Annotated in this window: 52 protein-coding genes (2 of these 52 cut by a window edge); 25 read left to right on the forward strand and 27 right to left on the reverse strand. The window is 70.8% G+C overall.

The window, feature by feature from the left end:
* Nucleotides 1–160: the 5' portion of an NADP-dependent oxidoreductase gene (locus ACFO6V_RS04150; RefSeq protein WP_377132533.1), read on the reverse strand. The gene continues 779 nt to the left of window position 1, outside the view; 160 of the gene's 939 nt are visible here — the first part of the coding sequence; it begins with the start codon at nt 158–160; its stop codon lies beyond the left edge, outside the window.
* Between the two features lie 111 nt (nt 161–271).
* Between ACFO6V_RS04150 and ACFO6V_RS04155 the strand changes: the two genes are divergently transcribed.
* The 9 genes from ACFO6V_RS04155 (at nt 272) to rbsD (ending at nt 11569) form a co-directional block, all read left to right on the forward strand.
* Complete coding sequence (locus ACFO6V_RS04155) at nt 272–772, forward strand: MarR family winged helix-turn-helix transcriptional regulator (protein ID WP_357502882.1); 501 nt, start codon at nt 272–274, stop codon at nt 770–772.
* A gap of 88 nt (nt 773–860) precedes the next feature.
* Nucleotides 861–2324 carry a family 43 glycosylhydrolase gene (locus ACFO6V_RS04160; protein WP_377132536.1) on the forward strand — a complete coding sequence of 488 codons (1464 nt, stop codon included), beginning with the start codon at nt 861–863 and terminating at the stop codon, nt 2322–2324.
* A gap of 234 nt (nt 2325–2558) precedes the next feature.
* Nucleotides 2559–5468, forward strand: coding sequence for a sugar-binding domain-containing protein (locus ACFO6V_RS04165; protein ID WP_377132538.1), 2910 nt, complete (start codon nt 2559–2561; stop codon nt 5466–5468).
* A gap of 207 nt (nt 5469–5675) precedes the next feature.
* Nucleotides 5676–6713 carry a LacI family DNA-binding transcriptional regulator gene (locus ACFO6V_RS04170; protein ID WP_377132540.1) on the forward strand — a complete coding sequence of 346 codons (1038 nt, stop codon included), beginning with the start codon at nt 5676–5678 and terminating at the stop codon, nt 6711–6713.
* Nucleotides 6713–8260 carry a sugar ABC transporter ATP-binding protein gene (locus tag ACFO6V_RS04175; protein WP_377132542.1) on the forward strand — a complete coding sequence of 516 codons (1548 nt, stop codon included), beginning with the start codon at nt 6713–6715 and terminating at the stop codon, nt 8258–8260. Before ACFO6V_RS04170 ends, ACFO6V_RS04175 begins: the two co-directional genes overlap by 1 nt.
* Entirely contained in the window at nt 8257–9237 is a 981-nt protein-coding gene (locus tag ACFO6V_RS04180; protein ID WP_377132545.1) for an ABC transporter permease, read from the forward strand. Before ACFO6V_RS04175 ends, ACFO6V_RS04180 begins: the two co-directional genes overlap by 4 nt.
* Before the next feature lie 90 nt (nt 9238–9327).
* Nucleotides 9328–10272, forward strand: a complete 945-nt coding sequence (locus ACFO6V_RS04185) for a substrate-binding domain-containing protein (protein WP_377132547.1) — start codon at nt 9328–9330, stop codon at nt 10270–10272.
* On the forward strand, nt 10269–11186 hold the full coding sequence (locus tag ACFO6V_RS04190; protein ID WP_377132549.1) for a ribokinase: 918 nt from the start codon (nt 10269–10271) through the stop codon (nt 11184–11186). The genes ACFO6V_RS04185 and ACFO6V_RS04190 overlap by 4 nt, the downstream gene beginning before the upstream one ends.
* Nucleotides 11183–11569: a D-ribose pyranase gene (gene rbsD, locus ACFO6V_RS04195; RefSeq protein ID WP_377132551.1), complete on the forward strand. Its 387-nt coding sequence runs from the start codon at nt 11183–11185 to the stop codon at nt 11567–11569. Before ACFO6V_RS04190 ends, rbsD begins: the two co-directional genes overlap by 4 nt.
* Nucleotide 11570: 1 nt before the next feature.
* Here the strand turns inward: rbsD and ACFO6V_RS04200 are convergent, their stop codons facing one another.
* The 4 genes from ACFO6V_RS04200 to ACFO6V_RS04215 form a co-directional block, all read right to left on the reverse strand.
* A complete protein-coding gene (locus tag ACFO6V_RS04200) occupies nt 11571–12956 on the reverse strand; it encodes an ABC transporter substrate-binding protein (RefSeq protein WP_377132553.1) in 1386 nt (461 codons plus the stop codon).
* A gap of 11 nt (nt 12957–12967) precedes the next feature.
* Nucleotides 12968–13879 carry a carbohydrate ABC transporter permease gene (locus ACFO6V_RS04205; RefSeq protein WP_377132555.1) on the reverse strand — a complete coding sequence of 304 codons (912 nt, stop codon included), beginning with the start codon at nt 13877–13879 and terminating at the stop codon, nt 12968–12970.
* Between the two features lie 26 nt (nt 13880–13905).
* A complete protein-coding gene (locus ACFO6V_RS04210) occupies nt 13906–14856 on the reverse strand; it encodes a carbohydrate ABC transporter permease (RefSeq protein WP_377132557.1) in 951 nt (316 codons plus the stop codon).
* 91 nt (nt 14857–14947) lie between these two features.
* A complete protein-coding gene (locus ACFO6V_RS04215; protein WP_377132559.1) occupies nt 14948–17158 on the reverse strand; it encodes an alpha-galactosidase in 2211 nt (736 codons plus the stop codon).
* A 223-nt stretch (nt 17159–17381) separates the two neighbouring features.
* Between ACFO6V_RS04215 and ACFO6V_RS04220 the strand changes: the two genes are divergently transcribed.
* Nucleotides 17382–18533, forward strand: coding sequence for an ROK family transcriptional regulator (locus ACFO6V_RS04220; protein WP_377132561.1), 1152 nt, complete (start codon nt 17382–17384; stop codon nt 18531–18533).
* Nucleotides 18534–18549: 16 nt separating this feature from the next.
* On the opposite strand, the gene ACFO6V_RS04225 is transcribed toward ACFO6V_RS04220, so the two are convergent.
* Nucleotides 18550–19320: a VOC family protein gene (locus ACFO6V_RS04225; RefSeq protein WP_377132563.1), complete on the reverse strand. Its 771-nt coding sequence runs from the start codon at nt 19318–19320 to the stop codon at nt 18550–18552.
* Nucleotides 19321–19491: 171 nt separating this feature from the next.
* Here ACFO6V_RS04225 and ACFO6V_RS04230 point away from each other — a divergent pair, with 171 nt between their 5' ends.
* The 3 genes from ACFO6V_RS04230 to ACFO6V_RS04240 all read left to right on the forward strand — a co-directional run bounded on the left by ACFO6V_RS04230 (nt 19492) and on the right by ACFO6V_RS04240 (nt 21952).
* A complete protein-coding gene (locus ACFO6V_RS04230; protein ID WP_377132565.1) occupies nt 19492–20406 on the forward strand; it encodes an NADP-dependent oxidoreductase in 915 nt (304 codons plus the stop codon).
* A 102-nt stretch (nt 20407–20508) separates the two neighbouring features.
* Nucleotides 20509–20982, forward strand: a complete 474-nt coding sequence (locus ACFO6V_RS04235) for a MarR family winged helix-turn-helix transcriptional regulator (RefSeq protein WP_377132567.1) — start codon at nt 20509–20511, stop codon at nt 20980–20982.
* A 64-nt stretch (nt 20983–21046) separates the two neighbouring features.
* Nucleotides 21047–21952 carry an SDR family oxidoreductase gene (locus tag ACFO6V_RS04240; protein ID WP_377132569.1) on the forward strand — a complete coding sequence of 302 codons (906 nt, stop codon included), beginning with the start codon at nt 21047–21049 and terminating at the stop codon, nt 21950–21952.
* Between the two features lie 9 nt (nt 21953–21961).
* On the opposite strand, the gene ACFO6V_RS04245 is transcribed toward ACFO6V_RS04240, so the two are convergent.
* The 8 genes from ACFO6V_RS04245 to ACFO6V_RS04280 form a co-directional block, all read right to left on the reverse strand.
* Complete coding sequence (locus tag ACFO6V_RS04245) at nt 21962–23419, reverse strand: PepSY-associated TM helix domain-containing protein (RefSeq protein ID WP_377132571.1); 1458 nt, start codon at nt 23417–23419, stop codon at nt 21962–21964.
* 13 nt (nt 23420–23432) lie between these two features.
* A complete protein-coding gene (locus tag ACFO6V_RS04250; protein WP_377132573.1) occupies nt 23433–24659 on the reverse strand; it encodes a Dyp-type peroxidase in 1227 nt (408 codons plus the stop codon).
* The gene (locus ACFO6V_RS04255; protein WP_377132575.1) at nt 24659–25282 is read right to left on the reverse strand and encodes a copper chaperone PCu(A)C; all 624 of its coding nucleotides are present in this window, start codon (nt 25280–25282) and stop codon (nt 24659–24661) included. Before ACFO6V_RS04255 ends, ACFO6V_RS04250 begins: the two co-directional genes overlap by 1 nt.
* 26 nt (nt 25283–25308) lie before the next feature.
* On the reverse strand, nt 25309–25962 hold the full coding sequence (locus tag ACFO6V_RS04260) for a copper resistance CopC family protein (protein ID WP_377132577.1): 654 nt from the start codon (nt 25960–25962) through the stop codon (nt 25309–25311).
* Nucleotides 25963–26107: 145 nt separating this feature from the next.
* The gene (locus ACFO6V_RS04265; RefSeq protein WP_377132579.1) at nt 26108–26746 is read right to left on the reverse strand and encodes a hypothetical protein; all 639 of its coding nucleotides are present in this window, start codon (nt 26744–26746) and stop codon (nt 26108–26110) included.
* A 149-nt stretch (nt 26747–26895) separates the two neighbouring features.
* Nucleotides 26896–28530 (reverse strand): type 2 periplasmic-binding domain-containing protein, encoded by a 1635-nt coding sequence (locus ACFO6V_RS04270; RefSeq protein WP_377132581.1) that lies wholly within the window; start codon nt 28528–28530, stop codon nt 26896–26898.
* A gap of 53 nt (nt 28531–28583) precedes the next feature.
* Nucleotides 28584–29510 (reverse strand): carbohydrate ABC transporter permease, encoded by a 927-nt coding sequence (locus ACFO6V_RS04275; RefSeq protein WP_377132583.1) that lies wholly within the window; start codon nt 29508–29510, stop codon nt 28584–28586.
* Nucleotides 29507–30442 (reverse strand): ABC transporter permease, encoded by a 936-nt coding sequence (locus ACFO6V_RS04280; protein ID WP_377132585.1) that lies wholly within the window; start codon nt 30440–30442, stop codon nt 29507–29509. The genes ACFO6V_RS04275 and ACFO6V_RS04280 overlap by 4 nt, the downstream gene beginning before the upstream one ends.
* Nucleotides 30443–30601: 159 nt before the next feature.
* On the opposite strand from ACFO6V_RS04280, the gene ACFO6V_RS04285 reads away from it, so the two are divergent.
* Nucleotides 30602–31639, forward strand: a complete 1038-nt coding sequence (locus tag ACFO6V_RS04285; protein ID WP_377132587.1) for a LacI family DNA-binding transcriptional regulator — start codon at nt 30602–30604, stop codon at nt 31637–31639.
* On the opposite strand, the gene ACFO6V_RS04290 is transcribed toward ACFO6V_RS04285, so the two are convergent.
* Together ACFO6V_RS04290 and ACFO6V_RS04295 are read right to left on the reverse strand one after the other, a co-directional pair.
* Nucleotides 31602–33002: a family 43 glycosylhydrolase gene (locus ACFO6V_RS04290; protein WP_377132589.1), complete on the reverse strand. Its 1401-nt coding sequence runs from the start codon at nt 33000–33002 to the stop codon at nt 31602–31604. The genes ACFO6V_RS04285 and ACFO6V_RS04290 overlap by 38 nt on opposite strands.
* 77 nt (nt 33003–33079) lie before the next feature.
* Nucleotides 33080–33784, reverse strand: a complete 705-nt coding sequence (locus tag ACFO6V_RS04295; protein ID WP_377132591.1) for a TetR/AcrR family transcriptional regulator — start codon at nt 33782–33784, stop codon at nt 33080–33082.
* 141 nt (nt 33785–33925) lie between these two features.
* Between ACFO6V_RS04295 and ACFO6V_RS04300 the strand changes: the two genes are divergently transcribed.
* Nucleotides 33926–34804, forward strand: coding sequence for an NAD(P)H-binding protein (locus ACFO6V_RS04300; protein WP_377132593.1), 879 nt, complete (start codon nt 33926–33928; stop codon nt 34802–34804).
* A gap of 310 nt (nt 34805–35114) precedes the next feature.
* On the opposite strand, the gene ACFO6V_RS04305 is transcribed toward ACFO6V_RS04300, so the two are convergent.
* Together ACFO6V_RS04305 and ACFO6V_RS04310 are read right to left on the reverse strand one after the other, a co-directional pair.
* Nucleotides 35115–35681 carry a class I SAM-dependent methyltransferase gene (locus ACFO6V_RS04305; RefSeq protein ID WP_377132595.1) on the reverse strand — a complete coding sequence of 189 codons (567 nt, stop codon included), beginning with the start codon at nt 35679–35681 and terminating at the stop codon, nt 35115–35117.
* Between the two features lie 40 nt (nt 35682–35721).
* Nucleotides 35722–36561, reverse strand: coding sequence for an SDR family oxidoreductase (locus ACFO6V_RS04310; protein ID WP_377132597.1), 840 nt, complete (start codon nt 36559–36561; stop codon nt 35722–35724).
* Between the two features lie 62 nt (nt 36562–36623).
* On the opposite strand from ACFO6V_RS04310, the gene ACFO6V_RS04315 reads away from it, so the two are divergent.
* The 6 genes from ACFO6V_RS04315 (at nt 36624) to ACFO6V_RS04340 (ending at nt 43176) form a co-directional block, all read left to right on the forward strand.
* Nucleotides 36624–36983 carry a winged helix-turn-helix transcriptional regulator gene (locus ACFO6V_RS04315; protein WP_377132599.1) on the forward strand — a complete coding sequence of 120 codons (360 nt, stop codon included), beginning with the start codon at nt 36624–36626 and terminating at the stop codon, nt 36981–36983.
* Between the two features lie 95 nt (nt 36984–37078).
* A complete protein-coding gene (locus ACFO6V_RS04320; RefSeq protein ID WP_377132601.1) occupies nt 37079–37303 on the forward strand; it encodes a heavy-metal-associated domain-containing protein in 225 nt (74 codons plus the stop codon).
* On the forward strand, nt 37300–39405 hold the full coding sequence (locus ACFO6V_RS04325; RefSeq protein ID WP_377132603.1) for a cytochrome c oxidase assembly protein: 2106 nt from the start codon (nt 37300–37302) through the stop codon (nt 39403–39405). Before ACFO6V_RS04320 ends, ACFO6V_RS04325 begins: the two co-directional genes overlap by 4 nt.
* Nucleotides 39402–41651, forward strand: a complete 2250-nt coding sequence (locus tag ACFO6V_RS04330; protein ID WP_377132605.1) for a heavy metal translocating P-type ATPase — start codon at nt 39402–39404, stop codon at nt 41649–41651. The genes ACFO6V_RS04325 and ACFO6V_RS04330 overlap by 4 nt, the downstream gene beginning before the upstream one ends.
* Complete coding sequence (locus ACFO6V_RS04335; protein ID WP_377132607.1) at nt 41648–42247, forward strand: DUF5134 domain-containing protein; 600 nt, start codon at nt 41648–41650, stop codon at nt 42245–42247. The genes ACFO6V_RS04330 and ACFO6V_RS04335 overlap by 4 nt, the downstream gene beginning before the upstream one ends.
* A 5-nt stretch (nt 42248–42252) precedes the next feature.
* Nucleotides 42253–43176, forward strand: a complete 924-nt coding sequence (locus tag ACFO6V_RS04340; RefSeq protein ID WP_377132609.1) for a copper resistance D family protein — start codon at nt 42253–42255, stop codon at nt 43174–43176.
* Between the two features lie 9 nt (nt 43177–43185).
* On the opposite strand, the gene ACFO6V_RS04345 is transcribed toward ACFO6V_RS04340, so the two are convergent.
* From ACFO6V_RS04345 to ACFO6V_RS04370, 6 genes are all read right to left on the reverse strand, one after another.
* Nucleotides 43186–43983, reverse strand: coding sequence for a M56 family metallopeptidase (locus tag ACFO6V_RS04345; protein WP_377132611.1), 798 nt, complete (start codon nt 43981–43983; stop codon nt 43186–43188).
* A 7-nt stretch (nt 43984–43990) separates the two neighbouring features.
* Complete coding sequence (locus tag ACFO6V_RS04350) at nt 43991–44371, reverse strand: BlaI/MecI/CopY family transcriptional regulator (RefSeq protein ID WP_377132613.1); 381 nt, start codon at nt 44369–44371, stop codon at nt 43991–43993.
* 101 nt (nt 44372–44472) lie between these two features.
* On the reverse strand, nt 44473–45627 hold the full coding sequence (locus ACFO6V_RS04355) for an MFS transporter (protein WP_377132615.1): 1155 nt from the start codon (nt 45625–45627) through the stop codon (nt 44473–44475).
* A 235-nt stretch (nt 45628–45862) separates the two neighbouring features.
* Nucleotides 45863–46123, reverse strand: a complete 261-nt coding sequence (locus tag ACFO6V_RS04360; protein WP_377132617.1) for a hypothetical protein — start codon at nt 46121–46123, stop codon at nt 45863–45865.
* Between the two features lie 369 nt (nt 46124–46492).
* Complete coding sequence (locus ACFO6V_RS04365; RefSeq protein WP_377132619.1) at nt 46493–47836, reverse strand: replication-associated recombination protein A; 1344 nt, start codon at nt 47834–47836, stop codon at nt 46493–46495.
* Nucleotides 47833–48177 carry a winged helix-turn-helix transcriptional regulator gene (locus ACFO6V_RS04370; RefSeq protein WP_377132621.1) on the reverse strand — a complete coding sequence of 115 codons (345 nt, stop codon included), beginning with the start codon at nt 48175–48177 and terminating at the stop codon, nt 47833–47835. The genes ACFO6V_RS04365 and ACFO6V_RS04370 overlap by 4 nt, the downstream gene beginning before the upstream one ends.
* A 64-nt stretch (nt 48178–48241) precedes the next feature.
* Between ACFO6V_RS04370 and ACFO6V_RS04375 the strand changes: the two genes are divergently transcribed.
* Entirely contained in the window at nt 48242–49105 is an 864-nt protein-coding gene (locus tag ACFO6V_RS04375; protein WP_377132623.1) for an SDR family oxidoreductase, read from the forward strand.
* Between the two features lie 78 nt (nt 49106–49183).
* On the opposite strand, the gene ACFO6V_RS04380 is transcribed toward ACFO6V_RS04375, so the two are convergent.
* Nucleotides 49184–50713 carry an alpha-L-fucosidase gene (locus tag ACFO6V_RS04380; protein ID WP_377132625.1) on the reverse strand — a complete coding sequence of 510 codons (1530 nt, stop codon included), beginning with the start codon at nt 50711–50713 and terminating at the stop codon, nt 49184–49186.
* Between the two features lie 208 nt (nt 50714–50921).
* Here ACFO6V_RS04380 and ACFO6V_RS04385 point away from each other — a divergent pair, with 208 nt between their 5' ends.
* A complete protein-coding gene (locus ACFO6V_RS04385) occupies nt 50922–51938 on the forward strand; it encodes a LacI family DNA-binding transcriptional regulator (protein WP_377132627.1) in 1017 nt (338 codons plus the stop codon).
* A gap of 13 nt (nt 51939–51951) precedes the next feature.
* Here the strand turns inward: ACFO6V_RS04385 and ACFO6V_RS04390 are convergent, their stop codons facing one another.
* Entirely contained in the window at nt 51952–52719 is a 768-nt protein-coding gene (locus ACFO6V_RS04390) for an MBL fold metallo-hydrolase (RefSeq protein ID WP_377132629.1), read from the reverse strand.
* 86 nt (nt 52720–52805) lie between these two features.
* Between ACFO6V_RS04390 and ACFO6V_RS04395 the strand changes: the two genes are divergently transcribed.
* Both ACFO6V_RS04395 and ACFO6V_RS04400 read left to right on the forward strand, forming a co-directional pair.
* Complete coding sequence (locus ACFO6V_RS04395; protein WP_377132631.1) at nt 52806–53399, forward strand: CGNR zinc finger domain-containing protein; 594 nt, start codon at nt 52806–52808, stop codon at nt 53397–53399.
* A gap of 75 nt (nt 53400–53474) precedes the next feature.
* Nucleotides 53475–54548, forward strand: coding sequence for a serine hydrolase domain-containing protein (locus ACFO6V_RS04400; RefSeq protein ID WP_377132633.1), 1074 nt, complete (start codon nt 53475–53477; stop codon nt 54546–54548).
* Between the two features lie 68 nt (nt 54549–54616).
* Here ACFO6V_RS04400 and ACFO6V_RS04405 read toward each other — a convergent pair whose 3' ends face one another.
* Nucleotides 54617–56794, reverse strand: partial view of an excinuclease ABC subunit UvrA gene (locus ACFO6V_RS04405; protein WP_377132635.1) — the 3' portion only. Its footprint extends 369 nt past the window's final position; 2178 of the gene's 2547 nt are visible here — the last part of the coding sequence; its start codon lies off the right edge, out of view — the gene reads right to left on this strand; it ends in the stop codon at nt 54617–54619.

Consider the following 56794-nt stretch of genomic DNA (forward strand, 5'->3'; position numbering starts at 1 on the left):
GGATCGGCAGGAGGCCGCCTCGGATGCCGTTGTCGGCCGGGTTGAACGCGGAGCCGGCCACGCGGACCAGCACCTGGCCCGCACCGGCGACGGGCCGGTCGGTGTCCTCGTAGCGCAGGACCTCGGGGGAACCGGTCTGGTGGAAACGTACTGCCTTCATGACGACCTTCCCTCAGTTTGTTGCTTCGGATTCGAAGCAACTGTGGAGACCGTAGCACTGCTTCAAGTTCGTAGCAAGTGCTTTGAGTTCGCAGCAAGGTAGACTGCCGGCATGGCCGACACCCCTCGTTCCTTCGACCCCACCGAGCTGGGTGCGTACTTCGCGCTCATCGAGGTCAGCAGCCTTCTGCGGCATACGGTCGAGCAGCAGCTGCGGGAGGCCGGCGACCTCAGCTACGTGCAGTTCCAGCTCCTGGCCCGCCTGGGCAACTCGCCCGACGGGAGCTACCGCATGACCGACCTCGCCGATGGCGTCGTCTACAGCCGCAGCGGCCTCACCTACCAGGCCCAGTCGCTCGAGCAGCGTGGGCTGGTCACTCGCGCACCGTCACCCGACGACGAGCGCAGCACCACGGTCACGATCACCCAGCAGGGCCGGGACACCCTCGCGAAGGTCTTCCCCGGCCACATCGCCGTGCTCGACGGGCTGCTGTTCGAGCCGCTGGCGCGTCAGGACGTCGAGGTCCTCGCCGATGTGCTGGGCCGGGTCCGCGACCACATGCGCGCGGCACCCCCGCGTTCCGCGGCACCGCGCCGACGCAAGACGAGCTGACCTCCGCACACGTCTTGACCGGACAGCCCGGCTCGGGCAGAGTTCGCGATGTTAGCGCTCACAATTTCGATGACAAAGGAGTCATCCCGTGCCGTCACCCTTTGCTGTCCCGCTGGCCAGGCTGCGCCGCCGGATCCTCGCGGCCGGGGCCGCCGCCCTCATGGCGCTCGTCCTCGTGCCCGCCGCTCCGGCGTCCGCCCAGTTCATCGACGTGCCCAACCCGATAGTGCAGCAGCGCGCCGACACGGCGATCTACAAGCACACCGACGGCTACTACTACATGACCGCGTCCGTACCGGACTACAAGCGCGTCGAGCTGCGCCGGTCGCAGACCCTCGCGGGCCTCGGCTCGGCCGCACCGGTCACCGCCTTCACCGCACCGTCAAGCGGCAACCTGAGCGGCTGGATCTGGGCGCCCGACATCCAGTACGTCGACGGCGCCTGGTACATGTACTTCTCGGCGTCGCCCGACTCGTCGCGGTTCGCGCAGCGCCTGTACTCGATCCGCAACACGTCCGCGAACCCGACGACGGGTACGTGGTCGGCACCGCAGCGCATGACGACGGGCTGGGACTCCTTCCAGCTCGACCCGGCGTCGTTCACCCACAACGGCACCCGGTACTTCGCGTGGGCGCAGGACAGCCCCAGCACGAGCTACAACAGTCACATGTACCTGGCGCGGATGACCTCGCCGACGACCATCGACACCGCCTCCGCGATCGAGATCGCGCGGCCTACCCACTCCTGGGAGATGGAGGGAGTCGCCGGCGTGGTCGAGGGGCCGTCGCCGATCGTGAAGAACGGCCGGGTCTTCATCGCCTACTCGGCGTCCGCCACCGACTCCCGGTACAAGCTCGGCCTGGTCTCCGCCTCGGCGTCGGCCAACCTGCTGTCCGCGTCGTCGTGGTCCAAGCGGTCGACGCCGGTCTTCCAGACGGCGAACGGTGTCCACGGGCCCGGGCACGGAAGCTTCACGGTCGCGGAGGACGGCGTGACCGACATCCTCGTCTACCACGCCCGCGACTACGCGACGCCGAACCCGGACGCCCTGACCGACCCCAACCGGCACACCCGCGTCCAGCAGCTGTACTGGGCGGCGGACGGCTACCCGTTCTTCGGCCAGCCGCAGGCGACCGGCTCAGGGCAGCCCGGCATCCGGGGGCGGCACAGCGACAGGTGCGTCGACGACTACGACTGGAACACCGCCGACGGCGCCCTCGTCAGGCTCTCCACGTGCGGCACCGCCACGGCGCAGAAGTGGGAGTTCAGCTACACGGGCGGCTACTACCGCATCAAGAACCTCCACGCCGCCAAGTGCCTGGACAACCTGAACGGTTCGACGGCGCTCAACGCCGACGTCGGCCTGTGGACCTGCAACGGCAACCCCAACCAGGACTGGTCGATCGTCGACCAGGGCAACGGCTGGTTCTCCCTGCGCAACCGGACCAGCGGGACCTGCCTCGACAACTACCAGTGGGACACCGGCAACGGCGCGCGCCTGTCGATGTACACCTGCAACGGACTCAACGCCCAGCTCTGGCGCCGCGGCTGACGGAAGATCGAGCGGGCACCCTGGCCGTCGCGGGCGATCCGCCCGGACAGGGTGCCACAGGGGTGTGTTGCTCTGCGTAGACCTTGTCTACACACAGCAACACACCCCGCCGACGTAGGTTCTCCCTGAGCGGCAGACACAGGTAGCGAGCGAGCGTCCGAATCCGCGAATCGTCCAGGTAAGTGCAGAGCATCGTCCCTTCAGCGGCAGCCTGGGCCGACCTAGGGTCGTGCCATGCTCACCGTCGAGTCCATGCCCGATCCGGACGCCTCTGACCCGGACGCCACTGACCCGCAGACAGTGCCCGAGGCCCGCTCGGCCCTCGACCTGTCGGGCCGGTGGCGCTGCGCCCTGGACCCGGACGCCGTGGGCGAGCTCGAGCAGTGGTTCCGCACGGGCCTGCCCGAGGGCTCCCCGGCGGTCGCCCTCCCGGGCTCGATCCAGCACCAGGGCCTCGGCGACCCCGTCGGCCTGGAGACCCCGTGGACCGGCAGCATCGTCGACCGGTCGTACTTCACCGACGAGCGCTACGCCCCGTACCGCGAACCGGACAACATCGCTGTGCCGTTCTGGCTCCAGCCGCGCGTCTACTTTCGCGGCGCCGCCTGGTTCCAGCGCGAGGTGGACGTCCCGGCGGACTGGGTCGGACGTGACGTCGTGCTGTCCCTGGAGCGGGTCCACTGGGAGTCGACCGTCTGGGTGGACGAGCGACAGATCGGCTCCGAGCGCAGCCTCACGACCGCGCACCGGTTCGACGTCGGCCGCCTCTCCCCCGGCCGGCACCTGCTCACCATCCGTGTGGACAACCGCACGGTGGTCGACGTCGGACCCAACGCGCACAGCATCTCCGACCACACGCAGGGCAACTGGAACGGGATGGTCGGCGCGCTCACCCTTGCCGCGCTGCCGGAGGTGACGATCCGGCGCGTGCGGGTAGTGCCCGACGTCGCGGCCAGGTCCGCCCTGGTCAAGATCGACATCGCGGCGGGCAGCGGCGGAGCGGGGACCGGCAGCGTCCGCGTCACCGCACGGCGCTTCAACGTCCCCGGCGAGCACGAGCCAGGGCCGGTCAGCGCCACCTTCGAGGCCGGACACAGCCGCGACCTGGCCGAACGCGGCCTCACCGCCGGCGGCACGCACGTCGACGTGCTGCTCCCGCTGGGCGACGACGCGCTCACCTGGGACGAGTTCCACCCGGCACTGTACGAGCTGACCGTCGAGCTGGTCACCGACGTCCGCGGCAGCGAGCACCGGCACGTCGCCCGCACGGTCTTCGGCCTGCGCGAGGTGGGCGTCGACGAGACGCAGGTGACGATCAACGGCCGCAGGACCTTCATCCGCGGCACGCTCGAGTCGTGCGTCTTCCCGCTGACGGGCTACCCGCCCACCGACGTCGCCTCGTGGCGCCGCATCATCGCCGTCTGCCAGGCCCACGGGCTGAACCTGCTGCGCTTCCACTCCTGGTGCCCGCCGGAGGCGGCGTTCGTGGCCGCCGACGAGGCGGGCTTCTACGTGCAGGTGGAGGGCCCGGTCTGGGCCAACCAGGGCGCCGCGCTGGGCGAGGCCCGCCCGGTCGACGCCTATCTGTACGAGGAGACCCGCCGCATCCTCGACGCCTACGGGAACCACCCCTCCTTCATCATGATGGCGCACGGCAACGAGCCCGCCGGGCGGGACGCGGAGTTCCTCGCGTCGTGGGTCAACACGTGGCGGACGTACGACCCCCGGCGCCTGTACACGAGCGGCGCCGGCTGGCCGGCCATCACCGAGAACGACTTCGACAACATCCCGGACCCGCGTGCGCACCGATGGGGCGAGGGGCTGGAGTCGCGGCTGAACGGCCACCCGCCGGAGACCGAGTCCGACTACGGCGAGTGGGTGCGGTCGCGTCCCCGCCCGATCATCAGCCACGAGATCGGCCAGTGGTGCGCCTACCCCGACTTCGCGGAGACGTCGAAGTACACGGGGCTCATGGAGCCGCGAAACTTCGGCATCTTCGCCGACTTCCTCCGGGAGGCGGGCATGGCCGACCAGGCCGAGGTGTTCCTCTACGCCTCCGGCCGGCTCCAGCTGCTCTGCTACAAGGAGGACATCGAGGCGGCGCTGCGCACCGAGGGTTTCGGTGGCTTCCACCTGCTCGGCCTGAGCGACTTCCCTGGACAGGGCACCGCCCTGGTCGGCGTCCTCAACCCGTTCTGGGAGTCGAAGGGCTACAGCACGGCGGAGGAGTTCGCGCGCTTCTGCGGGCCCACCGTCCCGCTGGCACGGCTCCCGCGCCGGGTCTGGACCGCGGACCAGGAGATCGAGTTCGAGGTCCAGGTCGCGCACTTCGGCCCGACGCCGCTCGACGCCGACGTGACCTGGAGCCTCGTCGACGCGAACGACACGGAGCTCGCCACCGGCGTCGTCGCGCGGGGTGCGCACATCCCGATCGGCAACGGCACCCGGTTCGGCTCGGTGGCCGTCCCCACGGGTCTCGTCCCGACGCCCGCGCAGGTGCGGCTCGTCGTCTCCGTCACCCCCGTCGCATCCGGGGAGGACGCCGCCGGCGCCGCCTTCCAGAACGACTGGGACCTGTGGGTGTACCCGGCCGCCGAGCACGAGGCGCCCGACACCGTGCTGGTCACCACCGAGATCGGCGAGGCCGTCGAGCGCGCGGGCGCCGGCGCGACGGTGCTGCTGGAGCTCGCACCGGAGAGCATCGGGAACGACGTCGCCCTCGGTTTCACACCGGCCTTCTGGAACACCGCGTGGACCGCGGGTCAGGCGCCCCACACCCTCGGCCTGCTGCACGACCCGGCGCACCCGGTGTTCCGCCACTTCCCCACCGAGGGCTCCACCGACTGGCAGTGGTGGGAGCTGCTGCACGGCGCCAAGGCGATGCTGCTCGACCGGCTTCCGCAGCGGCTGCGGCCGCTCGTCCAGCCCATCGACACCTGGTTCGAGGCTCGGCGGCTCGGGGTGCTCTTCGAGGCGAACCTCGGGACGGGAAAGATCGTGGTGAGCTCGCTCAACCTCGATCCCTCGGGCGATCGCGCCGCCGCCCGCCAGCTCCGGCACAGCCTGCTGGAGTACATGGCCGGCGACGACTTCGCTCCCGCCGGGCGGATCGAGGCGATCGACCTGGTGAGCGTCCTGCGCTGACGCCTAGGCAACCCGGAGTGCGAGGGAGCCGCCGAACGCGCACTCCGGATTGACGGTCTCGAGGTCGACAGCCCGCGCCGCACCGCCCGATTGACATCCTGGCGATCCGCTCGTACCTTCATGGAACCGATTCCATGGAATCGGTTCCATGAGTTCGTGCCTCCCGACAAGCGACGTCGGGCCACGAGTGCGGCAAGGAGGCTGTGAATGCGTGCGGTGACCATCCATGACGTGGCGGCCGAGGCAGGTGTGTCGGCGGCGACCGCGTCGCGCGTGCTGTCGGGGCACCCGGCCACGTCCGAGGAGTCGCGCACCCGTGTGACCGAGGCGGCCCGCAGGCTCGGCTTCCGGCCGAACGCGCAAGCACGTTCGCTGCGCAAGAGCCACACGAACACGATCGGCCTGCTCCTGTCGGACGTGCGCAACCCCTTCTTCGCGGACATCGCGCACAACGCCGAGCAGCACGCGCTCGAGTCCGGGATCGCGACCCTCCTGTGCAACGCGAACGAGAGCACGGAGCAGCAGGACCTGTACCTCGACCTTCTCCTGTCGCAGCGTGTGGCAGGCATCATCGTCGCCCCCCAGGGCGACGGGGCGGGTTCACTGCGCGAGGTGCTCACGCTCGGGGTGCCGGTGGTGTTCGTTGACCGCACGATCGACGGGGTCGACGTACCGAGCGTCACCTCGGACAACCGCTCAGGCATCACCGGCGCGGTCGCTCACCTGGCCGGTCTCGGGCACCGCCGCATCGGACTCGTCGCCGGGCCCCAGGAGACGTCGACGGGCCGCGAGCGCCTCGAGGCGTTCCGGCAGGCGATCGCGGAGCACGGCCTGGACGACGATCCCGACCTGGTGCACCTGGGCGACTTCCAGGTGACCAGTGGTGCACGGGCCGCGAACCAGCTCCTTGACCTGCCCCACCCGCCGACGGCGGTCCTCGCCGCGGACTCGCTCATGACGTTCGGCGTGCTGGAGGTGCTGCGCGAACGGGGCATCCGGGTGGGCAGCGACCTGTCGGTCGTCGGGTACGACGACGTCGCGGCGTTCCGCTGGTTCAGCCCACAGCTCACGGTCGTCGCGCACGATCCCGCGCGCATGGGCGCCCTCGCGGTCGATCTGATCCGCGACGTCCTGGACGGCCGCCCGGCTCGGTCGGTCGTCCTGGAGTCGTCGCTGGTCGTGCGCGAGTCCACCGGACCGGCTCTCGGAACGGGTTCCGTCCCCCACCCCGCAGGAAGGCAGTGATGACCGCGGATCCGGTGCTCTCGTTGGAGCACGTCACGAAGAAGTTCGGCCCGGTCACCGTGATCGACGGCGTCACGGTGCACGTCCGGCCCGGCCACGTCCAGGTCCTTCTCGGAGAGAACGGTGCAGGCAAGTCGACCCTCATCAAGATGATGGCGGGCATCTACCAGCCCGACGGCGGTCGTGTCGTCGTGGACGGCCGCCCCGTCGTGCTGTCGGACGTACGCACCGCGGAGGCCCTCGGGATAGCGACGATCCACCAGGAGCTGAACCTCGTGCCGACCATGTCGGTGGCGGAGAACATCGTGCTCGGCCGGATGCCTTCCCGGGCTGGTCTCCTCGACCGCCGTGCGGTGCGCCGCACCGCACGCGAGGCGCTCGCCCGCATCGGGCTCGACCTCGACGTCGACACGCCGGTCGGCGAGCTCGGCATCGCACGCCAGCAGCTCGTCGAGATCGCCAAGGCCCTCAGCACGAAGGCCCGCATCCTGATCCTCGACGAGCCGACGGCCGCGCTCACCGGCGACGAGACCGACGCGCTCTTCGGGGTCGTCGAGGAGCTGCGCGCGGCCAGCGTCGGGATGGTCTTCATCAGCCACCATCTCGAGGAGATCGGCCGGATCGGCGACTCCGTGAGCGTGCTGCGCGACGGCGCGCTGGTCGCGGAGGTACCGGCGACAACGGACGAGGACGAGCTCGTTCGCCTCATGGTCGGCCGGGACATCACCGACCACTACCCGCGGCGACGGGACTACGACGGACCGGACGAGGTGCTGCTCCAGGTCGACCGGCTGAGCAGCGGCGACCGGCTGCGCGACATCAGCCTGACCGCGCGGGCCGGCGAGGTCGTCGGGATCGCCGGCCTGGTCGGTGCCGGACGCACCGAGCTGCTGCGCGCGATCGCCGGAGCCGACCCGTATGACTCCGGAGTGGTGCGGGTAGCGGGCAGGCCCGTACCGCGTCGTGGCGTCCCAGCGGCGATCGACGCAGGCATCGGCCTGGTCCCCGAGGACCGCAAGGCACAGGGCCTCGTGCTCGACGCGTCGGTGAACGACAACATCGGGTATGCCACGCTCGGCAGCACCGCCCGCGCCGGCCTGGCGGACCGGCGCGGTCAGCGGGACCGGGCACGCCAGATGGCGGAGCGGCTGCGCATCCGCATGAGCGGCATCGACCAACCGGTCCGCGACCTGTCCGGCGGCAACCAGCAGAAGGCCGTGTTCGCCCGCTGGACGCTCGCCGGATCCAAGGTGCTGCTGCTCGACGAGCCGACGCGCGGCGTCGACGTCGGTGCGCGGGTCGAGATCTACGAGGCCGTCAACGCCATCACCGCGGCAGGCGGGACCGTCGTGATGGTCTCGAGCGACCTGCCCGAGGTGCTCGGGATGAGCGACCGGGTCCTCGTGATGAGCGGCGGACGCCTCGCCGGTGAGCTCTCCCGCGAGGACGCCACCCAGGACCGTGTCATGGCACTCGCCGTGCGCGACGTCGACCGCCAGGCCGAAGACCACACGAACGCAGCGACCACAGAAGGAACGGACCGATGACCACCACGACCGCCGCACCGGCGAAGCAGCGCTCGGTGCGCTCCGCCCTCGGCTCCCTCCTGTCCGGCAATGGGGCCCTGGTCGGCCTCCTCGTGCTGTGCCTGGCCCTGTACATCGCCACGCCCGCGTTCCTGACCGGACCCAACCTCGTCAACATCGGGATCCAGGCGTCCACCATCGCGGTCCTGGCGTTCGGCATGACGTTCGTCATCGTGGCCGGCGGGATCGACCTGTCCGTCGGCTCGGTGGCCGCGCTGTCGGCCATGGCGTCGGCCTGGATCTTCACGTCGGCCGGTCTGCCCGGGTGGATGTCGATCGTCGCGGGCCTCGCGACCGGCGCGCTCGCCGGCGCCGTCAGCGGGCTCGGTGTGGCATTCGGCCGGCTCCCCTCGTTCATCGCCACCCTGGCGATGCTGTCGGTGGCCCGCGGCCTGACCCTCGTCCTGTCCGACGGGCGGCCCATCGCCACGTCCGACGAGGTGTCCTTCCTCGGCTCGCGCCTGGGCGGTGTGCCGGTCCCGATCCTCGTGCTGCTCGTCACCGGCGTGATCGCGTCGTTCGTGCTCAACCGCACCGTCGTCGGACGGGAGATGTACGCCGTCGGCGGCAACGTGGAGGCCGCGCGGCTGTCCGGCATCCGGGTGCGCAAGGTCCTCGTGACGGTCTTCGCCCTGGCCGGCGTCTACGCCGCGCTCGCGGGCATGCTGCTCGCCGGCCGGCTCAACTCGGCCCAGCCGCAGGCCGCCTCGGGCTACGAGCTCGACGCGATCGCCGCCGTCGTCATCGGCGGTGCCTCCCTCGCCGGCGGGGTCGGCAAGGTCTCGGGCACGCTCATCGGCGCGCTGGTCCTGGCGGTCATCCGCAACGGCCTCAATCTCCTGAACGTGTCGTCGTTCTGGCAGCAGGTGGTCATCGGGCTCGTCATCGCCATCGCGGTCGGGATCGACGTGCTCCGCCGCAAGAACACGCGGCACTGACCCACCGCCCCTCCTGTCTTACCCGCAACACCCGCACCACTGTGCACCACCCTCGGCCCAAGGACGGGCCGCCGAAAGAAGGAGCCGAAGTTGAAGTTCTCGACCACCACGAAGGTCGTCACGTCCGTCGTGACGAGCCTTGTCCTCGCCACGACGCTGACCGCGTGCAACCGCGGCGGTGACGCCGCCTCCGGGCAGCAGTCCGTCACCCTCTCGCTGTCCACGCTCAGCAACCCGTTCTTCGTCGACGTGCGGGACGGCGCGCAGGATGCCGCCGACGAGCTCGGCCTGACCCTCGACGTCGTCGACGCGCAGGACGACTCCGCCACACAGGCCGACCAGGTGGCCAACGCCATCACCGGCGGCGCGGCCGGCGTCATCATCAACGCCGTCGACTCCGACGCCGCCGGTGCGGCCGTCGCACCGGCCCTGTCCGACGACCTGCCCGTCATCGGCGTCGACCGTGCCGTCAACGGCGCCGACATCACCTCCCTCGTCTCCAGCGACAACGTCGCCGGTGGCAAGCAGGCCGCCGACGCCCTCGCCGCGGCGATCGGCGAGAAGGGCAAGGTCATCGTCCTGCAGGGAGTGGCGGGTACGTCCGCCAGCCGCGACCGCGGCCAGGGCTTCGCCGAGGGCATCGCGGCCTACCCGGACATCGAGGTCGTCGCCACGCAGACGGCGAACTTCGACCGCGCCGAGGGCCTCGACGTCGCGACCAACCTGCTCCAGTCGAACCCCGACGTCGTCGGCATCTTCGCCGAGAACGACGAGATGGCGCTCGGTGCCGTCCAGGCCTTGGGCGACCGGGCGGGCAGCGACGTCTTCGTGGTCGGCTTCGACGGCACCGACGACGGCCTCGCCGCGGTCAAGGCGGGCACGCTCGTCGCGACGATCGCGCAGCAGCCGAAGGAGCTCGGCAAGCAGGCGGTCCAGCTCATGAAGCAGGTGCTCGACGGCGAGCAGGTCGCCAAGGACGCCCCGGTGCCCGTCCAGACCGTCACCGAGGACAACGTGACGGACTTCCTCCAGTGAGCCGGGTCGTCGTCGTCGGCTCCGTGAACGCCGACCTGCTCACCCAGGTGGCGGTCCACCCCGCCCCCGGGGAGACCGTCCTCGGGCGGTCGATGTCCGTCCTCGCCGGCGGCAAGGGCGCGAACCAGGCGGTCGCGGCCGCCCGGCTCGGGGCCGAGGTCGCGTTCGTCGGGGCCGTCGGCGACGACTCGTTCGCCGGCCAGGCGACGGCCGGCCTGCGGGCCGCGGGCGTCGACCTGTCGGCGCTCGCCACGGTGCCCGGACCCACCGGCATCGCGCTCGTCACCGTGTCCGCCGACGGCGAGAACTCGATAGTCGTCATCTCAGGGGCCAACGCCGCCGTGGCGGCCGACACCGTGTCCGCGCACGCCGCGACCGTGGCCGGGGCGGACGTCGTGGTGCTGCAGGGCGAGATCCCGCGTGCGGCCACCGAGACGGCCGCGCGGCTCGCGCGCGGCCGCGTGGTGCTCAATCTCGCACCCGTGATCGAGCTCTCCCCTGACGTGGTCCGCGGCGCGGACCCCCTGGTGGTCAACGAGCACGAGGCCCGGCTCGCGCTGGCGCTGGTCGGCGGCCCGGATGTGCCCGACGACGACCACGCGGCAGCGGCACGCGCGCTGACCTCCGCCGGAGTGACGTCCGTCGTCATCACCCTCGGTAGCGAAGGGGCCGTCGTCGCGACCCGCTCCGACGACGGGGAGGTCGCCACGGTGCCTTCCCCGAAGGTCAGCGCCGTCGACACGACCGGCGCCGGCGACGCCTTCGTCGGTGCCCTCGCCTCCCGGCTCGCCGCCGGGGACGAGCTGCTCGACGCCGCCCGCCTCGCCGCCCGGGTCGGCGCGTACGCCGTCACGGGCGTCGGAGCGCAGCCCTCCTACCCCTCCTCGACCGACACGCTGCCGGAGGTGCGATGACCCGCAAGCAAGGCGTCCTCAACCCGGACCTGGCCGCAGGGCTGGCCAGGCTCGGGCACGGGCACCTGGTGGTCGTGGCCGACTACGGCCTCCCCCTCCCTCGCGAGGCGGACGTGGTCGACCTGACCCTCGTGCACGGCGTGCCACGCTTCACCCAGGTGCTCGACGCGCTGCTCGCCGAGATCGCCGTCGAGGGTTCCGTCGCGGCGGCGGAGACCAGCGGGACCGACGTCGAGACCTGGCTGCGCGAGCGTGGCCTCACCCCCGACCTCGTGCCGCACGACGACCTCAAGGCGCTCCTGCCGCAGGCGCGCCTCGTCGTCAGGAGCGGCGAGGCGACGCCGTACGCGAACGTCGTGCTGCGCTGCGGCGTGCCGTTCTGACCTACTCGTCGAGCAGCTCGTCGACCCGCCGGTTCGCGGGCACGAGGCTCTCCGGCCCGGTCTGGAACGACAGCACCGAGTCCATGGTGGGCTGCATGATCGTCTGCAGCTGGGCCCACCGGTCGGTCACCGGCGAGGGCGTGGCGGTGCCTTCGGCCACGTGCACCGAGAAGGCCTCTGCGTCCACGCCGAGCTCCGTGAACGTCTTGACGGCCTGGTCGGAGGCCTCCTTGACGGCCGGGAAGACCCGCCCCTCCTGGGCGACCTCGAGCTGGCAGCCGGGGCTCGCGAGATGCTCGACCCAGGCCCACGCCTCGTCGGGGTGCGGCGTGCCGGCGTAGATCGCGTCCGACAGGCCGTTGAACACCGTGCCCCGCTCCCCCGACGGGCCGACGGGCGTGGGCGCCACCTGGAAGTCCGCGCCGGCGAGCTCGCTGATCGACCGGGCGTTCCATGACCCCTCGATCAGGGACGCGTACGCCCCGGCACCCAGCGCCTCCTGGCTGCCGATGCCCGACGTCGCGACCGCCAGCGACGGCATGTAGCCCTTGTCGATCAGGGACCGGTACCAGCCGATCGTCTCGACCAGGGCCGGGTCGTCGTAGTTGAACGCGGTGGGCCAGGGGTTGCGGTCGGAGTAGGTCCAGCCGTTGCTCAGCGCGAAGGGCGCCCACTGGACCTGGCCGTAGCCGCCGCCGGACTCGTTGTACCCGAGTCCGTAGACCTCTACGTTCTCCTTGTCGAAGCCGGGCTCGTCACCGCGCACGCCGTTGCTGTCCACGCTCATGTGTGCGACGAACTCCTCGAACGTACCGCCATCCGTCGTGTTCCACTCCAGCTCCCACAGGTCCTCGCTGGTGTACCCGGACTCGGCGAGCATGTCGGCGTTGTAGTACAGGCCCACGGTGTCCCAGTCCTTCGGCAGCCCGTAGAGGCCGCCGTCCTGACCGCGCCACAGGTCGACGAGACCGTCCTCGTACTGGGCCAGATCGATCCCGGACGCGGCCACCCGGTCGGAGACGTCGAGGATCTGGTCCAGCTCGGCGAACTTGCCGAACTGCTGCGAGTGGTCGACGAAGACGTCGGGCGCGCTCTCGGCGACCATCCGGGCGGTGAGCTGGGTCCAGTAGTCGTCCCAGCCGTACTGCTCGATGTTGATCCGGACGCCGGGGTTGGCCGCCTCGAAGTCGTTGGCGCACTGCTGGTAGCCGGGCACCTGGTTGGCGTCCCACATCCAGTAGGTGAGCGTCACGGTGCCGTCCGGCGCCGCGGGGTCCGTGGCGGCGCACCCGGCGAGGCCGAGGCTCAGGCCGACGCCGGCGGCGAGCGCCGTGGTGGCTGCCTTGGCTGTGGCTGTCCTGGCAGTGGCTGTCTTCGCTGTGGTCATCGTCGATGTCCTCACTTGATCCCCGAGAAGCCGATGGAGTTGACGATCCGCCGGCCGAGCACGACGAAGAGCAGCACGATGGGCAGCGCCGCGACGAGCGTGGCCGCCATGAGCCCCGACCAGTCGGGGCTGCCCTGCGGCGTCTGGGAGCGGAAGATGCCGAGCGCCACGGTGAGCACCCGCACGTTGTCCGACTGCCCGACCAGCAGCGGCCAGAAGTACTCGTTCCACGCCTGGATGTAGGTGAGCACCGCGAGCGTGGTGATCGGTGCGGCGCTCATCGGGAGGACTATCCGCAGGAACGTGCGGGCCCTGCTGGCGCCGTCGATCATCGCCGCCTCCTCGATCTCGTGCGGTATGCCGAGGAAGAACTGCCGCAGGAAGAAGATCGCGAACGGGGTCATGAAGAACGTCGGGAGCACGAGGCCCGGGAACGTGTTGAGCAGGCCCAGCTCCTTGATGAGCACGAAGTTCGGGATGGCGGTGAAGATGCCGGGCACCATGAGCGCCGACAGGAACACGGCGAACACGACGTCCCGGCCGGGCCAGCGCAGGCGGGCGAACGCGTAGGCGGCCATCGCCGAGAAGAAGACCTGGCCCAGCGTGATGGCGGTGGACACGATCACCGAGTTGCGCAGGTACAGCCAGAAGTTGATCCGGCCGCCGGCGCCGCCCTGGGCGAGCGACTCCTCCAGCGTGGTGAGCCCGAACACGCGCCGGAACGCGTCGAGCGTGAAGCCCGCGGGGAGGAGGTTCCCCGCCTGCGCGGCGAGCTCGGAGTTCGTGGAGAGCGACGTGCGCAGCATCCAGTAGAACGGGAAGAGCGTGATCAGCAGGATCACGATCATCGTGGCCCAGCCGAGGATCACGCCCCAGCGCGGCCTGGTGGGCGTGGTCGTGGCGGGCGCGGTCGTCGTCGACATGCCGGCTCCTTCGGTTGGTGTGGGCATCAGTTCGTGTCCGACTCGCTCGCGCGCGTCAGGCGCAGCTGCAGGAGCGCCACGCCGAGCAGGACGAGGAAGAGCACCACGGAGAGCGCCGACGCGTACCCGAAGTCGAGCTGGCCGAACGCGAGGTCGTAGATGTACAGGTAGATGACCCGGGTCGCGTCGACCGGGCCGCCGCCGGAGGTGACGGCGACGGTGTCGAAGATCTGGAACGAGCCGGTGATCGTGACGACCAGCACGAGCGCGAGCACCGGCCGCAGCAGCGGCAGCGTCACCGACCAGAACTGCCGCAGGGGGCCTGCGCCGTCGAGCTCGGCGGCCTCGTACACCTGCTGGTCGATCATCTGGAGGCCGGCGAAGATCAGCAGGGCCGTGTAGCCCATGTGCCGCCACACGTTGATCAGCGCGATGGTGGGCAGTGCGAGCGCCGGGTCGCCGAAGAACGCCTGTGCGTCGATCCCCACCCGCTCCAGGAGCACGTTCACGATGCCCATCTGGAAGTCGAGCATGAAGAACCAGACGAGGGCGACGATGACGTTGGCGACGAAGTACGGCAGCAGCACCGCGCCCCGCACGAACGCCGACCGGGTGAGCCGCTGCATCAGGACGGCTATCGCGATGGCGAGCACCGTCTGCAGGCCGATGTTCATCACCACGTAGTACGCGGTGACCTTCATCGCGTTCCAGAACAGCGGGTCCTGCACCAGGCGCTCGTAGTTGTCCAGGCCCACGAACCGGGGCGGCGCGAGCACCGAGTAGTCGGTCAGCGAGAACCACGCCCCGCGCACCGCCGGCACGAGGTAGAAGGTGACGAAGCCGATCGTCGCCGGGATGAGGAAGATCAGGGCCGTGCGCAGGTCGCCGTACCGGGACCGGCGCGACCCTCCCCGCCTGGCCGGTCGGCCCTGTCTGCCCGGGGCTGCCTCCGGGGCCGCCGTGGTGAGAACTGCCATGGTGTCTCTCCTTGTCGCGTCGTTGCGAGCTCGGGCGTGCTGGGTGACTCGGGTGGGGCGGGGCCGCGGCGGTCAGCCGCGGCCCCGTCCGTCAGACCTCGGGGGCGGACCGGACGTCGAGCAGTACCGACCGCTCCGGGAACTGGTTGGGCACCTGCAGGCCGACGACGCCGAGGGTGCGGCCGGACAGCCGCGCGCCGTCCTTCCACCAGGCGGGCGCCCAGGTTCCCTCCCAGGGCGCGATGTCGTCGCCGGGGGCGAGCGGGCGCACCTCGTAGGTCCGTGCCGGGTCGAGGCCGGGCAGGCGCACGCGTCCGGGCGGCGCGAAGACGCCGGTCGTGAGCTGCACGACCGCGAAGATCCCGGCGGACCGGTCGTCGGCGACCACGCCGTGCACCCGCAGGGCGGCGTCGGGGTGGTCGGCACGCACGACCTTGCCGGTGTGCAGCAGCCCGCGGTGCTCCTTGTAGGCGCCGATCCAGGCGGCGAGGCCGGTCAGGTCGTCCTCGGAGGCGCGGGTCAGGTCCCACTCGACGCCCAGGTGGCCGAAGAATGCCGTCGCGCCGCGGAAGCTCAGCTCGTGGGTACGGCCGGTGGTGTGGGCGTGCGTCGAGCCGATGTGGGAGCCCATCATCTCGGGCGGGACGATCATGCCCGTGCCCGCCTCGATGACCTGCCGCTCCAGGGCGTCTATGCAGTCGGAGGCCCAGATCCGGTCGGTGCGCTCGAGGATGCCCAGGTCGGCACGCCCGCCGCCGCCCGAGCAGCTCTCGAACTCCACGTCCGGGTGGGCGGCGCGCAGCGAGTCGATGAGCTGGTAGGCGGCGAGCGTCTGGCCGTGCACGCCCGGCCGGCCGGTGGCCTGGTGCCCCGCCTCGATGAGGTCGCGGTTGTGGTCCCACTTGACGAACGCGATCGGGTACTCGGTGAGGATCGCGTCCATGCGCCCGAACACGTGGTCCCAGGCGCCCCGGTTCGCGAGGTCCAGCACCTGCTGGTTACGGGCCGACGGCGGCAGGCGCCGGCCGGTCCGCAGGATCCACTCGGGGTGCTCCCGCGCGAGATCGGAGTCCGGGTTGACCATCTCCGGCTCGAACCACAGCCCGAACTCCATGCCGAGCCCGGTGACATGGTCGGCCAGCGGGTGCAGGCCGTCCGGCCAGACGTCCTTGTCGACGTACCAGTCGCCGAGGCCCGCCGTGTCGTCGCGTCGCCCCTTGAACCACCCGTCGTCGAGCACGTAGCGCTCGATCCCGACGGCGGCAGCGGCATCCGCGAGCGCCGTCAGCCGGGGCAGGTCGTGGTCGAAGTAGACGGCCTCCCAGACGTTGATCAGCGTCTTGCGCGGGCTGGTGGGGTGCTGCGGGCGGGAGCGCAGGTAGGTGTGGACGCGGTGGGAGAGCTCGTCGAGCCCGTCGCCGTAGGACGCGTACAGCCAGGGCGAGGAGTACGACTCGCCGGCGTCGAGCCGCACCTCGCCCGACAGGAGCAGCTCGCCGCCGCCCAGCACACGGGCGCCGCTGGGCATCTCCTGCTCGGCGTAGGTGCGGGTGTTGCCGGACCAGCCCACGTGGACGCCCCAGACCTCGCCGCTGCCGTGCCCGAAGCCGGAGCGGCCCGCGGTGAGCAGCAGGGTGCCGTCGTGGCTGCGGGCGCGGCGCGACTCGCGCAGGTGGGTGCCGGCCGTGAACACGTGCCGCTGGGCGGAGCGTTCGCGCAGGTGGCGGCCGGTCCAGTCGAGGACTTCATCGGCCTCGGCGGGTACGGGCAGCGCGGTGTCGAGGCCGGCCACGGTGAAGACGTCGTCGGCCGCGTTGGTCAGGGTGGAGCGGGTGCGCACGAGCCCGGACGGGTACTGCTCGACGACGAGGGTCAGCAGGAGGCCTGCGTCGGGGTCGGCGGCGGTCACGACGAGGCGGTGGGCGACGGGGGTCCCGTCGTCGCGCGTCAGCGGGCCGTTGAGCGTGGTGCCGGTGACGCGGAACGCCGTCGACCACGCGGCGCCGTCCCGGGAGCCGGTGACGCCGGGGGTGGCGAGCCAGCCCGCCGACTGCTCGGGCAGCAGCGTGAGCGCGTACGGGGCGTCGGGGGTGCCCGAGACCACGGGCACCACCGAGGCGAGCACGAGCTCGGCGACCTCTGCCGGTCCGACGTCGCCGAGGTCCGCACCCCAGTGGAGCACGCGCGGCAGGCGCTCACCGGACGTGTCGAGCAGCAGGCTCACGCCCCCGGCACGCAGGTGGGCGAACGACTGCGCGGCACCGGGTGCGGCGTCGTGCTGGGTCTGGAGAGAGACGGACATCGGGTGGATTCCTTGAGGTTCGGGACGTCGGTGTCGGAGTAAGTTTTACTACGAAAGATATTCAGGGGTCAAGGCTGGCGAGAGGCCCAAAACAGGGCATGTTTAGTTTTGCTGTGGAACCTAAATCCGAATAGGCTGGTCACGCGGCAGAATGGCCGCGAGGATCCGGACACGTGACACCCGGGCGATACCCGAGCCATGAGTAGCGACAGCTGGAGGGTCGATGACGACGAGCAGCGAGGTGCAGCCCTGGGTGCCGCTCGCGGGCCAGTCCCACCGCCTCGCGCTCGAGGTGCTGCTGCACGGCCCGCTGTCCCGGGCGGAGCTCGCGCGGCGCACCGACCTCAGCGCGGGCAGCCTGACGCGCCTGACCAAGCCGCTCGTGGAGGCGGGTCTCCTCGTCGAGGTCGGACCCGATGCCGGTGACCTGCGACCCGGCCGCCCGTCCCAGCCGCTCGACATAGTCCCGGACGCGCACCACTTCGTGGGCGTGAAGATCACCGGGGACACCGCCCACGGCGTCGTCACCACCCTGCGGGCCGACGTCGTCGCGTCCGGCAGCCGGCCACTAGAAGGTCGCACCCCGAACGAGGTGGCCGACGTCGTCGCCGCTCTCGTGGACCACCTTGCCGCCCAGGTCGCCGGCGTCACCGCCGTCGGCGTCTCCATCGGCGGGCACGTCCTGCCCGACGGGACCGCGCACCGCGCGCCCTTCCTCGGCTGGGCCGACGTCGCGCTGTCCACGCTCCTGCAGGAGCGGACCGGCCGCCCGGTCGTCGCGGCCAACGACGTCCTGGCGCTGACCGAGGCCACGCACTGGTTCGGCGAGGGCCGCGGGCACGGCCAGTTCGCCCTCGTCACGATCGGGGCCGGCATCGGGGTCGGGATCGTCGCGCACGACCGCCTGCTCACCGGGCCCAACGCCGGCCTCGGCATGCTCGGACACCACGCGCTGGACCCGCTCGGCCCGCCCTGCCCGCTCGGGCACCGCGGGTGCGCCACCGCGATGCTCACCACCGGCTCCATCGAGCGCCAGGTCGCCGCCGCACGCGGCGACCTGGTGCCCTACGACGAGGTCCTCGACCTCGCCGAGTCCGGCGACGAGCTCGCGCGTCGTGTGGTGGACGACGCCGGCCGTGCGCTCGGCCGGCTCGTCGCCGTCGTCACCGACATCGCGCTCCCCGAGGTGGTCGTGCTCGGTGGCGAGGGCGCACGCCTCGCGGTCGTCGCACGGAAGGCGCTCGACGCCGGGCTGGCGGGCGACCTGGACCCGCTCGCCGAGCCGCCGGAACTCGCGGTGCAGGCCTCCGGGTTCGACATCTGGGCCCGCGGCGCCGCGGTCATCGCGATCCAGACGTACGTGCTGGGGCGCTGAACCGGACCCGCCCAGGTCATCCGGACCGGCCGATCCAGGTCTCCAGGTCGTCGGCGAGCCGCAGGTCGTCGGCCACGCGCCGCCGCTCGTCGTCGTCCAGCTGCGTCATGACCGCCTCCAGGTCGGCCCGCAACGCCGGGATGCGCTCGCGTTCGTCGAGGGCGGTCGCCAGCTCGATGAGCGTCGCGTACGCGGTCGCCCGGTCCACGGGCGTCGCGTCGTCGCCGTGCCTGCGCAACGCGGAGGTCACGACCCGGAACGCGGCCTTGTCATCGTTCTTGAACTCCCGGTAGATGCGGGCGTTGTCCAGGGCGCGCCGCAGGGGCGGCTGGCTCTTGTCGCCTCCGTACTCCAGGTCCTCGGGCTCGTCACGCTGGATGAAGACGATGCTGTTCCCGGTGGGGTCGAGGAGCGTGAAGCGGGAAGCGCCGGGACGGTACCTGGTGATGCGCGGCAGCCCCTTGGCGAGGACCTTGCCGTACGACTCGCGCATCGCCGCGGTGAACGCCGCGTGGTAGGACGCGACGTCGTCGACGAACACCAGGCAGCCGCCCGCGTCCTCGTCAGCCGCGTCGATCCCCTGGGGTGCCTTCTTGTAGTCCAGCTGAAAGCCGCTCATCGCGAACGAGAGGTAGAGGTACGGCTTGTGCATCTCGTACACGGTCTCGAAGCCGAGCGCCCGGTAGAACGCGGTGGTCTCCCCGCTGGAGACGCAGGGCAGCATGGGGACCGTCGTCTCGTTCGCCCGGATGCCGGCCGTCGGTAGTTCGGTGGCTTGCTGGTTCACGCAGGACTCCTCGGGGTCGGGTGGCGGGAACGCTAGACCGGATCGGGAAGATGCGCACATGAAACCGTTTTCGGTATTCGACGAGCTCGAAATACTTGGCTAGCCACAGAACTGCTGCTAGATTTTATGTGTCCGGCCACCTAATTGGCGGCCGATCACCGAGGAGCTGACATGAGAGCCATCCTGTTCGACCGTTTCGGCGGCACAGAGGTACTGCACGAGGCCGACGTCGACGTCCCCCAGCCCGGTCCGGGTCAGGTCCGCGTCCGGGTCAGGGCCGCCGGGCTGAACGCCCTGGACGGCAAGATCCGCTCCGGCGCGATGGAGTCCATGTTCCCGACGCCGCTGCCCGCCATCCCGGGCGCCGAGCTCGCGGGCGTGGTGGACGCCCTGGGGCCCGACGTGAGCGACGTCCAGGTGGGCGACGAGGTGTTCGGCTGGTCCGACACCGGCTCGTACGCCGAGTACGCGCTGGCCACCGCAGTGGCCCTCAAGCCCGCCGGCCTCGACTGGGCGGACGCGGTAGCGCTGCCGGTAGCGGCCGAGACCGCCGAGCGCGTCCTCGACCTGCTCGGCGTCACTGCCGGGGAGACCGTGCTGATGCACGGCGCGGCCGGGGCGGTAGGTACCCTGGCGGTCCAGCTCGCCACGGCGCGCGGGGCACGTGTCATCGCCACCGCAGGTGCCGCAAACCAGGACTACCTCACCTCGCTCGGCGCCACCGCCACCGTCTACGGCGAGGGCCTGGTCGAGCGGGTCCGGGCGCTCGCGCCCGAGGGTGTGGACGCGGTGTTCGACCTGGCCGGGAAGGGAGCCCTCGAGGACTCCATCACGCTGCGCGGGGGTACGGAACGCATCGTCACCATCGCGGACTTCCGCGCACGCCGGCTCGGCGTCACGTTCTCCAGCGGCGGCCGGGAGCACTCGGCCGCCGGCCTGGCAGACCTGGTCGCGCTGGCCGAGAGCGCCGCGGTCGGCAAGATCGTCACGACCGTCACCGCTTATCCGCTCGACCAGGCCGCGGCGGCCCAGGACGTCAGCGACGCCGGTCACGGCCGGGGCAAGCTCGTCCTCACCGTCGCCTGACCATCCGGTCCCGTCCGGCCACATCCGGTCCGGCGTCCTCCTACGCTGGCGAGACGGTCGGCCGCACCGGCCGCCCCACCGACACCGCCGGAGGAACCCACCATGCCCGCACCGCACGTCCCTGCCCTGGCCGGCGAAGGACCGTTGAGCTATGCGATCTTCGAGCTCGCTCGCACCCACCGCGGTCACGCTGCCGCCATGCTCCGCAAGATGGACCTGCATCCCGGACAGGAACTGCTGCTGATGCATCTCTTCGACCGGGACGGCCAGACCCAGTCGGAGCTGCTCGAACGCGTCGGCGTCGACCACTCCACCGTCTCCAAGGCGCTGCGTCGGATGCAGGACGCCGGCCTGCTCGTCCGCGAGCCTGCCACGCACGACCGGCGGGTCATGGTCGTCCACCTCACCGACAAGGGCCGTGCCCTGCGTGAGCCCGTCGCAGCCATGTGGCGGGACCTGGAGGAGATCTCCACGCAGCACCTCACTGCACAGCAGGCGGAGTCGTTCGTCCGCACGGCCTACGCCGTCGTCGACGCCATCAGCGGCCGCACCCAGCCGCAGGAACAACCCACGTAAGCCCCCTTCTTCACGAAGGTCCCGCGTGCTGGGCACGACAGGGACCGACGGAAAGCGAGATCCCATGAGCGCCACCCCAGTCCTCGTCGTCGGTGCGACCGGCTCCCTCGGGGGCCAGGTCGTCGACCAGCTGCTCGAACGTGGCAAGAGCGTCCGCGCACTGGTGCGGCCCACCAGCGACGCGAGCCGGCTCGAGGGCCGGGGCGTCGAGATCGCCCGCGGCGACATGCTCGACGTCGACTCGCTCGTCGCCGCCATGCGCGGCGCCGACGCGGTCATCACCACCGCCGCCGGCTACACCCGCGGCGGCAAGGAGGCGCACGACATCGACACCGTGGGCAACGCCAACCTCGCCGAGGCAGCCCACCGCGCCGAGATCCGCAGGTTCGTCCTGACGAGCATCCTCACCAGCGACCAGACCCCCGGCGTCCCGCACTTCTGGCACAAGAAGCTCGCCGAGGACCGGCTCGAACAGCTCGGCGTCCCCTTCGTCGCCCTGCGCCCTGGCGCGTTCGTCGACCAGATCGCGAGCGGGGCGGGCAACCCGCTCGACAAAGGCCGCATCTTCTGGATCGGCAGGACCGACGTCCCGCTGACCTTCGTCCGCACCTCCGACCTCGCCGCCTACCTGGCGGCCGCCGTCGACGCGGACGCCGCTGACGGCGAGCGCATCGACATCGGCTGGGACCGCCCGGTCAGCATCCGCGAGGTCGCCGACCAGATGGCCGCCCGGGCCGGCACGAAGATCAACGTGCTGGCCGTCCCGGGCGGCATCGCCCGCGTCGCAGGAGCCGTCGCCGGCCCCTTCCTGCCGATCGTCAAGGACATGACGGCGATGTTCAGCTGGTTCGACGGCGGCCGCTACGTCGCCGACCCCCGCCGGCAGGAGCAGCTGTTCGGACCGGCCCCCACCGCCGAGGACGCGCTCGCCCGCCTCACCGACGAGCTGCGCAGTCCGCAGCCTCGGTGACGAGTCGGCTCACGCCCGTCGCCGCGCCCGGACCACCCCGATCAGGACGTCCACCAGCACGAAGGCCGCGAGCGTGTACCCGACCAGCGGGAGGAACCACCCGACCGCGACGGCGCACACGATCACGGCGACCAGGCCCCACCACGGTGCCCCGCGCAGCGCGCCGCGGACCGGGGGCGGGCCCGCGAGCCCGCGCGGCTCGCGGGTCGGCCGCCGCTTCCACCACATGAGGTAACCGAGCACGACCATCGAGCCGATGCCCAGCGCGAGGACGAAGAGCACCAGCTGGTTGGCCAGGCCGAACAGCAGACCCATGTGCAGGTCGATGCCCCAGGTGGTGAGCTTGGCCGCCAGCGGGAAGTCCGCGAAGTCCGCCTGGTCGACCACCTCCATGGTGGACCCGTCGATCGCGACGGAGTCGCCGGCGGTCGGCACGCTGCTCTTGTTCTCCTGCACCACCCACGCGGTACCTGGCTCGGCGGGCGGCTTGATCTCCACCTCGCCCGTGTTCACGTTGACCCGCTGAGCGATGGCCAGCACCGCGTCGAAGGTCGCGGGGTTCGCCACGCCCGTGTGCTCGCTGGGCGCTCCCCCGTGCCCCGCGTGCTCGTCGTCGCCCGCGGGTGCGTCGTCGGACAGGGCGGTGTTCACCGACGGCGTGAGCCAGCCGAGGCTGGTGCGCAGGTTGTCCACGTTGGCGCCGCCGTGCTGGGACCAGGTGATCCCGGTGACGGACAGGAACAGCGCCACCAGCACCACGACGGCGCCGATGGTGGTGTGCCAGGACAGCACACGCCGGTAGCCGGTCCGCCGGCGCTTCGGAGGTGCGACGGCGCCGGTGACGGCGGCGGCACGACGGGCGGCGCGCAGCCGGAAGGTCCACAGCACGAGCCCCGCGGTGGCCACGATCCCGAGCCAGGAGGCCGCGAGCTCGCTGTACAGCCGCCCGGGGTCGCCCAGGTGCAGGCTGCGGTGCAGGTTCGAGACCCAGGCCCGCATCGGCAGCGAACCGCTCGACCCGTAGGCGACCAGGTCGCCCCGGACCTCGCCGGTACCGGGGTCGACGAAGATCGCGCGCGACTCGCTCGACCCCAGCCCGTCCTGGCCGAACATGACCCGGGTGGTGTCGCCCGGCTCGGGCGCCGGGCGCACCGCCGCGAGCACCGCGTCCTCGCCGACGTGGTCCTGGGCGGCCGCTATCTGCTCGCCGAGGGGCAACGACGTGCCGGCGACCGGGGCGTGCAGCTCGTGGTCATAGACCACCTGCTCCAGCGCGGGGGTCAGCGCGTACAGGGCGCCGCTGGTCGCGGCGACCAGGATGAACGGGCCGACCAGGATGCCCGCGTAGAAGTGCAGCCGCCGCAGGAGCGGCCCGAACCACGGGCGGCGCCCCCGGTTCGGCGGGTTCGGGGGTGCGGGGTCGGGGTCGGTGGGGAGGTTCTGTTCGCCGGCAAGCGTCTCGGCCATGAGGAGCTCGCTTTCAGGTGAGAAGGGTTTCACCGACAAAGCCGCCCTCGGCACACCCCGGCGGGATGGCGAAGACGGCCGAGCCGATCGGCACTGTCCATTCGTTGAGCAGGTCGAGCTGGTCCAGGCGTTTCTGGATCGGCACGAACTGCCGGTCGACGTCGGCCTGGAACGAGACGAAGATCAGCCCCGACAGGGAGACCGCCTCCCCGATGGGCCGGTCGTCGTAGTTGTAGCCACGTCGGAAGATCCGCTCGGCGGTGTTCTCGCTGCGTGCGCGACGCACGTGGGAGAACTCCGGGATCACCGGGAACCCGATGGGCGTGGTGGCCTCGAAGTCCGGCTCGTCGAACTCGTCGGTGCCGGTCAGCGGCGCGCCGTTGGACAGGTAGCGGCCCACCGACTGCTCGCGTCCGCCGCGGTCGAGGCGGTCCCACTTGTCCAGGTCCATGCCGATGCGGCGCACGACGGCGCTCGTCCCGCCGGCCAGCCACCCGTCGCGGTTCCACACGACCTGGTCGAAGTCCGGGGTGTCCGGCGCCGGGTTGGACGTGCCGTCGACCTGGCCGAAGAGGTTGCGCATGGTCGTGCCCGGCCGGACGCTGCCGTGCGCGCGCCGGAACCCCTGCTGGCTCCAGCGCACCGAGGCAAAGCTCCGGGTGTCCTTGAGCAGCATGCGGGCGGTGTGCGCGACGGCGAGGGGGTCGTCCGCGGCGATCTGGAGCAGCAGGTCGCCGTCGCTGAACTCGGGCAGCAGCCGGTCGACCGCGAACGCGGGCAGCGCCTTCAGCCAGCCCGGTGCCTCGCCGCGGGCCCGGGCGACGAACCGGGGACCGAACCCGAACGTGACGGTGAGCCGCGCCGGGACCGTCGCCAGCTCGGGCTCGGAGTCCGCGAGCGCGGGACTCCCCTGCGTCAGGCGGGCGGCGTCGTCGGTGAGGATGCGCATCATCCGCACCAGGTCCTCGCGGGTGGTGCCGTCGAGCAGGTCGAGCGCGACGAACAGCCCGTGGGCCTGGGCCGCGGTGTCGATCCCCGCCTGGTGCGCGCCGTAGAACTGCACGGTCTGCCCGCCGTGCAGCGCCGCCGGCTCGGCGGCGGGACCGTCGGTGCTGCTCACGGCGAGGTCAGCGCCGATGGCGGCGGCCGCGCCGACGCCGGCGACAGCTCCTCCGAGGAGGAACTGCCGCCGGGTCGACCCGGCCCGGCCGGAGCTCACGCTCTTACCAGGCCTGGTCATCAGCCGTCCGTGCCCGTGCTGTCGGCACCCGTGCTGTCGGCACCGCTGTCGGCGTCGCCCATGTCCATCTCGGCGTCGCCGCCCACGTAGTTCTCGTTCGCCCCCGAGTAGTCCTTCACGGGCGCGGTGAACTCGAACGTCGAGTCGTCCGCGAACGTGAGGGTGAACGTGACCTCCTCCCCCGCCTCCAGCGGGTCGGTGAGGTCCATCAGCATGATGTGGCTGCCGCCGGGCGCCAAGGTGAGGGTGTCGCCGGCGGGGATGACGAAGCCGCCCTCGATCTCCCGCATGATCATCTCCCCGGACTCGTTCTCCACGGTCTCGTGCAGCTCGAGCATCGAGGACGCCTCGGTGGTCGCGGAGACCACCGTGACGTCGTCGGGCCCCGCGTTGGTCAGCTCGCCGAACGCGGCGGACATCCCGGAGTCGGCGGCCTTGACCCAGCCGTCGGCGAGGGTCACGTTCTGCCCGGCGGGTTCGGCCGCGCCGTCGGCGGCGTCGGGCGACGCGCCGGCGGTGGTGCCACAGCCCGCGAGGGCCAGGGCGAGCGCCGCGAGGACGACGCCCGACCGGAGGCCGGTCCGGCTCCGGGTGTTGCTCTGACGAAGGGTCAGCAGGTTCATCACAGGAGTACCTCTCACACTGTTGATCACACCGATTCCGACGAGCCCGGCTCGCTGCCGTCCTCGTCGGCGCCGCCCGCATCGCTGCGGCGGCGCAGGAACTGAACGAGCGCGAGCAGGGCCACCGCGACGGCGGCCCCGCCCGCGCCGACGAGGACGACCCGCCAGGGCCCCTCGTCCTCCTGTGCGATCTGAGTCTGCGTACTGCTCTGTGCGTCGGTCCCCGGCACGCTCGCCCCGCCGGTCTCGGCGGCGCCGGGCTCGGCGGCATCAGGTTCGACGCCGCCCGCCCCGTCGCCCAACGGCTCGCCGTCGCCGACGGTGAACGGGACGACACCGGTGATCGGGTGCCCGTCGGACGACACGACCCGCCAGCGGATCTCGTACCCGGCGTCGGGCATTCCAGGGTCGAGCACCGCCGTCACCACGGGGCCGTCGACCGTCGGGACGGCGGACACCCACTCGGTGCCGGCGGCGTCGGAGACGACGACCGCGGCGCCCATGTCCAGGACGTCGGCAGAGAAGGTCAGGGACACCTCTGCCGGCGCCTCGGCCAGCTTCTGGTCGGACGCGGGGTCGCTGGAGATCAGCTTGTCGTGGGCGGACGCGGGAGCCGCCGTCGCGCACAGCGCGACGACAGCCACCGCGAGCCCGGCCACGAGGGGACGGGATCGGGGCATGAGAAAACCTCTCCTCCGACGTCGCGCAGCGACGTCAGCACGCACAGGGACACGGGTCCCCGCTCGCCGCTCGGGTGCACAGCGAGTGAGCACGAGGCGAGCACGGAACAGACCACGGGCACCTGATGTGCCCGTGATGCAGAGCTCAGACCGCGTGCGGTGCGGGAGGTCCCCTGCGGAGCAGAGGGGAAAGCTGAGGGCTGGGGTGCAGCGCCTGGAAGGTCGCAGCGACGACGCTGGGCAGCGCCGGGAGCACGAAGGATCCGGCCTGGTCGACGACGGCGCGCCCACCCAGCAGCCAGGCGGCGGCCCGCACGGCGAGCTCGCGCAGGCGGAGGAGCAACAGCTCCCCGCGGTAGAGGACCGCGATCGTGACGACCGCGGCGAGGCCGTGCGAGAGCCACATCGTGAGGTCGGCGGGCGCCATCTCGACGGCCTGCCCGGCGGCCGGCGTCGGCGGCATCACCATGCCTTCGTGCCCGGCGTGCGCTCCGGACCCCGCGGACACCATCTGGGACTCCGCCGGGGTGCCCAGCGAGAACAGCACGTGGAAGAACAGCTGGCTCGCGACGACCGAGGCCGACAGTCCGGCCAACGACAGGCGCCCGGACCAGGCGATGCAGATGGGCAACGACAGAGCGAGCGGGACGACGATGCCCAGCAGGCCTGGCATCTCCCCGCCGCCGGCTACGTGCGACATCAGGGCGACGAACGTCGCCGACGACGCCGCGAGGCCACCACGCAACGCACGCGCACCCCTGGTGCGGTCGTCGCGTGCGGGCATCTGGTCGCTCTCCGTCTCACGGTCGGCCAGGTTCCGGCATCAGGACGACGCCGTGGTCTGGAAAAGGATCGACCGTAGCCTAGCCCTCACGGGACCCCCAGAACCATACCGATCCGACAAAGTGGCGATGATCAGGCGGGCGATCCCGTTCAGCTCTCGCGTTCGGCGAGCGCCTTCTGGAGCTCGTCGCGGATCTTGTCGCCGCCGCCACGTTTCCATGCCTGGACGGCGGGGCCCCATGCGGATACGGGCTTGCGGCCGGCGATGATGTCCGTCTCGACAGACATCAGCGTCTCGCCGATCTGCGGGCCGCGTCGGCTTCCGGTCTCGCTGAACAACCCTTCGGTCGGGTTGCGGACGGCGGTGGGCACTGTGGCGGTCTGCGCGTCGTACTGCGCCTGCGCGACGTCGGGGCTACCGGCCAGGAAGTTGACCCATGGCCCTTCGGCGAGGTACTTCAGCGAGAGCTGCAACTCGCTGCGGCCCTTGTCGTTCAGGACCGGGTCGGTACCCTTCAGCTCGTGGTGGACGCCCTCGATGCCGTAGTTCTTGAAGAGGTGCTCGGCGCTGCCGAAGGGGGCGGCGAGGTAGTTGAGCACTCCGAGCAGCGCCTCGGCCCGGTCGGCCGACTTCGCGCTGATCGACGTGATGTTGTGCGTCGCCCCGGCCAGCCAGATGTTCGCCGTCCCGCCGCCTTCCGCGAGCGGCGGCGGCACGACGGCAAGGCGGAACTCCTCGCTGATCGGGAAGTTGGAGAAGTCGGACCAGGCGCTGAACGTGTCGTCGAGCAGGGTGATGGTCCCGTTCACGAGCCAGGTCTTGCGCTGCGGCTGCTCGACGGAGAACGCGTCGGGGTGGACGAGGCCGTCGGCGACCAGCCGGCGGCCCGCCTCGAGTGCCGCCTCCTGGCCCTCGTGCTCGTTCGCGCTGACGAGCTTGCCGCCCGCTTCCGTCCAGCCGTTCGGGACCTCGTACATCTGGCGGAGATAGGGCCGGGGGACCTGGCCGAGCGCCCAGCGGCCGGACGAGCTGGTCAGTTCCTTGCAGAGTGCGTGGAAGTCGTCCAACGAGCTCACCTGTGCCGTGATGCCCTGTGCCTCGAGGAGGTCCTGCCTGGCATACGTCACCTGGCTGCTCACCGGCCCGCGCGGGATGGGTATGCCGTAGATCTTTCCGCCGTGGACGGTGGACTTCCAGCTCTCGGTCGGGATGTTCGCCAGGAACGGGTACTTCGCCACTGCGTCGCCGGAGAGCAGGTCAGTGAGGTCCGTCGCGCGCTCTGCGAGCAGCCCGGGCAGGCCGGGCACCTGACCCGAGAGGATGGTGAACAAATCGGGGAGCTGGTCTCCGGCGACAGCGGTCTGGAACCGGTCAGTGAAGTCGCCGGCCAGCACCTGCGAGACGGCAAAGGAGCAGCCCAGGCGCTCGTTCAGCGCCTGCCAGAACTCGTTGCGGTCCACGGACGGCGGGATCGACGTGTTCGTCATGGCGAGGGCCCGGATGTCCTGGCCGTCACCAGGCGGACCGTCGGTCAGGGCCTTGGGGTTCGCCGGGTAGGCGAGCATCGTGTCGCTGACGCCGTTGGTGCCCTTGAGGTCGAGAGGGATGCCGTCGAACGGGATGTAGGTGGGCAGGGCAACGCTCGCGTTGGTGGCCAGGGCTCCCCCGCCGCGGCCCTCGTTGCTGCAGCCTGCCAGGCCGAGCACGGCGAACGCGCCGAGGCCGAGGCCTCCTCTCAGCAGGTTGCGCCGGGTGATGCGGGGGTCGATGTGCAGCGTGTTCATAGCGGCTCCTCGTCGAGCGGGTAGGTCGAGCGGGTAGGTCGAGACGGGGAATGTCAGCCCTTGACGGCGCCGGTGAGCATGCCCTGGGCGAAGTGCTTCTGCAGGAACGGGTAGACCAGCAGGACCGGCACGACGGAGACCACGAGGATCGCCATCTGCAACGAGGTCTGCGGCGGGAGGGCTCCGGCGTCGATACCCAGGTCCTGGCCGCCGAGCTGCGTGCCGTCGACCACGAACGTGCGCAGCACCAGCTGGAGTGGCCACTTGCTCGCGTCCGACATGTAGAGCAGGGCGTTGAAGAAGGCGTTCCAGTAGCCGACGCCGTAGAAGAGCCCGACCACGGCGAGCACGGGTTTCGACAGCGGCAGCCCGATCCGGGTGAAGAGCTGCCACTCGGAGGCACCGTCGATGCGGGCGCTGTCGAGGATCTCGTGCGGGAGCCGGACGAAGAACGCCCGCACCACGACGACGTTGAAGGCCGAGACCGACGTCGGGATGATGAGCGCCCACAGGCTGTCCAGCAGCCCGAGCTGCTGCACCACGAGGTAGCTCGGGATGATGCCGGGGTTGAAGAGGAGGCTGACCAGGACGAGGAGCAGCATGGCGCGCACGCCGAAGGCTCCGCGCCGGCTCAGCGCCCAGCCGAGGGTGGTCGTCAGGGCCAGGCTGATGGCGGTGCCGACGCCGGTCACCAGCACGCTGATCCACAGGGCCTGCGTGACGACGCCTCCGGCGAAGATCATGCGGTAGGCGCCCAGGTCGATACCGGTCGGCAGGAAGACGAAACCGCCGGCCTGCGTGACCTGTTCCGGGGTGGCGATGCTGGTGGAGATAATGCCGACGAACGGCAGGATCACCAGTGCGCACGCGACGGTGAGGATGACGCCCTTGACCATGCGCTCGACAGGCCCTGGCAGCGCCACGCCGTCGATCACCTGGGGTTTTCCCCTCGGCTGTGCTCGTCGTTCGGTGTCGATCATGCTCGGTAGACCCCTTCCTCGCCGAAGGCGTGGGCGACCCGGTTCGCGACGAGCACCAGCACGAGCCCGAGTACTCCCTTGACCAGCCCGACGGCGGCCGCGACGCCCCAGTACCCGCCGATGACGCCCTGGTTGTAGACATAGGTGTCCAGCACCTCGGAGACGCCCAGACCGACTGCCTGCTGCTGGAGGATGAGCTGCTCGAACCCGACGCTCAGGGAGTCGCCGAGCTTGAGGATGAGCAGCATGATGATGATCGGCCGCATCCCGGGCAGCGTGATGTGCCAGGTCTGACGCCACCGGGAGGCGCCGTCGACGGCGGAGGCCTCGTAGAGCGACTTGTCGATCCCGGCAAGTACCGCGAGGAAGAGGATGGTCGCCCACCCCGTGTCCTTCCACATGACCTGCGACGTGATCAGCGCGTAGAAGACGTCGGAGTTGCCGATGATGTCGACGGGCTCCCACCCGCGCGCCCGCAGGAAGTTGTTGAGCAGGCCCGCCCCGCCGAGCACCTGCTGGAAGACCGCCACGACGATCACCCAGGACAGGAAGTGCGGCAGGTAGAGCACCGACTGCACGAGCTGTCGCACGCGGTTGGAGACCAGGCTGTGCAGGATCAGCGCGAGCACGATCGGCGCCGGGAAGACCAGGACCGTCTGCAGCAGCGTGATCACGAGGGTGTTGCGCAGCGCGCCCAGGAACGCCGGATCACCGGAGAACAGGATGGCGAAGTTCTCCAGCCCCACCCAGAGGCTGCGGCCCATACCGAGGTAGGGCTGATAGTCCTGGAAGGCGATGACGTTGCCGCCGAGCGCCAGGTACTGGAACACGACGATGACGGCGATGCCGGGCAGGGCCAGCAGCAGGATCGCCCGGTCCCGCACCAGCCGTTGCCACCAGTGCTGCTGTCTTCGTGCAAGCCGTTGTTCCACGCGCTGCTCCGTTGCAGAGTGATCGATCACTGTCCGGGCTACCGTAGAAGGTGATCGATCACTCCGCAAGGGGCTCTTCTGCGGAGCGATATCTGGACGATGAGTGCCAGAATGACCGTGGATCACAGCGGCGCGGTCCTTGACCAGCGAGGATGGGGCATGACGAACCAGGGCTCGACGCAGGACCAGGGCGCGGCCGCGCCTCGGCGCTCGACGATCTGGGAGGTCGCGAAGGCCGCGGGAGTCTCGCACCAGACGGTCTCGCGCTACCTGCGCAACGACACGAAGATGCGGCCGGAGACGATCGAGCGCATCAGCCGCGCCGTGGCGGAGCTCGACTACCGCCCCAACCTGGCGGCGCGGTCGATGCGCACCCGGCGCAGCGGACGTATCGCCGTCCTGCTGCCCGGTGTCGGGTCGTACGGCCCGCCGCAGATCCTCGGCGGCGTCATGGAGGTCGCGCACGAGCACGGCTACACGATCGAGGCGTTCAGCGTCGAGGGCACGCCGGTGGACCGCTTCGAGCGGGTCCTGGAGCTCTCCGACTCGGGCCAGGTCGAGGGCGTCCTCGCCCTCGCGCCGCTGCCGCCCGAGTCCGAGCACCGGTTCCCCGACCGGGCGGCGATAGTGGTCTCGGCTGACTACGACGACAGGTTCCGCGCCGTGGGCGAGCTCGCCGACGGCTCACCGGTCGCCGAGATCGTCGAGCGACTCGCCGAGCTGGGCCATCGGCGGTTCCTCCACGTGACCGGAGAGCTGGACTACGCGTCCGCCCGCGGACGCCGCGACGTGTTCGTGGCGACCGTCGAACGCCTGGGGCTCGGTCCGGCGCTCGTCCACGAGGGCGACTGGACGCCGGACGCCGGACGCGAAGCGGTGCTCGCGCTCCCGGACGAGGGCCGTCCCACCGCCATCATCGCGGGGAACGACGCCAGCGCGGCGGGGGTGGTGCAGGGCGCCCGGGAGCGCGGCTGGTCGATCCCCGGCGACCTCAGCGTGACGGGCTGGAACAACCACCTGCTCGGCGCCTATCTCGCACCGACGCTCACCACCGTGCAGGTCGACCACCACAGGCTCGGCCGGGCGGCCATGTCCCGGCTCGTTGCCACCCTTCGCCCCGAGCTGGGGGCCGCGCCGTCGGAGGGCCCACTGAACACGATCATCTGGCGGGACTCGACGGGGCCGGCAAGCCAGTAGGGCGTGGGCGGGGCAGGCGATCCGGAACGGTGATCACCTCGCTGATCGACACCGACGAATCCCTGGGGCCGAAGCGTTCGCCGTTCTTCTTGAACCAGGCGGGCCGTTCTCCTGTGACGGCGATCCTCAGGGTGTAGTCACTCTTCGGTAGCCGAGGACTGACGTAGCGCAGCCCGTCGTCCGGCACGAGGCTGTAGAAGTCCACGAGGAGGAATGCGACCTGACGTCTCTGTGCGTCCAGGATCTCGACCTCGGCGTAGCTGCTGTGGCAGTCGCTCGAACCGATGACCGCAACCTGTTCTCCCGCCCAGGGCACCTCCAGCGCGACGCCAGCCGTATTGGACCGGAACTGCACTGCGGCGCCGTGTGCCCCGAGTTCCGCCGGCCGACCGGTCCGCACGCTCCAGAGCGGTAGGTACTCACCCAGCTCCAGGCAGTCGCCGTCCACGGAGAGTGGCAGCCAGACGTAGGTCGCGGCCGATGCCTGGCGCGGGAACGACCATCGGTCGCCCATGTACATCGGCACCGTCCCGCCCTCCGTGGTCAGCCCGAACACGTAGGTGCACTGCGAGTTGAAGGTCAGAGTTCCCTCCGGCGCGATGGGACCGCGGTGCGTCCAAGGGCCAGCGGGGCTTGGCGCGCTGAGGTAGTAGTTGTCGTTGCGCTCCCAGCTCGTCTTGTTGGAGAACAACAGGTAGTAGACGCCGTCCTGGGCCCACATCGCGGGTGACTCCCCTCCCGGGGAGACGTTCTCGGTGACCTTCTCGTCTGCGGCGAGGTAGTCGTCGCTGAGTCGGTAGATGTCTCCTTCGTGCAGGAGGAGGTATCCGGTCCCGTCGCCGTCCTGGAACGAGCCCATGTCCCACCTGCGGATGGGCTCGCCGTCGTGCTGCAAGGCGCCGTGGAACGTGTAGTCCCCGGCGATCGTCTCGCACGTGGCCAGGCCGATGTGCGGGTCGGCGTAGGACAGGTCGTCGGTGTGCATGTACATCACGAACTGGCCGGTCGAAGGGCACTTCATGACCTTGACGCGCTCACCGATGCGCTGCGGCCCGAGCAGCCCGTCCTGTTGTGGCCGGAGAACGAGGCGCTCGAAGCTCCAAGTCGCGAGGTCTGGTGAGGAGTAGCAGCTGAAGCCGATGAACCGGTTCTCGTCGTCGGTCTTGTACTCGCCGAACAGGTAGTAGCGGCCGGCTTCCTCGATGATGCACGCGCCGTGGGCGTTGACGGTCTGACCGCGGTCGTCGAACCACGGGACGCCGTTGGCGATCAGTGGCTCGTTCGCTGCCAACCCTCCGGGATGCACCCAGCCGTCCGTGTCGGTGAGACGGCCGGCGTCGGCAGGAAGTTCAGGGGTCGCCACTCGTGCGCTCCGATCAGGTCGTTCATTACCGGCTGGTGCGATCGTCAGGTCGATGTCGTCGCGGCCAATGCGGGGTATCAGCATCTGGCGATGCGGTCGAGCCATTCCGTAAGCAGGCTGCGCTCGTTGGCACTCAGTGCGGAAGTCTGCGGGAGGACTGCACGGAGGGCGACCGCAGCACCGGCCGGCCCGGGCGCGGCCGGGGCGGGGGCGTCTGTGATGATCGCGGCGATGACTGCTTCCCGTGCCAGGTCGGACACGGTGAGATCTCGTCGGTCTTCCGGAGTGGCTATCAGCATGAGGACCGTGCCGCCGCCGACGGCGTGGACGAGTTGCGCGGCGCGTTCCTCATCGACCCGAAGCCTGCCCACCGCGGCGATCCGGTGGATACGGGCGGCGAGGACTTCGCCTACAGCGAGCGCTGCCGGCGGACTCGCGTCGGGACGGGGCTCGCCGTACATGAGTGCGTACAGGGCTGGGTTGGCGAGGCCGAAGCCGATGTTGAGATCCCATGCGGCGCGCAGGTCCTCGACCGGGTCCCCGCTGGGCTTGAGGTCGGCCTTTTCGTCCAGGTACGCGGCGAACCCGTCGGCGGCCACCGCGTCGAGCAGGCCCTGCTTGTCACCGAAGAGACGGTAGATGGTCGGGGCCTGGACGCCGGCCGCAGCGCTCACTGCCCGGGTCGATACCGCTTCGCGGCCGCTTTCGGCGAGGAGCCGGGCTGCAGCGGTGATGATTCGGGCACGGTGCCTGTCCGCAGAGGCAGAGCGATCGGTCTCCATGCATCAATGCTAACGGAAGTTCGTTAGCAGTTTGCAGATTCAGCGATAACATGTTTTCGTTATCGGTGAGAACGGTGTCTGCGGGCAACGATCCGAAGGCGCACCGTCACATCCTCGAAGCAATCCCTCCCGGAGGTTTCCATGATCGTCATCACCGCCCCCACTGGTCAGATCGGCCACCAGACCCTTGCCAGGCTCGTCGACAGCGATCAGCCGATCCGCGTGATCGCCCGCGACCCCGCCCGCCTCTCCCCGCAGATCCGCCAGCGCGTCGAGATCGTCCAGGGGTCGCACGGCCACAGCGATGTTGTCGCCGAGGCGTTCGCGGGCGCCGACAGCGTGCTGTGGCTGGTGCCCCCGAACCCCCAGGCCGACAACGTCGAGGACTACTACCTGGACTTCACCCGGCCGGCGTACGACGCGATCACGAGCCAAGGAGTCGAGCGCGTCATCGGCGTCTCCAGCTTGGGCCGTGCGTACGGCAAGCCCGCTGGGCTTCTGTCACACGCGTTCGCGATGGACGAGCTGCTCGAGAACACCGGCGTGAACTACCGGTCGCTGGCCATGCCGTTCTTCATGGAGAACCTGCTCGGCCAGGTCGAGGTGATCAAGAGCCAGGGGATGTTCTTCCTGGCGAACTCCGCGGACCGCCCCCTCGCGACCGTCGCCACTCGGGACATCGCCGCGGTGGCTGCCGACCTGCTGCTCGACGGCTCCTGGAGCGGACAGGGCAGCGTCCCGGTGGTCGGTCCCGACGTGCTGTCCCCCAACGGGATGGCCGAGGTCCTGTCCGAGGTCCTGGAACGACCGGTCCGCTTCCAGCAGGTCAGCGGCGAGGCACACATGGCGACGATGCTGCAGTACGGGATGACCGACGGATACGCACAAGGGCTGGTCGACATGGCCGCAGCCCAGAACGCCGGCATCTATGACGCCGAGCAGCGCACCCTGCAGACCGCCGGGCCGACCAGCTTCCGCCAGTGGTGCCAGGACGTACTCAAGCCCGCCCTGACGGCCTGACTCCGACTGCCGGGTGGCTCAGCGTCTGCAGTCACCCGGCGCAAGCATGCCGGGGTCTCGGAGTCCGGAACCGCCATCCGCCTCGCCCACACCGGGACCGCCGGAGCCTCGTGACCACGCTCACGGCACCAGGACAGGGCAGCACCGACGCCCGGCGGGCGTTCCAGGTGTCCACCGCGGCGGCGCCCCAGAACAGTTCGAGGGCCTCGCCGATCTCGTCGTCTGTCACTGACGCCAGCGGCCGTCCCTCGCCGAGCCGTTGGGTCCTGAACGCTGACCACGCTTATCGCCAGCGCCAGGGAGCAAGCGATCAAGCCGCCGTGCTGGCGCGCGGGACCCTGACCTGGAACAGGCGTCCCTGACGCGTCTTGATGCCAGCAGTCGTGGTTTCGTAGCCTTGGCTCGCGAGGAGCGCGGCGAGGTGTGGTGGAGGCCCGCCGGACGGCGGGCTGAACGCGCAGACAAAGATCCCGCCCGGTCGGAGCACCCGTCTGATCTCGGACAGTCCGGCCGGGATGCTCGGCCAGAAATGCAGATTGTCGATCGCGAGGACCGCATCCATCGTCCCGACGGATACGGGAAGATCCGCGGCTGTGCTCCGATGGAGCTCGAGCCGACCCTCTTTGACGGCGGCGGTGTTTCGTTCGCGAGCGTGCTGATGCATGACTGCAGAGGGATCGACGCCCGCCACGTGTCCGTCGGGGACGGCTTCGAGCAGTCGCTGCAGTGCCACACCCGGCCCGAATCCGATCTCGAGGACGTTCGCGTGCGGGTCCAGGTCGAGCAGCTTGATCGCGTCGTTCGCGAGGCCGGTTCCCGTTCGCGCCATCAGCCTGGCTGCCGCGTGCCCGGCGGTCCCGCGAGGGTGGACGAACATGTCGTACATACTCATGGCTTCGCTCCTCCCCCGCCGGTCCTCAGGCGCCCATCGCGCGCAGCCAGTCCTCGACGCTCCGAGGGGACAGCCCCAGGAGCTTCTGCGCCGAACGGTCGGCAGGGATCTCCTCGCCGGGCTGCCCGGCGCGGTAGCGATACGACTCGACCACCGGAGCGGCCCCGGCTGCGCCAAACATCGGGATGATCATCTCCCCCATCTCGTCGGCCGTGATCGCACGGTAGGACACCGGCGCACCGAGATACCGGCTGAAGCCGTCGGCGAGGTCCGCCCCGACCAGACCCGGGAGGGCTCCGACCGAGACGATTCCGGTGACCTCCGGAGTCTGGAGCAGCCGGACGACGACTTCGGCGACGTCCAGGTGCGAGCTCCACGACGTGGCATAGTCCGCCCGAAGCGGATAAGGCAGGACGCCCTCGTGAACCGCGGACAGCAGCGGAGGCAGCAGCAGGTTCTCCAGGTAGAGCCTCGGCTCGACGATCGCGTAGGACACCCCCGATGCCGCCAGCTCGCGAACCATCACGTTCGGTGCGTCCAGGTCACTCCCACCGGCACCGATGGTGTAGCCGCTCGTGGAGAACACCACCCGCTGCGGCCGGGCCCGGCGGACCGCCTCCCCGATGACGAGCGCCTGCAGACGCTGGACGTAGGCGGGTCCCACCGGCAGGTGGACGAAGACTCCTTCGGCGCCTTCGTACGCCGCCGCGACGGAGTCCACCGAGGAGAGATCGACCGCAACGGCCTCGCCGTCGACCTTGCTGGTGTCGCGGACCGCGGCGACGGGTGAGAGTCCGGCGGCAGCGAGAGCCGACAGGACGGGGGAACCTTGAGCGCCGGTAGCACCGTGCACGATGTATGCCATGGAGCCATTACTGCACGCAGTGCACCAGTTACATCAACTGCAGTAATGGGTAGGGTCAGTTTGTGAGATTCGACCACTGTCCCTTCCGGGAGTGCGGGATAGCGCGCTTCCTCAGCCTCCTCGACGGCCCCTGGGCCACCCTCATCGTCCGCGAGCTCCTCAAGGGACCGCACCGGTTCAACGAGCTCCTGGAGTCCTTGCCGGGGATCAGCGCACACACCTTGACCAACCGGCTGCGCAAGTTCGTCGCCGCGGGCCTGGTCACCCGGACCGCCTTTGCCGAGATCCCCCCGCGCGTGGTGTACGAGCTCACACCGACGGGGCATAGCTTGGGGCCGGTCCTGGAGGCGATGAACGAGTGGGCCCTGACCGTTCCCGCAAGCGTCTTCGACCCTGACAGCAGCGATACCCCCAACACCTGAGCCATCCGTCGAAACGTCCGACTTGCGTCGTCAGTCGCAACATCTACATCATGTAGATTCGCCTGACGACCGAGACGAGACTGGCGGTAGTTCAGATGTACAGGTTTGAGTTGCGTGTCGACGGGATGACCTGCGCCGACTGCGAGAGAGCCGCGACGCGCGAGCTGGTACGGGTAAGCGGCGTGGAGGACGTCCAGGTCGATGTGCCAGCTGGGCTGATCTGGGTGGACTGCAGGTCGGTGCCGCCCCGCGATCAGGTCGAGGCCGCCGTGTACGACGCCGGTTTCGACCTCACCGCCATGTCGGAGCTTGCTCGATGAATGCCGGAGCGACCGCTGTTGTCGTGGGGCCACGGAGCCGGAGCGACGGCGGCGGCCCGGTGGTGCGGCGAGACGTCAACGCTGTCGCGCTGCTCACGATCGCCGCGGCGGCCGTGCTGCTCGCCGTGCCTGCGGTGACGACGAGCCTTGCCGGAGAGATGCCCTACCAGCGCATCCATGCCGGCTATCCCGGGGCCGACATCGCGATCGGCACCACGATCTCCAGGTCCCTGGCGGACGCGGCGGCGATCGTAACGGTCGGGGCCCTGGCCGCCCTGCTCTTTCTGCGCGACGTGTTCGCGGCGCGCGCCCAGGATCTCGGGGACCAGTTCGAGCTGCGCGTGCTGCGGATGTCCGCCGCTGTGTGGTCGATCGCGGCCGCCGCGTCCGTCATGTTCGAGCTGTTCGACGCGAACGGCGTCCGGCCCTCGGAGCTGAGTGCGGGCGGGGCCGCGATCGCCGCGCAGCCAGGGCTGGCGGACCTGATTCCATCCCTGTTCGAGGCCAGCTCCCTGGCGTGGACCGTGAGCTTCGTCGGGTCGGGCCTCGTCGCGATCAGCAGCTGGTTCGTCGAGCGCTGGACCGGACTGCTGATCCCGCTCTGGGCCGCGTGCGTCGCGGTCCTGGCGCCCGTGGCCGTCGGGCAGATCCTGGTCGGCCCGGGCCACGACCTCGGCAGCGACGCCGGCTACTTTCAGACGCTCGCGGTCGCCGTGGGCCTGGGTACCGTCCTTGTCTCCGCGATCCGCCTCGCCTCCGGCCGGTTCCTTCCGATCGCGACCCTGCGGCGACGGTTCCTGATCTGCGCGGTGGCCCTGTCGGTAGTGCTCGTGACCGACCCGGTCCTTGCGCGGTTCAAGTTGCAGGGTGAGGGCGCGTGGGAGTCACCGACCGCCTGGCAGGTCTACGCACGCGGCGCTGTGACGGTCACACTGCTCTCGCTCGCGATCACCGCGTGGGCGCTGTGGCGCGTCGGACGGCTTACCGACAAGGGGATCACGAGGATCGTGGGGGCGGCCGCGCTGGCGGCCGCCCTGTGGATCGGCATCACCGTGGCGATGGACCGCATCCCTCCCCCGCAGTACTTCGTGCCCACGAGCATCCCGCAGAACTTCCTGGGTTTCGACGTCGATGCCGCCCCGACGGCGCTGGTCCTGTTCACGCACTGGCGCCCGAACCTGCTGCTCTCCGGTCTCGCCGTGGCTGGTGTCGGGCTGTACCTGCTCGCGGTCCGCACGCTGCACAGGCGTGGCGATCGCTGGCCCGCCGGACGCACGTTCTCGTGGGTGGTCGGCTGGTCCGTCGTAGTGGTCGCCTCGGGCTCCGGGTTCGGCAAGTACTCCGCAGCCGACTTCGGCATCCACATGGTCGTGCACATGAGCCTGAACATGCTCGCGCCGCTCCTGCTGGTCCTCGGCGGCGTCGTCACGCTCGTCATGCGCGCGACCCAGGCGGGAGGCGAACGCGCCGCGGGCCTTCATGAGTGGACGACCTCGGTCCTGCACTGGAGGGTGCTGCGCTTCGTCTACAACCCCCTCCTGGTCTTCGCCGTCTTCATCGGCTCCTACTACGGCCTCTACTTCAGCGGTCTGTTCGAGGCGATGGTGCGCTACCACTGGGCGCACCAGCTCATGAACCTCCACTTCCTGGCCGTCGGCTACCTCTACTACGGCCTCGTGATCGGCGTGGACCGTCCCCCGCGTCCGTTGCCGCACGTCGGGAAGCTCGGGTTCGTCCTGGCGGCGATGCCGTTCCACGCCTTCTTCGGCGTCATCCTCATGAGCAGCTCGCTGATCGTCGCCGAGAACTTCTACCGGACCCTGGACCTGCCGTGGGCCGACCTCGCGGCGTCGCAGTACCTCGCAGGCGGGGTCGCGTGGGCCGCCGGGGAGCTGCCGCTGATGATCGTCGTCGTGGTGCTCGGCATCCAGTGGGCACGTCAGGACGCGAAGGAAGCCAAGCGCAAGGACCGGCACCTCGACTCCGGGCTGGACGACGAGTTCGAGGAGTACAACCGGATGCTCGAACGACTCGCGAGCAGGGAATCGGTCCAGCCCGGCCAGCCGGCGAAGACACCACAGCTCAAGGAGACACACGGATGACGATCGCCGAACCCCTCGACCGGGTGGACCCCGTCGAGCTCGACATCTCAGGGATGACCTGTGCCGCCTGCGCGCGCCGGGTCGAGCGCGCGCTGAACAAGCTCGACGGCGTGGACGCGAGCGTGAACTACGCGACCGAGCGCGCGGTGGTCAACGGCCTGGACGAGGAGCGCATCGCGCTCGCGGTCCAGCAGGTCGAGAAGACCGGGTACGGCGCCCATCTGCACGACGGCGAGGACGACGCCTGGTCCCGCCGCGCCACCGAGGTCCGGATCACCTCGCTGCGGCGACGGCTCGTCGTCGCGGCGCTGCTGACCATCCCGCTGATGGACATCACCATCGTGTTCGCGCTCGTCCCCGGGTGGCGGTTCCCCGGGTGGGAGTGGCTCTGCGTCCTGCTCGCGCTGCCGATCGTGACCTGGGCCGCATGGCCCTTCCACCGGGTGACGCTCAAGAACCTGCGGCACGGCACCGTGAGCATGGACACCCTGGTCTCGCTCGGGATCGCCGTCTCGTTCGGCTGGGCGCTGGTCACGCTCGTCCTCGGACTGGACGGACCCGCGTACTGGCTGGGTTTCGGCAGCACACCCGACGGCGCGGACGCCATGTACCTCGACGTGGCGGCGGGTATGACGACGTTCCAGCTCGCCGGGCGGTACTTCGAGACCCGCTCGCGCCGCAAGGCCGGTGACGTCCTGGGCGCACTGAGCAGGCTCGCCGCGACGCGGGTCCGCATCCTCCGCGACGGTGTCGAGGTCGTCGAGCCGTCCGCCCGCCTGCGCCGCGGCGACACCTTCGTCGTCCTCCCCGGCGAGACCATCCCCGCGGACGGCGACGTGACGGCGGGAGCCGCCGCGGTCGACGCCAGCATGATGACCGGCGAACCGCTGCCGGTCGAGGTCGTCTCGGGCGACGTGGTCACCGGCGGGACGATCAGCACCGACGGGCGTCTCGAGGTGCGCGCCACGTCGGTGGGCGCGAACACACAGCTCGCGCAGATGGCCGCGCTCGCGCAGCGGGCGCAGGCCCGGAAGGCGAACGTCCAGACACTCGCCGACCGGGTCACCACCTACTTCGTGCCGGCGGTGATCGTGCTCGCGCTCCTCGTGTTCGTGGCCTGGCTGCTCGGCGGCGCCCCGGTGCAGCAGGCGATCGGGACCGGCATCGCGGTCCTGATCATCGCGTGCCCGTGCGCGCTCGGCCTGGCCACCCCTACCGCGCTCATGGTCGGGATCGGGCGGGGAGCGAGCCTGGGCATCCTCGTCAAAGGGCAGGACGCACTCGAGGCGAGCGGCCGGATCACGACAGTCGTCCTGGACAAGACAGGCACCCTCACGACCGGTCGCATGGCCGTCCAACGGGTCACCGCCCTGGCCGAGCTGTCCGAGGACGAGCTGCTGCGGCTCGCGGCATCGCTCGAGCAGGGCTCGGAACATCCGATCGCTCGCGCGATCCTCGCCCGCACGGCCGAGCATCCGCCCGCCCTCCCCCCCTTCAGCGACTTCTCGGCCCTGCCGGGACTCGGCGCCTCAGGCCGGGTCGCCGGCCACGACGTCCTCATCGGCAACGCCCGGCTGCTCGCCGAACGGGCTGTCCAGATCCCAGCCGGCGCGCGGGTCGCGCTCGACCACGCCGACGAGCAGGGACGGACTGCCGTGCTCGTCGCCCGGGACGGCGAGGTGGTCGGCGTGATCGACGTCGCCGACGAGATCAAGGCGGACGCGCAAGCCGCGATCGACGCGCTCCACGAGCAGGGACTGGAGACCATCCTGCTCACCGGTGACAGCGCCGCGGCCGGTCAGCGCACGGCCGACCAGCTCGGGATCAACGTCGTCCTCGCCGAGGTCCTGCCCGCGCAGAAGGCGGAGGTCGTACGTGACCTGCAGGCACGCGGCAAGAACGTCGCGATGGTCGGCGACGGCATCAACGACGCCGTCGCGCTCTCCGCGGCCGACCTGGGACTGGCGATCGCGACCGGCACGGACATCGCGCTCAAGGCGGCCGACATCATCCTGGTGCGCGAGGACCTGATGGTCGTACCCGACGCGATAGCGCTCGCCCGGCGCACCCTCCGGACCATCCGGACGAACCTCGGGTGGGCCTTCGGCTACAACATCGCCGCGATCCCGCTCGCCGCCGCCGGTCTCCTCAACCCGCTGATCGCCGCCGCGGCGATGTCGCTCTCCTCGATGCTCGTCGTCCACAACAGCCTGCGGCTGCAGAACTTCCGTACACGACGACAGTGATCGACGATCCCGCGCTGCAGTGGGCGCTCACGGCCCTGTTCCTCGTCACCGCCACCTACTCCGGCTGCCTCCTGCTCCTGGAACGCCGCCCGCTCGCGGCCGTCGGGCACCTCCTCCACATCGGCATGAGCCTCGGCATGGTGCTCATGTGCTGGCCGTGGTGGTCGCAGCTCCCCGTGCTTCCCCAGCTGATCGTGTTCGGTGGAGCGGCAGGGTGGTTCGCGCTCGTGTACCTGGCACAGGTCTCCCGTAGGATCCCGCGGCGCGCGGCCGGCGATCACGGACCGGTCCACCAGGCCCTGCACGCCATGATGATGCTCGCGATGGTCTGGATGGTCGCTGCCATGACGTCGGCGCCCGGCTCACCCGTCGCCACGTCGGGCTATGCGCATACGGCCATGTCCGTCCCCGTCGTGCTCGCCGGGGTCGTGATGGTCACCGCGCTCGTGGTGGCCGGCGTGCTGTTCCTCCTCGACTGCGCCGAGGCGGCGCGCACCTGCTGGCACGTGCACCGCAGCCACACCCTCGAGTCGGCGTCGGGCTCACTGATGAGCCTGGGCATGGTCGCGATGTGCTGGCCGATGCTGGTCGGGTGACGGCGGTGCGCACACCGTTCACCACGCCGGGCTCGACCGAGCTGGCCATGGACGTACTCACGGCGGGCCAGTATCTCGGCCTGCTCGTGTTCGCCGGTCTGGTCTTCTTCCAGGTGGCCGTGCTGCGAGAGCCCCGGCTGCCTCGCCGGCTGCAGGGCCTGCTGCGGGGCGCTGCCCTCGTCGCCGTCCTCTCGTCGATCCTGCTCGTGCCGGCCTCCGCCCTGCGGGTGGTCGGCGCGGAAGCATGGTCCGTCGTCTCACCACGCAGCTGGCTGCCCGCCGTCCTGCCCGCGCCCGGGGCGGCCGCGGTCCTGGTCACGGCCGCTGTCTCGGTGGTTTGCCTCGTCCTGACGCGGCGCGTCGGACACGTCGGTCAGGGCATCAGCCTCCTGTGCGCGACGCTTGCCGTGACGGCGCCGGTGCTCGTCGGCCACACGCAGTCGGTCGAGCCGCAGTGGGCGATGATCCTCGCCGACGTCGGGCACCTGCTCGCCGCGGCGTTCTGGGCCGGCGGGCTCGCCGGCCTGGCCCTCTACCTGCCGGCCATCGGGCCGCGCCCCGGCCACGACGCCGATCCGCTGCACGCGGTGGGCGTCACCGTCCGGTTCTCCACCTTCGCACTCGTCAGCACCCTGCTCCTGGCGGTCAGCGGAACCGTCATGGCAGTCCTCATCGTCGAGACGCCGCAGAACCTGGTCGGGACCGGGTACGGCCGGGCCCTGCTGGTGAAGCTCGGCGTCATCGCCGTCGTGATCGCCCTCGCGGCGTGGAACCGCCACAACCTGCTACGCCGGATCGTCCCTCGGCCGACGGTGTCGATGCGGTGGCGGGCCCTGCACCGGGTACTCGTCGTCGAGGCGTCCCTGCTGGTGGCGGCCGTCGTCATCACCGGCATCCTCACCAACTCCAGTCCGGGCCACTCCCACTGAGGAACGCCGTCACAGCGCTGCCGGCGGACCCGGCCGCCGTCGGCGCGGCCAGCGGCGCATCGCCAGGCGCTCGGCACGCAGCGCCATCGCGGGGTCGCCGGTCGCTGCCCCGAGGTGTGCCAGGGCGTTCGCGAGGTTCGCCGCTCCTGCGCTTCGTGCGGCGAAGTCGTCAGCCATCAGCTCGACCAGGAAGAGGGTCGCCCGCTTGAGCGTGGTGCCGGCGCGCAGCCGGCGAGGCAGGCACAGCGCGTTCACCTCGGCAATCCGCACGGCGAGCCCGTGCCGGAACCGCAGGTGCGCCCACTCGTGAGCGATGACCGCATCGCGCTGCGCGGGGGTGAGCTCCCGCTCCAGGGCGGTCGAGACGAAGATCTCCCGGCGCTTGCCCGGCGCCGCCCAGGCGACGGGCTCCTCGGACGCGAACCGCACGACGGTGAAAGGTTTCCGCTCGGTCCTCGACAGCGCGACCGGTGCCATCCGGTGCACGGCCGCCCGGCCCGATGCGGCCAGCGGTTCGGCCGAGGCGAGGGCGAGCGTGAGCACCGCTCCGACCCCGCCCAGCCCGGTCCATGCGGCAAGGGTCAGCGCCAGGCCCTCACCGGCATGCGACGGGGCAGCCGTCGTCGACACCACCGCGGCGATGATCACCGCTGCGAGCGCGAGCCCGGTCCCCACGAAGAAAGCGCCGAACCACAGCGAGAGGGCGGCCGCCGGATGGTGCACCTGCCAGCGCCCGCGGGTCAGCAGCGCAGGCGCCGACAGCATCAGCAGCAGTGCCCCGACCGCGAGACATGACGGTACGAGCATGACCGCCCTACCGTGGCTCTCGACGGTCGCTCTTGCCGATCGCCGCGCGGAGCAGCTCGACGTCCGCGGGATCGAGGTTCCCCGCGAACGACAGCAGTGCGGCACGCCGGTCGCCGGCCCCGTCGAGCGCGGACAGCATGGTCGCGCTGGCGTTCTCCTCCCCGGACCGTGCGGCCCGGAACCGGATCCTCCGCGGCGAGTCGCTGGAGCGGACGACCTCGCCTTTCTTGTGGAGCCGCTCCAGGGCCGTCATCACTGTCGTATAGGCCGGCGGGTGGCCGGTGAGGCGCGGCTGGATCTCGATCGCGCTCAGCTCGCCGCCGTCCTCCCGCAGGATGCGGAGGATCTCGCCCTCGAGCTCACCGCGCGCGCGTGTTCGTATGGTCATCGCAGGGCACCTCCTCCCGGGGAAATCTACATCGTGCAGCGCTGCCGGACGGCCAGGGCGGCAGCCTCAGCCTCGCCACGGAGTTCTCCGCGGCCACATCTTTAGCCGGGGCCACGGCAGGCGAGGGCGATGCCCACGCAGCTGAGGGCCACCGTGGTGACGAAGGTGAGGGGCAGGCCGACGACGTCCGCGACGAAGCCGATCACGGGCGGCCCGCCGAGATATGCGAAGTACCCGACAGCGCTGACCTGCGCAGTCATCGCCGCGGCCCGGCCGGGTGCGGATCGGCTGGCACGGGAGACTGCCACGGGGAAGACCGGTCCCAGTACCAGGCCGATCAGGCCGACGGCCGCGGCCATGGCCACGGGCTCGGCGGCGACCGAGCCGAGCAGCACGAGGCAGACCACGGCCACGGCAACGGTCGTCAGGACCTTGCGTTCCGAGAAGCGGTTCAGCACGGCGTCACCCGCGGAGCGCGAGATGAACATCGCCAAGCTGAACAAGGCGAGAGTGATGGCTCCCAGGGAGGTCGGCGCCCCCAGGTCGCGGGTGATCAGCAGAGCCGACCAATCGGTGACCAGGCCCTCGATGAGCAGGCCTGAGACGGCGAGCACCGCGATCGTCATCGGCAGACCGAAGCGCCGACTCCGCACTGTGACCAGTGCGCCTGAGACCTCGCGGGCGTCGGGGCGCCAAGGCTGGGACCACAACATCGGAGCAGACATCAGGGTCAGGGTCACGAGGAGGATGGCTACCACGAGGAAGTGCTCGGTCGCGGTGGCACCCACATGCGTGGCAGCTACGCCGCCAAGGGCACCGGCCAGCACGCCCAGGCTGTATCCACCGTGCAGCCGGGACAGGACCCTGTGACCGGTGTGCTGTTGGTAGGCGATGCCGGCGGTGTTCATCGCGATGTCGAGGACGCCGCTGGCTGCCCCCAGCGCCATGAGCACGCCGGTCAGCTGCCACACACCGTCTGCAACGCTGATCAAAGGCAGCGACGCGCTGAAGAGCAGCGCGGTGGCCACGCACACCGGTCCTGACCTCACACGGTCGAGGACCCGAGCGGTGAGCAGAAGTGCGGGGACGGATCCGGCGGCGACGCCGAACAAGGCAATACCAAGTTCGCTGTCGCTCAGGCCTAGGAGGTACTTGACCTCTGGAATGCGCGGGGCCCAGCTGGAAAGAACAGCCCCGTTGACGAAGAACGCGACCCAGAGACAGGCGACGAATGAACGGTTGCGTGTCAAGTACAAGGCGACCCTCAGGCCGCCCTGACGACAACATCTCGCCTTTCCCCCGGACGGTCAGGAGAGGCGGTCTATGACGTTAAAACACTCTCACGGGACCAACGAAGCATCAAGCCCACGGCGGCCGCCGAACTCGTCAGGACCGTTCGGAGCCGACCGGTACCTAACTCCGCGGGGGTGGATCGCGGTAGGGGGAATCTACATCCTGTAGCGCTACAGGACGGCCGCGGGCCGGCTTGCGTCACGTGCGACCCCACACGTGGGACCAGACCTGTTCTGACACACCTGCCTCCGGCGCGCGGTCACCGAGAGCAGCGGGCACGATCGCGGGAGCGCCGGCACGCCGGAACCGCATCAACCCGGCTCGGTACGCGGAGTCCAACTCCCCCGGCGCGATGCCGGCTGCCAGCGGCGCCAGGCCGCCCAGGGTGACGAGGTCGACGTCCAAGCCGTTGACCAGCGCGGCGATACCGCAACCCAGGCTTGTGCTCCTGGCGGGCATCTTCACCGACCGCTACCCGCAGGGCGCACTGCGCATCGCAATGGTCCTCACGGCCGCCTCGCTCGTGGCGCTCGCGGTCGTGGGCGGGAACGCAGCGGGCGCCGTCGTCGCCATCCTGCTCTGGGGGGACGGCGTTCAGCGCCCTCCCCACGCTGCTCAACGCCGCGGCGCTCAAGGCGAGCGCCGTGCCCGATGCCGCTCCCGCCGTCGTCAACGCGATGTTCAACGTGGGCATCGCCTCCGGCGCCTGGATCGGTGGACAGGCACTGCAGACCGGCAGACGCCGATGCTCGCGGCGCTCAGTGCCGCACTCGTGGCACTCTCCCTGCCGCTGACCCGGAGGCACGTTCGCTGATCCGGTGGCGGCGGTCAGTGCCCGGCGCTCTCCCCCTCGGCGCCGTCGCGCCGCCGCTCGGCCCGCAGCCCGTCCCAGTGCCGGAGCCGTTCGGTGATCTGCCGCTCGTACCCGTTCCCGGTCGGCTCGTAGTACCGCTCCCGGTCCATGCCGTCGGGAAAGTAGTCGGCGCCGGAGAAGCCCGTCTCGGTGTCGGGGTCGTACCGGTAGCCCTTGCCGTAGCCGAGGTCCTTCATCAGCCGGGTCGGGGCGTTGAGGATGTGGGCGGGCGGTATGAGCGACCCGGTGCGCTTCGCGGCGGCGGTGGCCGCGCCGAACCCGCGGTAGACGGCTATCGACTTCGGCGCGGTCGCCAGGTAGACGACCGCCTGGGCGATCGCGAGCTCGCCCTCGGGTGAGCCGAGCCGCTCGTACACGTCCCAGGCGGCGAGCGCCTGGTGCACCGCCTCCGGGTCGGCGATGCCGATGTCCTCTCCTGCGAAGCGGACGATGCGGCGGGCGATGAACAGCGGGTCCTCGCCGCCGTCGAGCATCCGGGCGAGCCAGTACAGGGCGGCGTCCGGGTCGGAGCCGCGCATGGACTTGTGCAGGGCCGAGATCAGGTTGTAGTGGCCCTCCTGGGCCTTGTCGTAGATCGGCGCGCGCTTCTGGACCTCCGCGGCCAGCCCCGCCGTGCCGAGGGGGGCGGTGCCCTCGGGCAGCGCCTGGAGCTGCTCGGCCATGTTGAGCAGGTACCGCCCGTCGCCGTCGGACATGGCGACCAGGGCGGCCCGGGCGTCGTCGTCCAGCGGCAGCGGCCGGCCGGCGTCCGCCTCGGCGCGGTCGATCAGGGTCTCGAGCGCGGCGCCGTCGAGCCGCCGCAGGACGAACACCTGGCAGCGCGACAGGAGCGCGCCGTTGAGCTCGAAGCTCGGGTTCTCGGTGGTGGCGCCGACGAGGACTATCGTGCCGTCCTCGACGTAGGGCAGGAAGCTGTCCTGCTGCGCGCGGTTGAAGCGGTGGATCTCGTCGACGAACAGCAGGGTGCCCTGGCCGATCTCGCGACGGCGCTGCGCGGCCGTGAAGACCTTCCGGAGGTCGGCGACGCCCGAGAACGTGGCCGACAGCGGCTCGAACGCGAGGTGCGTCCGCTCCGCGAGGAGCCGGGCGATGGTCGTCTTGCCGCAGCCGGGCGGTCCCCACAGGATCGTCGAGACCATCTGGCCACGGCCGACCAGCCGCCCGATCGGGGCGTCGGGAGCGAGCAGGTGGTCCTGGCCGACCACCTCTTCGAGGACGCGGGGCCGGAGCCGGTCGGCGAGCGGCCGGGGCGGCTCGTCGTCCCCGAACAGCGACAGCGGCGCGGAATCGCCGCTCATCCGGCGCTCCGCTCCGGCACGAAGGCGGACAGGGGCGCCGACGTCCCCCACTCGTTCATCGAGTCCAGCACCGGGCGCAGCTGCCAGCCCAGCGGGGTCAGCTCGTACACCACACGCGGGGGTATCTCCGCGTACGCGGTGCGCGTGACGATGCCCCGCGCCTCGAACAGCCGGAGGCGGTTGGTCAGCGTGTGCGCGCTGATGCCCGGGAGCGCGTCACGCAGCTCGCCGAACCGTTGCGGCCCGTGCATGAGCTCGCGCACGATCAGCGTCGCCCACGGCCCCTCGAACAGCATCAGGAAGCGCGCGACTCCGCACTCGGGCAGCTCTACGTCATCCATGGGCTCGACTCTACGCCATTAGTGCAGTTGATGTAACTGATGCAGTGCATGCACTAATAGGCTCATGACCTACATAGTGCATGGCGCCACCGGCGCCCAGGGTGCCCCCGTCGTCGCCGCGCTCCGAGCCGCCGGCAAGCGTCCCGTCGCGGCTGTCCGCACCACGGCGAACGTCCCCGCGGACATCGAGTCCGCCGCCGTCGACCTGGCCGACGTCCACTCGCTGGTCGCCGCCTACACCGGCGCGGACGGCGTGTTCATCCATCTCCCCATGGGGGCGCCTGACCAGGTGGCCGCCTACGTCGACGCGATCACCGCCGCCGTCGAGAAGGCGCGCCCGGCCCGCGTCGTGATCTCCACCAGCGGCGGGGTCGTCGACCAGCCCGGCTCGCCGCTGCAGGCGCCGGACGACGCGCCGCTCACCACCCTGATCCGCAGGATCACGGACACCGGGATCCCGACCGCCGTCGTGGCGCCCCGGCTGTACCTGGAGAACCTGCTGATGCCCGTCATCGAGGGCCCGGCCCGGCAGGACGGCGTGCTGCGCTACCCGCTCCCCGAGGCGTTCCCCGTCTCGTGGAGCTCGCACCTGGACGTCGCCGACGTCGTCGTCCGTCTCCTGGAGGACCCGGCCGTGACGGGGACGGTCGCCATCGGGCACCTGCCGGGCTTGACCGGCCCCGACCTCGCCGCGGGATTCGCCGAGCGGCTCGGGCGCGACGTGACGTTCGAGGCCATCACCCCCGAAGCACTCGGGGTCCTGATCACGCCATTGTTCGGCGCCGACGCCAGCGCACCCGTCGTCGGCCTCTACAAGGCGCTCAACGCCCAGGCCGGCAACACGATCAGCCGGGGCAACAGCGCTCAGGAGCTCCTCGGCCTGGCCCCGCGACCGATCAGCCGGTGGCTGGGCGAGCTCGGGATCTGACGCCACAGCCGGCCTGCTGCCCCGCGCTCGGGCAGCAGGCCGGCAGTCGGCCGCCGCCTGGCGCCCGGCGGCGTCCCGTCACGCCTGGTGCAGGAAGTCCGTGCGCGGCGAGACCTTCTCGGGTTCGAGGAACAGCTTGACCACCGCCCGACCGCTCGTCCGCACGGTCAGCTCTCCGGCGGCCTGCTCCCAGTCGACGGTGCCGGACTCCCCGAGCAGCGACACCTCCTTGATCGGACGCGTGAGCAGACCGGCGCCCTTGCCGAACGCACGGATCCGCAGGACACCGTCGGCGGGCTCGGCCAGCGGGATCGCGTAGACGTACTCACCGGTCACGTGCTTCCGCGCGGTGAACCGGAAGTCGGCGCCGGTGAACTCGGCCGGCTTGCCGTCGACAAATGATCCGACGGCGACCTCGGTCGGCCCCTCCGCGGCGATCACCCACGGTCGCGTGCCGTAGATCGCCTCGCCGTTGCGGTTCAGCCAGGCACCGATCGAGCGCAGCAGCTCCTGCTCCTCGTCCGGGATGGTCCCGTCGGGCTTGGGACCGACGTTGAGCAGCAGCACACCGTTCTTCGAGACGACGTCGGCGAGCTCGGCGATCAGGTCGTCCGCCGACTTGTACTCGTGGCCCCGCACCCACGACCACGCCGTCTTCGAGACCGAGGTGTCGTTCTGCCAGACCGACGGCCGGATGTCGCCCATCGTGCCGCGCTCGATGTCGTACACGGCGGTGCCCTCGGCGAAGGCGTCCCACTTGTAGTTGATGACCACCTCGCGCCCCCACTGCGCCGCGCGGTTGTAGTAGTAGGCGGCGAGCTGCGCCAGGTACGGCTTGAAGGCCGGCTGCTCGATCCACCAGTCGAACCACAGCACCTGCGGGCGGTAGCGGTCGATGATCTCCACGGCCCGCAAGAGCCAGTCCTCCAGGTACCGCTCGTTCGGCGCGGTCTCCTCGCGCTGCGCCGGACCGTAGAAGTCCTGGAACCGAGGGTCGAGGACGTCCGAGTCGAACCGCGCGCCGCCGTTCATGAAGAACCAGTGCTCCGCACGGTGCGACGACGCCCCGCGCACCATCCAGGCCCGGTCCGTCGCCTCGGAGAGCGCCCCGAACACGTCGCGCTCGGGGCCCATGCGGGCGGCACTCCAGCGGGAGCGGTCCGTGTCGTACATGGCGAAGCCGTCGTGGTGCTCGGCGACCGGGACCACGAACTGCGCGCCCGCCTGGCGGAACAGCCTTGCCCACTCGTCCGGGTCGAAGCGGTCCATGGTGAAGGACGGGATGAAGTCCTTGTAACCGAAGTCGCGGTGGGCGCCGTACGTCGCGACGTGGTGCTCGAACTCCCGCGTGCCCTCCCGGTACATCTCCCGCGAGTACCACTCGCTGTTGAAGGCGGGCACCGAGTAGACGCCCCAGTGGATGAAGATGCCGAACTTGGCGTCCTCGTACCACCGCGGCGGGGTGTAGGCCCGCAAGGAGTCCCAGTCGTCACGGTAGGGGCCGGCGTCGATGACGGCACGCACCTGCGCGAGGGCGCCGGTGTTGTCGGACACGTCGACGGGCGCGGGCAGCGCGCCGGGATCGATCGGATGCAGCGCGTCGGTCATGAGAGTTCCCTTGTGCTCAAGTGATCCGGTCGTGGCCTCATACGAAACGTTACGCTTTTCGGGATGGAGGCTAGTTCTCCGGCGATTTTGGTGTCAATGGCCGCTGAGGGTTCTGTTCTTGACGCGGGACCGCCCCGGATCCTAGGTTGGAGCGAAACCTTTCGCCTTACCGGAGCAGGCTACGGTTCGCCTGAGGCGAGGAGCGCACGTGCCGACCTACAAGGACATCCAGGCGATGACGGGGCTGTCCCTGTCGACGATCTCGAAGTACTACAACGGCCTGCCCGTCCGGGAGAAGAACCGGCTGGCGATCCAGGAGGCCGCGACGTCGCTCGGCTACCGCGTCAACACCGTCGCGCGGAGCCTCCGCTCGCGCCGTTCGTCGACGGTCGGTGTGCTTCTGCCCGCGCTCGACAACGACTTCCACCTGACGATCATCGCCGGCGTCGAGGCAGCGCTGCGCGCCGACGGGATCAGCGTGCTCGTCTGTTCGAGCAGGCCGACGCCCGGTGACGCGGTGGACTTTCTCATGGGCCGGATGGTCGAGGGCATCATCGCGGTCCCCACGTCGAACGACGTCGACGCCCTGCGGAAGGTGGCGGCCCAGGGCGTTCCGGTCGTCGCGATCGACTGGGTGGCCCCGGACCTCGACACCGACCGGGTGGTGCTCGACAACCTGGCGGCGGGGGCAGCGGTGGCCCGGCATCTCGCCGACCACGGGCACGGGCGGGTGGCACTTGTCGGTGGTGATCCCGCGATCTCCACCATGCGCGAGCGGGCCGAGGGCTTCCGCAGCACGCTCGCGGCCCGGGGCATCTCGCTCGAGGAGGAGTGCCTGACCTCCGGGCCGCTCACCGTCGAGAGCGGCCAGGCCTCGACGGAACGACTGCTCGCACTCCCCGATCGCCCGACCGCCCTCTTCGCCGCCAACTACGAGCTGACCCTCGGGATGCTGATCGCCGTGAACGACTCCGGCCTGCGCGTCCCGACCGACATCTCGCTGGTCGGGTTCGACAGCGCAGAGCTCGCCCGGGCCGTGCGTCCCCAGCTCACGATGTTCGAGCAACCGACACCCGCCATCGCCCGGGAGGCCGCGCGGCTCGTCCGGGAGCGACTCGACGGGCAGGCGGGGGCGGGACCGGAGACCGTACGCCTGGGCGGTCGCCTGCTGGTCGGCGCGTCGGTCGCCGTGCTCCACGACCGGGCGACACCGCCCCCCGGCTGAGCGGCGGCGCGCGTCAGCGGTGCGCGAGCCGGCCGCCCAGGCCCGCCGCGTCGAAGGCGGCCACGGTGGTCCGGAGATCCTCGGAGAAGTGCGCCCAGCTGTCGACATGGGCGATGAGCACCCGGCGCGCGTCGAGCAGCTTCGCCGCCTCCACCGCGCGCCCGGCGTCGAGCGTCAGCAGGTCGGGCTCGTCGGAGATCACCGGCATGCGCACGGCGCCGGCGAACAGCACCGCCTCCTCGACGTCGAAGCGTTCGGCGACCTCCCGGACGACGTCGAGCGACGCGTTGTCGCCGCTGATGTACACGACCGGGAGGCCTTCGCCGGTGAGCACGAACCCGATCACCTGGCCGACCACCGGCTCCGACCCGTCCGGTCCGTGCTGGGCGCGCGTGGCGGTGACCGTGACGGTGCCGCCGCCCGGACGCGGCAGCTCGGTGGCCTCCCAGGGCGCCAGGCCGCGGGCGGTGCCGCCCAGGCGACCGGCGCCGCCGACCGTGGTCAGGGTCAGCGGGACCCCGGCGAGGAAGACCCGGCCCGCGCTGTCGAGGTTGTCCGCGTGCTCGTCGTGCGACAGGAGCACCGCGTCCACCGCACCCACCTCGTCGGCGGTGACCGGCGAGTCGACGGTGCGCTCCAGCGGCACGTCGCCCCGATACGTTCCCGCACGGTCGAAGGTCGGGTCGGTCAGCAGGCGCAGCCCGCCGTACTCGATCACGACGGTGGGGCCGCTGATCACGCGGGCAAGGAACTGCTCGGACGCCGTTGCTGGCACAGACATCTCGTCTTCCTCTCATGGAAATCTTCGGACGTTGCCGTGACTCTACCCGACACCTCACGGCAAAATACAAGATGTAACATGAGAGCGTGCCCAGCCCCTTGACTCCACCCACCGAGCTGCCACCACCCGCACCGGGCGCCGCCGAGCACAGCGCCCTCGACCTGGTGAACTCCGTCGTGCAGGTCCCGGGCGGCGGCACGCTCGACGCGCTGACGACACCCGCGGCGGCGACCGCATGGCTGGTCGAGCGCGACCTCGCACCGCCCGGCGCCCCGCTCCAGGAGTACTGCGCGTCCCGCCTGACCGCCCTGCGCGCCCAGGTCCGCGAGCTGTTCCGCTCGGTCACCGCCGGGACCGCACCCTCGCAGGAGGCCATGGAGGCGATCAACACGGCGCTCCGCCTGGCGCCCGCCACGCAGGTGCTGCGCTGGGATCCGGACCACGGGCTCGTCCAGGAGGCGGTCCACCCGGTCACCCAGGTCGTCGAGCACGCGATGTCGGCGCTCGCGGCGGACGCCGTCAGCCTGGTCACCGGCAGCGAGGCGACAGCGCTGTCCGCCTGCAGCGCCCCGTCGTGCAGCCGGTTCTTCCTGCGGACCCACGCCCGCCGCCACTGGTGCTCCACCCGGTGCGGCAACCGGGTGCGCGCCGCCCGGGCCTACGCGCGCCGCAGCGCCTAGGCCGGCACACCGGAGCTCCGCCGCGCCGCTTCGCCCGCGCCCGCGTGACCACACCCGTCTGGCACGATCTCCCGCATGCACGCGATCCAGATGCTGCGCCGGTTCGTCCTCAACCCGACGCTCCGCGTCGGCGACGGTCGGCCGGGTGCGCCGTGGCCGGTGCACGACGCCGGCGCGACCGCCGAGCTGAACGACGCGGTCGCGCGCGCCGCGTCCCGGCACCCGCGCCTGCACGGCGTCGTCGTCGTGCACCGCGGCAGACTGGCCGCCGAGTGGTACGGCCGGGGCAAGGACTTCCGGCACGGCAGGCCGCTCGGCACTGTCGCATTCGGGCCTCGCACGCTGCACGACGTGCGCTCGGTCTCCAAGAGCGTCGTCGCGCTGCTGTACGGCATCGCGCTGGCCGACGGCGACGTCCCGGACGTGTCCGCGCCACTGCTGGAGCGGTTCCCCGAGTATCCCGACCTCGCCGCCGACCCGGAGCGGTCCGGCATCACGATCGAGCACGCTCTGACCATGACCACGGGCACGGAATGGCGGGAGAAGCCGCCGTACCGCGACCCGAGGAACGGCGAGATCGCCATGCGGATGGCACGAGACCCGTACCGGTACGTCCTCGAGCGCCCGGTGGAGGAGCCTCCGGGCGAGCGGTGGAACTACAGCGGCGGCACCACGGAGGTGCTCGGCCGCATCGTCGCCGCCGGCACCGGTATGCCGCTGCACGAGTTCGCGCAGCGGCGGCTGTTCGCGCCGCTCGGCATCGGACGGGTCGAGTGGATCGCCGAACCGGGCCGGACGCCGATCGCGTGCTCCGGGCTCCGGTTCGCGCCTCGCGACCTCGCCCGGATCGGGCAGCTCGTGCTCGACGACGGCGCGTGGAGCGGACGGCAGGTCGTCGCGCCCGACTGGATCACGCGGATGCTGACCCCGCGCGTCTCGACGGGTTGGTGCGGGTACGGCTACCAGTGGTACCTCGGCGGCGAGGGCCCGGACCGCTGGGCCGGCGCGATCGGTAACGGCGACCAACGCCTGCACCTGCTCCCCGAGCACGACCTCGTCGTGGTGCAGACGACCGGCGGCTACGACGGGACGCTCGGCTCGGACCCGCTGCCCGAGCTGCTCGAGCCGATCCTGGCCCACGTCGCGTAGCGGCCGGATCGAGCCCGGCTACGGCCGTCCTCGACAAGGTCCCCGACCAGCACTTCTGAAGCGGGACCCTACGGCGCGGTGGTCAGATGGGTGCGCAGGTAGCTGCCGGTGACGCTGGCGGCATCGCCCGCGACGTCGTCCGGTGAGCCGGTGGCCACCACCCTGCCACCGGCCGCACCGCCGCCGGGTCCCATGTCGATGATGTGGTCGGCGTTGGCGATCATGTCGAGGTCGTGCTCGATGACGATCACCGTCGCGCCCTGGTCCAGGAGCCGCTGGGTGACGTTCAGGAGCGTACGGACGTCGAGGGGGTGGAGGCCGACGCTCGGTTCGTCGAGGACGAAGAGGGTGTCGGCCTGGTTGCGGTGCAGCTCCGCGGCGAGCTTGAGGCGCTGCGCCTCACCGCCCGAGAGCGCCGGCGTGTCCTCCCCGAGCGTGAGGTAGCCCAGGCCGAGGTCGACGAGGGCCTGGAGCTTGGTGCGCACCTTGCGGATGTCGCCGACGTGGTCGAGGGCGTGCCCGACCGTCGAGGCGAGCAGCTCAGGCAGCGAGATACCGCCCGTCGGCCCCTCGTCGGCGAGCCGCCCCGAGGAAGGCCGCCGGACGGTCATCGCGTCCGGGGCGTACCGGGTGCCACCGCAGTCCGGGCAGGCGATGTCGACGTCGGGCAGGAACTGCACGTCCAGGACGATCTGCCCGGTGCCCTCGCAGCGCGGGCACCGGAGCGACCCGGTGTTGTAGGAGAAGTCGGCGGCGCCCAGACCACGCTCGACGGCGGTCTCGGTGGCGGCGAACGCCCGGCGCAGGTCGTCCATGATGCCGCTGTAGGTGGCGACGGTGGACCGGACGTTGACGCCGATCGGGGTGGCATCGACGACGTCGGCCCGGCGGATCCCTGGCGCGTCGACCGCGGTGACGTGGGCCGGCACGGGCCCGCCCGCCGCGGATGCCTGCACGGCCGGGACGAGGCTGTCGAGGATGAGCGTGGTCTTGCCGGAACCGGAGGCCCCGGTGACGGCGGTCAGGCGGCCGAGCGGGATGTCGACGTCCAGCGCGTGCACCGTGTGCAGGGGCGCGGTCTCGAGATGGATGCTGCCGCGGTCGAACACGTCGTCGGCCCGGTCCCGGATCACCACCGGCTCGCGCCCGGTGAGGAATCCGCCCAGCAGCGAGGCGGGGTCTTCGTCGAGGTCCTTGACGGTGCCCGTGGCCAGGACCGTGCCGCCCTCGGCGCCGGAACCCGGGCCGATCTCGATCAGCCAGTCGGCCTCGCGCAGCACCTGCACGTCATGGTCGACCAGGACCACCGAGTTGCCGTCCCGCAGCAGGTCCTGGATCACCCCGAGCAGGCCGTCGACGTTCGAGGGGTGCAGACCGATGGACGGTTCGTCCAGGACGTAGAGCACTCCGGTGGTCCGGTTCCGCACCGCGCGCGCCAGCTGGACCCGCTGCCGCTCCCCCGTCGACAGGGTGGAGCCCGCCCGGTCCAGGCTCAGGTAGCCCAGCCCGAGCTCGATCAGCCGGCCGGCCATCTCCTGCAGCTTGTCGACGAGGTTCTGCGCCATCGGCCGCATGTCCGGCGGCAGGGTGCCGGGCAGGGACGGGGCCCAGGCCACCACCTCGTCGAGCGTCTTGGCGGTCGCCTCGGCGAGGTTGATGCCGGCGACCTGGCTGCCGAGCGCCTTCTGGCTGAGCCGGGTGCCGTGGCAGGTCGAGCATCTCTGCGCACTGATGAACCTGTTCACGCGGGCCAGGCCGCGTTCGGTGGTGGCCTTGTCCAGCGCCTCCTGCACCGCGAGGCGTGCGTTGCGGTAGGTGAAGTTCAGCTCGAAGAGCTTGCCGCTCTTCGAGGGCACCGAGATGTGCCGCTTCTCCTCCGGCCCGTGCATCACGGTCTCGCGCTCGGCGGCGGTGAGCTCGCTGTACGGGACGTCGGTGCGGACGCCGAATTCGGCCACCACCTGCGGCATCACCGTCAGCCCGAACATCGACCACGGCGCAACGGCGCCGCCGTCGATCGTCTTGCCCGGGTCGGGCACGAGGGATGCCTCGTCGATCTCCCGCACCACACCGGTACCGGAGCACGCAGGGCAGGCGCCGTCGGAGTTGAACGCCAGCACCTCGGCGCCCGGCGGGTAGAACACTGCCGCGCAGACCGGGCACACCAGGTTCAGGTCCGCCGCCACGTCGATCGTCGGGTCCAGGCGATGACCGTTCGGGCACAGGTGCGAGCCCAGCCGGGAGAA

It is taken from the genome of Promicromonospora alba, from assembly GCF_042654905.1.
Classification (GTDB): domain Bacteria; phylum Actinomycetota; class Actinomycetes; order Actinomycetales; family Cellulomonadaceae; genus Promicromonospora; species Promicromonospora alba.

Coding starts and splice junctions, on each gene's coding strand:
- ACFO6V_RS04360 (WP_377132617.1), bottom strand. CDS start 46,123: ATGCCCGCCAGGAGCACAAGCCTGGGTTGCGGTATCGCCGCGCTGGTC.
- ACFO6V_RS04390 (WP_377132629.1), bottom strand. CDS start 52,719: ATGTCTGTGCCAGCAACGGCGTCCGAGCAGTTCCTTGCCCGCGTGATC.
- ACFO6V_RS04370 (WP_377132621.1), bottom strand. CDS start 48,177: ATGGATGACGTAGAGCTGCCCGAGTGCGGAGTCGCGCGCTTCCTGATG.
- ACFO6V_RS04200 (WP_377132553.1), bottom strand. CDS start 12,956: ATGACCACAGCGAAGACAGCCACTGCCAGGACAGCCACAGCCAAGGCA.
- ACFO6V_RS04260 (WP_377132577.1), bottom strand. CDS start 25,962: ATGCCCCGATCCCGTCCCCTCGTGGCCGGGCTCGCGGTGGCTGTCGTC.
- ACFO6V_RS04365 (WP_377132619.1), bottom strand. CDS start 47,836: ATGAGCGGCGATTCCGCGCCGCTGTCGCTGTTCGGGGACGACGAGCCG.
- ACFO6V_RS04330 (WP_377132605.1), top strand. CDS start 39,402: ATGACGATCGCCGAACCCCTCGACCGGGTGGACCCCGTCGAGCTCGAC.
- ACFO6V_RS04155 (WP_357502882.1), top strand. CDS start 272: ATGGCCGACACCCCTCGTTCCTTCGACCCCACCGAGCTGGGTGCGTAC.
- ACFO6V_RS04305 (WP_377132595.1), bottom strand. CDS start 35,681: ATGTTCGTCCACCCTCGCGGGACCGCCGGGCACGCGGCAGCCAGGCTG.
- ACFO6V_RS04325 (WP_377132603.1), top strand. CDS start 37,300: ATGAATGCCGGAGCGACCGCTGTTGTCGTGGGGCCACGGAGCCGGAGC.
- ACFO6V_RS04240 (WP_377132569.1), top strand. CDS start 21,047: ATGAGCGCCACCCCAGTCCTCGTCGTCGGTGCGACCGGCTCCCTCGGG.
- ACFO6V_RS04215 (WP_377132559.1), bottom strand. CDS start 17,158: ATGTCCGTCTCTCTCCAGACCCAGCACGACGCCGCACCCGGTGCCGCG.
- ACFO6V_RS04270 (WP_377132581.1), bottom strand. CDS start 28,530: ATGAACACGCTGCACATCGACCCCCGCATCACCCGGCGCAACCTGCTG.
- ACFO6V_RS04170 (WP_377132540.1), top strand. CDS start 5,676: ATGCGTGCGGTGACCATCCATGACGTGGCGGCCGAGGCAGGTGTGTCG.
- ACFO6V_RS04345 (WP_377132611.1), bottom strand. CDS start 43,983: ATGCTCGTACCGTCATGTCTCGCGGTCGGGGCACTGCTGCTGATGCTG.
- ACFO6V_RS04285 (WP_377132587.1), top strand. CDS start 30,602: ATGACGAACCAGGGCTCGACGCAGGACCAGGGCGCGGCCGCGCCTCGG.
- ACFO6V_RS04175 (WP_377132542.1), top strand. CDS start 6,713: ATGACCGCGGATCCGGTGCTCTCGTTGGAGCACGTCACGAAGAAGTTC.
- ACFO6V_RS04375 (WP_377132623.1), top strand. CDS start 48,242: ATGACCTACATAGTGCATGGCGCCACCGGCGCCCAGGGTGCCCCCGTC.
- ACFO6V_RS04265 (WP_377132579.1), bottom strand. CDS start 26,746: ATGCCCGCACGCGACGACCGCACCAGGGGTGCGCGTGCGTTGCGTGGT.
- ACFO6V_RS04180 (WP_377132545.1), top strand. CDS start 8,257: ATGACCACCACGACCGCCGCACCGGCGAAGCAGCGCTCGGTGCGCTCC.
- ACFO6V_RS04245 (WP_377132571.1), bottom strand. CDS start 23,419: ATGGCCGAGACGCTTGCCGGCGAACAGAACCTCCCCACCGACCCCGAC.
- ACFO6V_RS04220 (WP_377132561.1), top strand. CDS start 17,382: ATGACGACGAGCAGCGAGGTGCAGCCCTGGGTGCCGCTCGCGGGCCAG.
- ACFO6V_RS04205 (WP_377132555.1), bottom strand. CDS start 13,879: ATGTCGACGACGACCGCGCCCGCCACGACCACGCCCACCAGGCCGCGC.
- ACFO6V_RS04210 (WP_377132557.1), bottom strand. CDS start 14,856: ATGGCAGTTCTCACCACGGCGGCCCCGGAGGCAGCCCCGGGCAGACAG.
- ACFO6V_RS04165 (WP_377132538.1), top strand. CDS start 2,559: ATGCTCACCGTCGAGTCCATGCCCGATCCGGACGCCTCTGACCCGGAC.
- ACFO6V_RS04250 (WP_377132573.1), bottom strand. CDS start 24,659: ATGACCAGGCCTGGTAAGAGCGTGAGCTCCGGCCGGGCCGGGTCGACC.
- ACFO6V_RS04300 (WP_377132593.1), top strand. CDS start 33,926: ATGATCGTCATCACCGCCCCCACTGGTCAGATCGGCCACCAGACCCTT.
- ACFO6V_RS04255 (WP_377132575.1), bottom strand. CDS start 25,282: ATGAACCTGCTGACCCTTCGTCAGAGCAACACCCGGAGCCGGACCGGC.
- ACFO6V_RS04320 (WP_377132601.1), top strand. CDS start 37,079: ATGTACAGGTTTGAGTTGCGTGTCGACGGGATGACCTGCGCCGACTGC.
- rbsD (WP_377132551.1), top strand. CDS start 11,183: ATGACCCGCAAGCAAGGCGTCCTCAACCCGGACCTGGCCGCAGGGCTG.
- ACFO6V_RS04310 (WP_377132597.1), bottom strand. CDS start 36,561: ATGGCATACATCGTGCACGGTGCTACCGGCGCTCAAGGTTCCCCCGTC.
- ACFO6V_RS04275 (WP_377132583.1), bottom strand. CDS start 29,510: ATGATCGACACCGAACGACGAGCACAGCCGAGGGGAAAACCCCAGGTG.
- ACFO6V_RS04295 (WP_377132591.1), bottom strand. CDS start 33,784: ATGGAGACCGATCGCTCTGCCTCTGCGGACAGGCACCGTGCCCGAATC.
- ACFO6V_RS04380 (WP_377132625.1), bottom strand. CDS start 50,713: ATGACCGACGCGCTGCATCCGATCGATCCCGGCGCGCTGCCCGCGCCC.
- ACFO6V_RS04235 (WP_377132567.1), top strand. CDS start 20,509: ATGCCCGCACCGCACGTCCCTGCCCTGGCCGGCGAAGGACCGTTGAGC.
- ACFO6V_RS04400 (WP_377132633.1), top strand. CDS start 53,475: ATGCACGCGATCCAGATGCTGCGCCGGTTCGTCCTCAACCCGACGCTC.
- ACFO6V_RS04350 (WP_377132613.1), bottom strand. CDS start 44,371: ATGACCATACGAACACGCGCGCGCGGTGAGCTCGAGGGCGAGATCCTC.
- ACFO6V_RS04230 (WP_377132565.1), top strand. CDS start 19,492: ATGAGAGCCATCCTGTTCGACCGTTTCGGCGGCACAGAGGTACTGCAC.